The sequence below is a fragment of the Sphingopyxis terrae subsp. terrae NBRC 15098 genome, from assembly GCF_001610975.1.
GTDB classification, from domain to species: Bacteria; Pseudomonadota; Alphaproteobacteria; order Sphingomonadales; family Sphingomonadaceae; genus Sphingopyxis; species Sphingopyxis terrae_A.
Genome location: NZ_CP013342.1, coordinates 728190 through 783854 on the forward strand (window position 1 = coordinate 728190; position 55665 = coordinate 783854).

General features: G+C 63.6%; 58 protein-coding genes, 1 tRNA gene and 1 other annotated feature (2 of these 60 running past the window's edge). Of the genes, 28 read left to right on the top strand and 31 right to left on the bottom strand.

Features of this window, described 5'->3' with window-relative positions:
• Window positions 1–563 carry the 5' end (the start) of a glycosyltransferase family 4 protein gene (locus tag AOA14_RS03530; RefSeq protein WP_062900782.1) on the bottom strand. It extends 652 nt beyond the left edge of the window, so the window shows 563 of its 1215 coding nt (coding positions 1–563); its start codon is at window positions 561–563; its stop codon lies off the left edge, out of view.
• An 83-nt stretch (window positions 564–646) separates the two neighbouring features.
• Here AOA14_RS03530 and AOA14_RS03535 point away from each other — a divergent pair, with 83 nt between their 5' ends.
• On the top strand, window positions 647–973 hold the full coding sequence (locus AOA14_RS03535) for a DUF423 domain-containing protein (RefSeq protein WP_062900783.1): 327 nt from the start codon (window positions 647–649) through the stop codon (window positions 971–973).
• A gap of 63 nt (window positions 974–1036) precedes the next feature.
• On the opposite strand, the gene AOA14_RS03540 is transcribed toward AOA14_RS03535, so the two are convergent.
• Window positions 1037–2641 (bottom strand): carboxylesterase/lipase family protein, encoded by a 1605-nt coding sequence (locus AOA14_RS03540; protein ID WP_062900784.1) that lies wholly within the window; start codon window positions 2639–2641, stop codon window positions 1037–1039.
• Between the two features lie 169 nt (window positions 2642–2810).
• Between AOA14_RS03540 and AOA14_RS03545 the strand changes: the two genes are divergently transcribed.
• Window positions 2811–4106, top strand: coding sequence for a PA domain-containing protein (locus tag AOA14_RS03545; RefSeq protein ID WP_062900785.1), 1296 nt, complete (start codon window positions 2811–2813; stop codon window positions 4104–4106).
• Between the two features lie 9 nt (window positions 4107–4115).
• Here AOA14_RS03545 and AOA14_RS03550 read toward each other — a convergent pair whose 3' ends face one another.
• The 19 genes from AOA14_RS03550 to AOA14_RS03635 form a co-directional block, all read right to left on the bottom strand.
• Window positions 4116–5441 (bottom strand): glycoside hydrolase family 1 protein, encoded by a 1326-nt coding sequence (locus AOA14_RS03550; protein WP_062900786.1) that lies wholly within the window; start codon window positions 5439–5441, stop codon window positions 4116–4118.
• The gene (locus AOA14_RS03555) at window positions 5438–7102 is read right to left on the bottom strand and encodes an MFS transporter (RefSeq protein WP_062900787.1); all 1665 of its coding nucleotides are present in this window, start codon (window positions 7100–7102) and stop codon (window positions 5438–5440) included. The genes AOA14_RS03550 and AOA14_RS03555 overlap by 4 nt, the downstream gene beginning before the upstream one ends.
• 70 nt (window positions 7103–7172) lie before the next feature.
• Window positions 7173–8072, bottom strand: a complete 900-nt coding sequence (locus AOA14_RS03560; RefSeq protein ID WP_062900788.1) for an SDR family NAD(P)-dependent oxidoreductase — start codon at window positions 8070–8072, stop codon at window positions 7173–7175.
• A 93-nt stretch (window positions 8073–8165) separates the two neighbouring features.
• A complete protein-coding gene (locus AOA14_RS03565; RefSeq protein ID WP_082820024.1) occupies window positions 8166–8858 on the bottom strand; it encodes a TetR/AcrR family transcriptional regulator in 693 nt (230 codons plus the stop codon).
• Between the two features lie 48 nt (window positions 8859–8906).
• Window positions 8907–10466 carry an AMP-binding protein gene (locus AOA14_RS03570; protein ID WP_062902985.1) on the bottom strand — a complete coding sequence of 520 codons (1560 nt, stop codon included), beginning with the start codon at window positions 10464–10466 and terminating at the stop codon, window positions 8907–8909.
• Window positions 10463–12103: a carboxylesterase/lipase family protein gene (locus tag AOA14_RS03575; protein ID WP_062900789.1), complete on the bottom strand. Its 1641-nt coding sequence runs from the start codon at window positions 12101–12103 to the stop codon at window positions 10463–10465. Before AOA14_RS03575 ends, AOA14_RS03570 begins: the two co-directional genes overlap by 4 nt.
• 23 nt (window positions 12104–12126) lie before the next feature.
• Window positions 12127–14427: a TonB-dependent receptor gene (locus AOA14_RS03580; protein WP_062900790.1), complete on the bottom strand. Its 2301-nt coding sequence runs from the start codon at window positions 14425–14427 to the stop codon at window positions 12127–12129.
• Window positions 14428–15181: 754 nt separating this feature from the next.
• A complete protein-coding gene (locus AOA14_RS20050; protein WP_238929718.1) occupies window positions 15182–15505 on the bottom strand; it encodes an SDR family NAD(P)-dependent oxidoreductase in 324 nt (107 codons plus the stop codon).
• Entirely contained in the window at window positions 15465–15704 is a 240-nt protein-coding gene (locus AOA14_RS20350) for an SDR family NAD(P)-dependent oxidoreductase (protein ID WP_367235796.1), read from the bottom strand. The genes AOA14_RS20050 and AOA14_RS20350 overlap by 41 nt, the downstream gene beginning before the upstream one ends.
• A gap of 25 nt (window positions 15705–15729) precedes the next feature.
• A complete protein-coding gene (locus AOA14_RS03590; RefSeq protein WP_062900792.1) occupies window positions 15730–16041 on the bottom strand; it encodes a 2Fe-2S iron-sulfur cluster-binding protein in 312 nt (103 codons plus the stop codon).
• Between the two features lie 17 nt (window positions 16042–16058).
• Window positions 16059–17180: a phosphotransferase gene (locus AOA14_RS03595; protein ID WP_082819805.1), complete on the bottom strand. Its 1122-nt coding sequence runs from the start codon at window positions 17178–17180 to the stop codon at window positions 16059–16061.
• Window positions 17132–18298, bottom strand: coding sequence for an acyl-CoA dehydrogenase family protein (locus tag AOA14_RS03600; protein WP_062900794.1), 1167 nt, complete (start codon window positions 18296–18298; stop codon window positions 17132–17134). The genes AOA14_RS03595 and AOA14_RS03600 overlap by 49 nt, the downstream gene beginning before the upstream one ends.
• Before the next feature lie 55 nt (window positions 18299–18353).
• Window positions 18354–19115, bottom strand: a complete 762-nt coding sequence (locus tag AOA14_RS03605) for a glucose 1-dehydrogenase (RefSeq protein ID WP_062900795.1) — start codon at window positions 19113–19115, stop codon at window positions 18354–18356.
• 94 nt (window positions 19116–19209) lie between these two features.
• Window positions 19210–21771, bottom strand: a complete 2562-nt coding sequence (locus AOA14_RS03610) for a TonB-dependent receptor (protein WP_062902986.1) — start codon at window positions 21769–21771, stop codon at window positions 19210–19212.
• Between the two features lie 83 nt (window positions 21772–21854).
• Window positions 21855–23411: an AMP-binding protein gene (locus AOA14_RS03615; protein ID WP_082819806.1), complete on the bottom strand. Its 1557-nt coding sequence runs from the start codon at window positions 23409–23411 to the stop codon at window positions 21855–21857.
• The gene (locus AOA14_RS03620) at window positions 23408–24013 is read right to left on the bottom strand and encodes a histidine phosphatase family protein (RefSeq protein ID WP_062900796.1); all 606 of its coding nucleotides are present in this window, start codon (window positions 24011–24013) and stop codon (window positions 23408–23410) included. Before AOA14_RS03620 ends, AOA14_RS03615 begins: the two co-directional genes overlap by 4 nt.
• A gap of 3 nt (window positions 24014–24016) precedes the next feature.
• Window positions 24017–24769, bottom strand: a complete 753-nt coding sequence (locus tag AOA14_RS03625) for an SDR family oxidoreductase (RefSeq protein WP_062900797.1) — start codon at window positions 24767–24769, stop codon at window positions 24017–24019.
• On the bottom strand, window positions 24766–25932 hold the full coding sequence (locus AOA14_RS03630) for a cytochrome P450 (protein ID WP_062900798.1): 1167 nt from the start codon (window positions 25930–25932) through the stop codon (window positions 24766–24768). The genes AOA14_RS03625 and AOA14_RS03630 overlap by 4 nt, the downstream gene beginning before the upstream one ends.
• The gene (locus AOA14_RS03635) at window positions 25929–26600 is read right to left on the bottom strand and encodes a TetR/AcrR family transcriptional regulator (RefSeq protein WP_082819807.1); all 672 of its coding nucleotides are present in this window, start codon (window positions 26598–26600) and stop codon (window positions 25929–25931) included. Before AOA14_RS03635 ends, AOA14_RS03630 begins: the two co-directional genes overlap by 4 nt.
• Before the next feature lie 133 nt (window positions 26601–26733).
• On the opposite strand from AOA14_RS03635, the gene AOA14_RS03640 reads away from it, so the two are divergent.
• The 4 genes from AOA14_RS03640 to AOA14_RS03655 are packed head-to-tail and all read left to right on the top strand — an operon-like array spanning window position 26734 to window position 30574.
• Entirely contained in the window at window positions 26734–27504 is a 771-nt protein-coding gene (locus tag AOA14_RS03640) for an SDR family NAD(P)-dependent oxidoreductase (RefSeq protein WP_202988371.1), read from the top strand.
• 21 nt (window positions 27505–27525) lie between these two features.
• Window positions 27526–28650 (top strand): phosphotransferase family protein, encoded by a 1125-nt coding sequence (locus AOA14_RS03645; protein ID WP_062900801.1) that lies wholly within the window; start codon window positions 27526–27528, stop codon window positions 28648–28650.
• Window positions 28647–29123, top strand: a complete 477-nt coding sequence (locus AOA14_RS03650; RefSeq protein WP_062900802.1) for a hypothetical protein — start codon at window positions 28647–28649, stop codon at window positions 29121–29123. Before AOA14_RS03645 ends, AOA14_RS03650 begins: the two co-directional genes overlap by 4 nt.
• Window positions 29124–29143: 20 nt before the next feature.
• Window positions 29144–30574, top strand: a complete 1431-nt coding sequence (locus tag AOA14_RS03655) for an aldehyde dehydrogenase family protein (protein ID WP_062900803.1) — start codon at window positions 29144–29146, stop codon at window positions 30572–30574.
• 54 nt (window positions 30575–30628) lie between these two features.
• Here the strand turns inward: AOA14_RS03655 and AOA14_RS03660 are convergent, their stop codons facing one another.
• The 4 genes from AOA14_RS03660 to AOA14_RS03675 all read right to left on the bottom strand — a co-directional run bounded on the left by AOA14_RS03660 (window position 30629) and on the right by AOA14_RS03675 (window position 33569).
• Window positions 30629–31477, bottom strand: coding sequence for a 3'-5' exonuclease family protein (locus AOA14_RS03660; RefSeq protein WP_062900804.1), 849 nt, complete (start codon window positions 31475–31477; stop codon window positions 30629–30631).
• Window positions 31478–31563: 86 nt separating this feature from the next.
• Window positions 31564–32064: a hypothetical protein gene (locus AOA14_RS03665; RefSeq protein ID WP_062900805.1), complete on the bottom strand. Its 501-nt coding sequence runs from the start codon at window positions 32062–32064 to the stop codon at window positions 31564–31566.
• A 272-nt stretch (window positions 32065–32336) separates the two neighbouring features.
• Window positions 32337–33218 carry a 3'-5' exonuclease gene (locus tag AOA14_RS03670; protein WP_062900806.1) on the bottom strand — a complete coding sequence of 294 codons (882 nt, stop codon included), beginning with the start codon at window positions 33216–33218 and terminating at the stop codon, window positions 32337–32339.
• Between the two features lie 156 nt (window positions 33219–33374).
• Window positions 33375–33569: an SOS response-associated peptidase family protein gene (locus AOA14_RS03675; RefSeq protein ID WP_062900807.1), complete on the bottom strand. Its 195-nt coding sequence runs from the start codon at window positions 33567–33569 to the stop codon at window positions 33375–33377.
• A gap of 101 nt (window positions 33570–33670) precedes the next feature.
• Between AOA14_RS03675 and AOA14_RS03680 the strand changes: the two genes are divergently transcribed.
• The 5 genes from AOA14_RS03680 to AOA14_RS03700 all read left to right on the top strand — a co-directional run bounded on the left by AOA14_RS03680 (window position 33671) and on the right by AOA14_RS03700 (window position 38383).
• Complete coding sequence (locus tag AOA14_RS03680) at window positions 33671–34450, top strand: TetR/AcrR family transcriptional regulator (protein ID WP_238929720.1); 780 nt, start codon at window positions 33671–33673, stop codon at window positions 34448–34450.
• Window positions 34441–35622, top strand: coding sequence for an efflux RND transporter periplasmic adaptor subunit (locus AOA14_RS03685; protein WP_062900809.1), 1182 nt, complete (start codon window positions 34441–34443; stop codon window positions 35620–35622). Before AOA14_RS03680 ends, AOA14_RS03685 begins: the two co-directional genes overlap by 10 nt.
• 10 nt (window positions 35623–35632) lie before the next feature.
• Window positions 35633–36835, top strand: a complete 1203-nt coding sequence (locus AOA14_RS03690; protein ID WP_062900810.1) for an ABC transporter permease — start codon at window positions 35633–35635, stop codon at window positions 36833–36835.
• Entirely contained in the window at window positions 36828–37565 is a 738-nt protein-coding gene (locus tag AOA14_RS03695) for an ABC transporter ATP-binding protein (protein ID WP_062900811.1), read from the top strand. The genes AOA14_RS03690 and AOA14_RS03695 overlap by 8 nt, the downstream gene beginning before the upstream one ends.
• Before the next feature lie 170 nt (window positions 37566–37735).
• Complete coding sequence (locus AOA14_RS03700; RefSeq protein ID WP_062902987.1) at window positions 37736–38383, top strand: peroxiredoxin; 648 nt, start codon at window positions 37736–37738, stop codon at window positions 38381–38383.
• Between the two features lie 65 nt (window positions 38384–38448).
• Here AOA14_RS03700 and AOA14_RS20290 read toward each other — a convergent pair whose 3' ends face one another.
• Window positions 38449–39057 carry an SOS response-associated peptidase family protein gene (locus AOA14_RS20290; protein WP_062900812.1) on the bottom strand — a complete coding sequence of 203 codons (609 nt, stop codon included), beginning with the start codon at window positions 39055–39057 and terminating at the stop codon, window positions 38449–38451.
• A gap of 105 nt (window positions 39058–39162) precedes the next feature.
• Window positions 39163–39576: an OsmC family protein gene (locus AOA14_RS03710; RefSeq protein ID WP_062900813.1), complete on the bottom strand. Its 414-nt coding sequence runs from the start codon at window positions 39574–39576 to the stop codon at window positions 39163–39165.
• 184 nt (window positions 39577–39760) lie between these two features.
• Here AOA14_RS03710 and AOA14_RS03715 point away from each other — a divergent pair, with 184 nt between their 5' ends.
• From AOA14_RS03715 to AOA14_RS03735, 5 genes are all read left to right on the top strand, one after another.
• Entirely contained in the window at window positions 39761–40117 is a 357-nt protein-coding gene (locus AOA14_RS03715) for an ArsR/SmtB family transcription factor (RefSeq protein ID WP_062900814.1), read from the top strand.
• Window positions 40114–40578: an ArsI/CadI family heavy metal resistance metalloenzyme gene (locus AOA14_RS03720; RefSeq protein WP_062900815.1), complete on the top strand. Its 465-nt coding sequence runs from the start codon at window positions 40114–40116 to the stop codon at window positions 40576–40578. The genes AOA14_RS03715 and AOA14_RS03720 overlap by 4 nt, the downstream gene beginning before the upstream one ends.
• Entirely contained in the window at window positions 40575–40982 is a 408-nt protein-coding gene (gene arsC / locus AOA14_RS03725; RefSeq protein ID WP_062900816.1) for an arsenate reductase (glutaredoxin), read from the top strand. The genes AOA14_RS03720 and arsC overlap by 4 nt, the downstream gene beginning before the upstream one ends.
• Window positions 40975–42030, top strand: coding sequence for an ACR3 family arsenite efflux transporter (arsB, locus tag AOA14_RS03730; RefSeq protein ID WP_062900817.1), 1056 nt, complete (start codon window positions 40975–40977; stop codon window positions 42028–42030). The genes arsC and arsB overlap by 8 nt, the downstream gene beginning before the upstream one ends.
• A gap of 67 nt (window positions 42031–42097) precedes the next feature.
• A complete protein-coding gene (locus AOA14_RS03735; protein ID WP_062900818.1) occupies window positions 42098–42748 on the top strand; it encodes a TIGR00341 family protein in 651 nt (216 codons plus the stop codon).
• Between the two features lie 116 nt (window positions 42749–42864).
• Here AOA14_RS03735 and AOA14_RS03740 read toward each other — a convergent pair whose 3' ends face one another.
• Complete coding sequence (locus AOA14_RS03740; RefSeq protein WP_202988372.1) at window positions 42865–43176, bottom strand: hypothetical protein; 312 nt, start codon at window positions 43174–43176, stop codon at window positions 42865–42867.
• 58 nt (window positions 43177–43234) lie between these two features.
• Between AOA14_RS03740 and AOA14_RS03745 the strand changes: the two genes are divergently transcribed.
• From AOA14_RS03745 to AOA14_RS03775, 6 genes are all read left to right on the top strand, one after another.
• A complete protein-coding gene (locus AOA14_RS03745) occupies window positions 43235–43612 on the top strand; it encodes a hypothetical protein (RefSeq protein WP_062900820.1) in 378 nt (125 codons plus the stop codon).
• 2 nt (window positions 43613–43614) lie between these two features.
• Window positions 43615–43797: a hypothetical protein gene (locus AOA14_RS03750; RefSeq protein ID WP_062900821.1), complete on the top strand. Its 183-nt coding sequence runs from the start codon at window positions 43615–43617 to the stop codon at window positions 43795–43797.
• 1 nt (window position 43798) lies between these two features.
• Window positions 43799–44080 (top strand): hypothetical protein, encoded by a 282-nt coding sequence (locus AOA14_RS03755; RefSeq protein WP_062900822.1) that lies wholly within the window; start codon window positions 43799–43801, stop codon window positions 44078–44080.
• On the top strand, window positions 44077–44508 hold the full coding sequence (locus AOA14_RS03760) for a hypothetical protein (RefSeq protein ID WP_058813177.1): 432 nt from the start codon (window positions 44077–44079) through the stop codon (window positions 44506–44508). Before AOA14_RS03755 ends, AOA14_RS03760 begins: the two co-directional genes overlap by 4 nt.
• A gap of 128 nt (window positions 44509–44636) precedes the next feature.
• Window positions 44637–44990 (top strand): excalibur calcium-binding domain-containing protein, encoded by a 354-nt coding sequence (locus AOA14_RS19135; RefSeq protein ID WP_202988373.1) that lies wholly within the window; start codon window positions 44637–44639, stop codon window positions 44988–44990.
• 567 nt (window positions 44991–45557) lie between these two features.
• A protein-coding gene (locus tag AOA14_RS03775; protein ID WP_148650883.1) for an IS3 family transposase occupies window positions 45558–46786 on the top strand; the annotation gives its coding sequence in 2 pieces (ribosomal slippage) (window positions 45558–45846 and window positions 45846–46786; 1230 coding nt in all).
• Window positions 45839–45955, top strand: a sequence feature (AL1L pseudoknot). (Overlaps the previous gene by 117 nt.)
• Window positions 46787–46877: 91 nt before the next feature.
• On the opposite strand, the gene AOA14_RS03780 is transcribed toward AOA14_RS03775, so the two are convergent.
• On the bottom strand, window positions 46878–49358 hold the full coding sequence (locus tag AOA14_RS03780) for a MobA/MobL family protein (RefSeq protein ID WP_062900825.1): 2481 nt from the start codon (window positions 49356–49358) through the stop codon (window positions 46878–46880).
• 268 nt (window positions 49359–49626) lie between these two features.
• Here AOA14_RS03780 and AOA14_RS03785 point away from each other — a divergent pair, with 268 nt between their 5' ends.
• The 6 genes from AOA14_RS03785 to AOA14_RS20355 all read left to right on the top strand — a co-directional run bounded on the left by AOA14_RS03785 (window position 49627) and on the right by AOA14_RS20355 (window position 55449).
• Window positions 49627–50241, top strand: coding sequence for a hypothetical protein (locus tag AOA14_RS03785; protein WP_082819809.1), 615 nt, complete (start codon window positions 49627–49629; stop codon window positions 50239–50241).
• Window positions 50238–50522, top strand: coding sequence for a hypothetical protein (locus tag AOA14_RS03790; protein ID WP_062900826.1), 285 nt, complete (start codon window positions 50238–50240; stop codon window positions 50520–50522). Before AOA14_RS03785 ends, AOA14_RS03790 begins: the two co-directional genes overlap by 4 nt.
• A 46-nt stretch (window positions 50523–50568) precedes the next feature.
• On the top strand, window positions 50569–50787 hold the full coding sequence (locus AOA14_RS19615) for a hypothetical protein (protein WP_202988374.1): 219 nt from the start codon (window positions 50569–50571) through the stop codon (window positions 50785–50787).
• 40 nt (window positions 50788–50827) lie between these two features.
• Window positions 50828–51978, top strand: a protein-coding gene (locus tag AOA14_RS03800) for an IS3 family transposase (protein WP_156001404.1) whose coding sequence is annotated in 2 segments (ribosomal slippage) — window positions 50828–51080 and window positions 51080–51978 — 1152 coding nt in all. Because the reading frame shifts where the segments join, the coding sequence is not laid out codon by codon here.
• 77 nt (window positions 51979–52055) lie between these two features.
• Complete coding sequence (locus AOA14_RS03805; RefSeq protein WP_062900827.1) at window positions 52056–53546, top strand: hypothetical protein; 1491 nt, start codon at window positions 52056–52058, stop codon at window positions 53544–53546.
• 280 nt (window positions 53547–53826) lie between these two features.
• Window positions 53827–55449 (top strand): recombinase family protein, encoded by a 1623-nt coding sequence (locus tag AOA14_RS20355; RefSeq protein ID WP_409372290.1) that lies wholly within the window; start codon window positions 53827–53829, stop codon window positions 55447–55449.
• On the opposite strand, the gene AOA14_RS03825 is transcribed toward AOA14_RS20355, so the two are convergent.
• Both AOA14_RS03825 and AOA14_RS03830 read right to left on the bottom strand, forming a co-directional pair.
• Window positions 55408–55484 (bottom strand) — tRNA-Arg (locus AOA14_RS03825). The genes AOA14_RS20355 and AOA14_RS03825 overlap by 42 nt on opposite strands.
• Window positions 55485–55532: 48 nt before the next feature.
• Window positions 55533–55665, bottom strand: partial view of a DUF1178 family protein gene (locus tag AOA14_RS03830; RefSeq protein ID WP_062900831.1) — the 3' portion only. The gene runs 335 nt beyond the window's last position; 133 of the gene's 468 nt are visible here — the last part of the coding sequence; the start codon falls outside the window, past its right edge; it ends in the stop codon at window positions 55533–55535.

The window sequence follows — 55665 nt, forward strand, 5'->3', positions numbered from 1 at the left end:
TCGCGGCCGTAGAGCGCCGCGAATTCGTCGAGGATCGGCGCCGTCGGCAGAAGGATATGGTCGGCATCGCCGTAGAAGCGCCGCAGATAGGCCTCCATCGGCCGGCGCAGAAAGCCGAGATGATAATATTCGGGGTAGGTTTCGAAGCGCGTGTGGAGGCTCGCGACTACCGGAATGCCGGCGGCCCGCGCATATTTTTGCGCCTGGCGGCCCAAGATATCGGGCGCCGAGAGATGGACGATATCCGGGGCAAATGCCTCAAGGTCGGCGCGGGCAGCGCCCGTGAAGCCAAGCGCGAGGCGATATTCGGGGCGCCCCGGGATGCTTGCAGAGCGCACCGAGACAATATCGCCGACCGATTCGAACGCCTTCGTCGGCGCGGTCGGCGAATAGATGCGGACCGCCATGCCCGCGCGATCGAGCAGATAGGCGACGAGGCGGTTGAGCGCCCGATTGGCCCCGTCGCGCACGCAGTCGTAATTGCCCGAGAAGAGCGCGATGCGCAGCGGCCGGCCGGCGGGCGAACGCCCCGCGACCCGGCCCGATTCCAGATCATGCTTCATGCCCCGTTTACGCCCCCGCGGCGCGGCTTATTCCATCGGCGCGCTCGGCGCGCTAAGATTATGGCTGCAAAGGAGAGACGGAGATGATCGGACTGTTCGCGGCGATTTCGGCGGCACTGGCGGTCGCGGCGGGTGCCTTCGGGGCGCATGGCGCGGCGGGACCGCAGGAGGCCGACTGGCTGCGCACCGGCGGCCTGTATCAACTGGTCCACGCTGTTGCGGCGCTCGCGATCATGGGGACCGCACGCGGCCCGGCGATCATGCTGCTGATCGGCGGCGGACTTTTCGCCGTCACCCTCTATGCGATGGCGCTCGGCGGGCCGCGCTGGCTGGGCGCCGTCACGCCCGTGGGCGGCACCCTGCTGATCGCCGGCTGGCTGTGGGCCGCGTGGTTCTACTGGCGCGGCTGATGCGTGCCTGTATCGGCGCTTCGATCGAGGGGCGAGCCGCAGCCCCCCCCTTCGGCTATGGCGCTAGGGTATGAACCATTGCAGCCCTTCGGCACGATGGCGCTGCATGCGGTCTTCGTGAAATTCGAAGGTGCCGGGAAAGGGATTGCGTTCGAGTAGCGGACGATCGGCGAAGCGCATGGCATATTCCTGGCCGCCGTAGGGACGCCAGCGGACTGCCGACGGCGCGACCGGCTTTGCGGTCGCGGCAAAGCTGGTCCAATAGTCGATCATCTGCTCCGCGAGCCGCACCTCGGCCGGTCCCTCCGCCGCAGGCCAGTTGCGCGACCCCGCGACCGGACGCCCGGCAATGCCGAAGACGAACGGTAGCTCGCTCGCATGAAAGGCGCAAAGATCTCGCGCGCGGGCGGCCGGGTAGCAATGATCGAAGACGTAAAGATAAGCCGGCGCTCCGGCCGCGGTCTGCGCGCGGACCAGACGTTCGGTTGCCCATCCGTAGATGGTGTCGCGCGTCGCGGCGAGCATGCTCTCCGTCCCGCCCGACGCCGGATACAGCTTGAGATAGGCGGCGGCGAGATCGCCGTAACGCTTCGCGGCCGCCGCCGCATAGTCCGCCGGGTCGCCCGGTATGGCCGGCACGAGCCGCCGCTGCGATCGCAACTCGCCGCTGTTGAAGCCGGCGAGCAGCGGCACCTTCATCTGCGCGCTGCGGTCGAGGATGTTGACGAGCTGGTCGGGGACGACCACGCCATCGACGACCGGCTGCGCGGGGAAACGGGCGCGAACCGCCGCCGCCAGCAAAGCATCGGGATCGACGGCGCGCAGCGCGGCGATGTCGGCAGCGCCCAGCGCTTCGCCCAAAGCCTGCCCGCTCGCTTCGGCGGATGGCAGACCGAACGCCGCTTCGCGCAGGCGCGGCATCGCGCGCATATTGGTGCTCTGGACGATCGCCTTGGCGAACAAGCCGCGGGCTCGCGGGCTGGCGAGAAGATAGGAGACGCTGAGCCCCCCGGCCGATTCTCCCATCGCAGTCACATTGGCAGGATCGCCGCCGAAGGCCGCAATATTGCGCTGCACCCAGCGGAGCGCCGCCATCTGGTCGAGCAGGCCGTAGTTGCCTGAGACATTCTGAGGCGATTCGGCGCTTAGCCCCGGGTGCGCAAACCAGCCGAAGACGCCGAGGCGATAGTTGATCGACACGAAGACGATCCCGCGTCGGGCGAATTCGCGTCCGTCGTACATCAGGCTCGCGCTGCCGCCAAATTGCAGCGACCCGCCGTGAATCCACACGATCACCGGCGCCTTCTTCGCCCCCGCCGGCGCCCAGATGTTGAGCGTCAGGCAATCCTCGCTCTGGGGGCGGGGCGCTTCGAAATAGACGCTGTCGGCGGGATAGGCGGGCTGGACGCAGTCGGGTCCGAACTCGGCCGCCTGTCGCAGGCCCGACCAGGATGGCGGCGCTTCGGGCGACTGCCACCGCCGCTCGCCCACGGGCGGCGCGGCATAAGGCAAGCCGCGGAATATGCGCACATTGTCCTGCCATGTGCCGGCGACGCGTCCTTCGCCGACGGTCGCCGTCGGCGCTTCGCGGGGGGCGGGTGCGGCCCCCGACAGACCAAGGACGGCGCACAGGCCGATGACGATCTTTCCAAGCGGCGACAGGCCCATCAGCGCATTTCCTCTTCCCGGCGGCGATGCTTGCCATCGTCCACCCGAGTATCTACGCTCACTTGTGAGTGAATATCAAGCCGCCAGCCGGCATTGACCGGCACGGGCGCCGCGTCACAATGTCCCGCGGTCTGAAAACAGCGGCGGGAACAGCCGCAAGGGAGAGCCGATGACCGATCCGACGAGGCGCCATTTCATCACCGCCGCGACCGCCCTTCCCGTCGCCGCCAGCGCCGCGAGCGCGGGCGCCGCGATGACCGACACGATCGCGAGCGACCTTGCCGCCTATATCGGTTTCGGCAACAAGCGCGCAGGCGGCGCCGGCGACAATGCGTGCGGCCACTGGCTCGCCGATCAGCTCACGCGCGCCGGCTACGCGGTTGAAAAGCCGGCCATCTCTGTTCCCCATTTCGACGCCGGAGCGTGCGACATGGTCGTCGGCGACACCCGCGCCGCGCTGATGCCGCAGCCGATCTTGACACCGACCGCCGCCGGGGGCGTGACGGGGCCACTGGTGCGCGTCGATGCGCAGGGCCGCGCCGACGCGCCGTTGGCAGGCGCGATCGCGCTCGTCGACCTGCCCTATGGCCGCTGGTCGTCGGCGCTCGCCAAACCGATTCGCGCGCCCGTCGAGACCGCCTTCGCGGCGGGCGCCAGGGCGGCGGTGATCGTCACCAACGGGCCGACGGGCAAGATCATCGCGCTCAATGCCGATGGCCGAGCGCCGATGTTCGCGGGTCCGGTCGGTCTGCTCGCGCCTGCCGACGCCGCACCTTTTTGGGAGGCAGCGATGCGCCATGCCGCGGCGACTGTTTGCCTGACCGGCGAGGGCGGGCGGCGGGCCGCCTTCAATGTCATCGGGCGCCTCGACCGCGGCAAGGCGAAGTGGGTGGTCGTATCGACGCCGCGTTCGGGCTGGACCGACTGTGCGGGCGAGCGCGGCGGCGGCATTGCCGCATGGCTGGACCTGGCCCGCGGCATCCCGGCGCTGCTCCCCGACCACAACCTCGCTTTCCTGTGCAACAGCGGCCATGAATATGAAAATCTGGGCGCCGAGGAGGCGCTGAAAGCGGTGGCCCCCAAGCCCGACGCGACGCATTTCTGGCTCCACCTTGGCGCCAACCTCGCGGCGCGTGACTGGCACGAAGGCCTGTTCGGCCTCGCCCCGCTGGCTGGTACCGATTCGCAGCGCTATCTGGTCGTCAGCCCATCGCTCCTTGCGACCGCGCGGCGCCTGTTCGCGGGCTTTGCCGGACTTGAAAGCCCTTACCCCAGCGACAAATTGTCGGCCGGCGAACTCACCGCGATCATCGCCGCAGGCTACACCTCGGTCGCAGGCATTTTCGGCGTCCATCGTTTCCATCATGTCGAAGGCGACGATGCGCGCTGCGTCGATGCGGGTGCGGTCGCGGCGACGACCGCCGCCTTCCGGAAGCTGCTCCTTGCCGCGGCCGCGCCAAGATAGTGTAGGATTCTAGATCCGGTTCGCGCGTACGATCGCGCCGAAGTGATGCGCGCTGGGTCGCGGGGCGCGGACGAAAGTGTCGCGATCGACCGCGGCCAGCCCGAAGGGCACCGAATAGCCCGACGTCCATTCGAAATTGTCGAGCAGCGACCAGTAGATATAGCTGTGGACGGCAATGCCTTCGTCGAGACAGGCGCGGACGCCGTCGAGCGCCGCATCGATGAAGGCCACGCGGCGCGCATCGTCGGCGACGGCGACCCCGCTTTCGGTGACATAGATGGGCTTGCCGATCGTCCGGTGCGCCCAGCGGATCGTATTCGCCAAGGCCTGCGGATAAAATTCATAACCCGACAGCGTCTTTTCGGCGTCCTTCGGGGGCGGCACCATGCCCTTTTCGTCGAAGACGAGCCGCGTGTAGCATTGCACCCCGAAGAAGTCGGCGTGGTCGCGGGCGACATCGATCCAGTTGCCGTAGAGCCGCCGCTCATAATCGGCGACGAGCGACGGCGCGCCCGCCGACTGGATATCCTGAGTCGTAAGCGTGATGCCGACCGGAAGTTCGGGCCGCGCTGCCTTGATCGCCGCATAGGCCCGACGATGCGCCTCCTGCATCAGCGGGGTCGTAACCGCAGGATCGGCGAAGGCGAGGCGCGAGAATTTGGGCGATCCGGTTGCGGCGACCGCGGCCGCCTGCGCCGCCCGTTGCAGCTCCGCACCGGCTTCCGACTGGGGGAACAGCGACACGAGCAGGCCGATATTGGCTTCGTTGAAGGTGGTGACGAGATGCATCAGCCCGCCGAGCCGCTCGGCGACCCTGGCGCAATAGCGCGCGAAGAGCTGCGGCGCGTCGGCGACCTCGAACCCGCCACGCTTCGCGAACCACAGCGGCACGGTGAAGTGGCTCAGCGTCACGACGGGGGCCAGCCCCCGCGCGCGGCAGGCAGTCAGCACCCGGGCATAATGGTCGAGTTCGGCGTTCGAGAAATGCCCCTCGCTCGGCTCGATTCGCGCCCATTCGATACCGAGCCGATAGCAGTTCAGCCCCAATTGCTGCGCGAGCGCGAAATCCTGATCGTAGCGGTGATAGCTGTCGCACGCGTCGCCCGACCGCTCCTTGAACAGCGTCGGTTCGATATTCTCGGCAAGCCAGGCGTCGCTGTTGGTGTTGTTCCCTTCGCTCTGATGCGCCGAGATAGCCGCGCCCCACAGAAAGCCCTTCGGCGCGGGCTTGCGCCGCGCCGACGCCGGGGCGTTGCCAAGCAGCACCGGCGCGGCGGCGGCGCCGACCGCCCCCTGGATCAGCGCACGGCGCGCAATGGCATCGCCCCCGCTCATGCCTCGATGTCGCGCTTGTAGGTTTCGGGCAGGAACAGGATGCCGACGACCGCGGTCACCGCCGCAATGATGACTGCATACCACAGCCCCTGATAGATATTGCCCGTCGCCGCGACCATCGCGAAGCCGATCGTCGGCATGAAGCCGCCGATCCAGCCGTTGCCGATGTGATAGGGCAGCGACAGCGAACTGTAACGGATGCGCGCCGGGAACAGCTCGACGAGCAGTGCGGCGAGCGGGCCATAGACCATCGTCGCGAGCAGTCCGAAGACGCAGAGGATCAGAATCACCTTCGTCTTGTTGACCTGCGCCGGATCGGCTTTGTCGGGATAGCCCGCCGCATCGAGCGCCGTTTTCGCCTCGCGCCCGAAGGCGGCGACCACCGCCGCCCGAGCATCCTTGTCGAGCCCCACCGGGTCGGCGACGGCGATCACGCGGTCGCCGACGCGCACCGACGCGGCGCTTCCCGCCGGCGCATCGCGGTTGGCATAGTTGATGCCGTTCTTTGCCAGATAGGATTTGGCGATGTCGCAACTCGATTGGTCAAAGCTGTTCTTGCCGATCGGGTCGAACTGGAACGAGCATTCGCCGGCATCGGCCACGACCGTGACCGGCGCGCGCTCGACCGCCGCGGCCATCGCAGGGTTCGCGGCGACAACGAGCGCCTTGTAGAGCGGAAAATAGACGAACACCGCGATCACGCAGGCGGTCATCATGATCGGTTTGCGGCCGATACGGTCACTGAGCCAGCCGAAGAAGACGAAACTTGGAATGATGATGAGGAGCGCCGTCGCGACCAGGAAATTGGCGGTCGCGCCGTCCACCCGCGCGATACGTTCGAGGTAGAAGAGCGGATAGAGGTGCGCGGCAAAGCCGATCACCGCCTGCCCCGCCACCGCCCCGAACAGCGCAATGAGCACGATCTTCAAATTGCGCCATTCGCCAAAGGCCTCTTTCAACGGCGCCTTCGACGTCGCGCCGGCCGCCTTCATCCGTTGGAACACCGGGCTTTCCTCAAGCTGCAGGCGTATCCACAGCGCGACCGACAGCAGCACGATCGAAAAGATGAAGGGAAGCCGCCAGCCCCAGGCGTTGAAGGTATCGGCATCCATGAACAATCGCAGCGACACGACAAAGGTCGACGCCAGGATCAGCCCGATCATCGCCGTCGTCTGGATGAAGCTGGTGTAGAGGCCGCGTTTTCCGGGCGGGGCATGTTCGGCGATATAGACGGCGGCGCCGCCATATTCGCCGCCGATCGCCAGTCCCTGCAGCAGACGCAGCAGCATCAGGATGATCGGTGCCGCGACCCCGATCGTATCATAGCCGGGCAGAAAGCCGACCGCGAAGGTCGACAGTCCCATGATCGCCATGGTGACGAGGAAGGTATTCTTGCGGCCGACGATGTCGCCGACGCGGCCGAACACGAGCGCGCCGAACGGCCGCACCGCAAACCCCGCAGCAAACGCCATCAGCGCAAGGATGAAGCCCGTCGTTTCGTTCACCCCCGAAAAGAAGTGATGCGAAAGCGCCGTGGCGAGCAGGCCATAGAGATAGAAGTCATACCATTCGAACACTGTCCCCAGCGACGAAGCAGCGATCACCAGCTTCTCATTCTGGCCCTTGCCCGCTTCGGGCGCGGCCTGGCTGTCGGTCGTCATATCCTTCTCCCTTCATCCCGGCAGCGACGGCGGGCTCTTGACCGGCCCGTCCGCCACGCCCCGGGGATTGTCAGCGTTGCACCGCCATCGTCGGCGCCGTGAAACCCGCATTCGCCAGTTCGCGCTCGGCCTGCGTGAAGCCATAGGCCGGCACGACCTCGCCGCGGCGATCGGTGATGCGGTCCCATTCCGAAACCACGCGCGCGGCCGCATCCTCGCCGCGGCCCACGAACAGCCCGTCGGTCAGCGTGACATGCGCGCTCGCGAAATGCCCGGCCCCCGCACAGAGGATGGCGCGCGTCGGCGCGGTATCGCCGACCAGCGCGAGCAGCCCGGGGCTCACCGCCTCGGGCGCCAGCCGCGCCAGCGCTTCCGGCGCGAGTACGCCGTCGGTCATCGCCGTCGCAGCGGTCGGCGCCAGACAATTGACCCGGATATTGTGCCGTTCGCCTTCGAGCGCGAGCGTCTGCATCAGGCCGACGAGTGCCATCTTGGCAGCGCCGTAATTGGCCTGGCCGAAATTGCCGTAGAGCCCCGACGAAGAGGTCGTCATCACGATGCGTCCGAAGCGTCGCTCGCGCATCTGGTCCCACACTGCCTTCGAACAGATGGCGGCGCCCATCAGATGGACGTCGATGACCAGACGGAAATCGTCGATGTCCATCTTCGCAAAGCTCTTGTCGCGCAGGATGCCGGCATTGTTGATCAATATGTCGATCCCGCCACATGCCGCGGTCACATCATCGACCATCGCCGCGACCTCAGCGGTGTCGGTAACCGAAGCGGGCGCCGCGATCGCTTGCCCGCCCGATGCGACGATCTCGCCCGTCACGGCTTCGGCGGCGGCGGCGTCGCGATCGTTGACGACAACGCGCGCGCCATGGCCTGCCAGCATCAGTGCGTGGGCGCGGCCCAGCCCGCCGCCCGCCCCGGTCACGATCGCTACCCGGTCCTGCAAGTCCTTCTTCATCGCCGCCCTCTCGCTTTCAAATCATAACTCACTTGTGAGTGAATTTACGCTGGTGCGCTGTCAGCCGCGGTAGACACGCAGCGCACGCTGGCTTTAACCCCTGTCCCGCTTTCGCTGCTCGCAAATTTCGCGGAAACCCGCCGCCATGAAGCGCGCCATCCGGTGCTTTACCGCTTCATAATCGTCCGACAGGCACAGGCCGTGCGACAATTTGTCGATACGCCCGGTCCGCGCGAGCGTGAGCATCAGCGCGCCGGTCACGAAGTGATAGCCCCAGAAAATATCTTCCTCGGCCGCGTCGGGCAGCGCCTTTTTCAATATGTCGATCAGCCGCAGGACCACGGGATCGAAATATTTGTCCATGAATTCCGCGCCTTCGGGGCTGTTCGACGCCTGCGCACCAAAGGCCCCGTAATTCTTCCACCCCTCGCCGCCCTGGATGTAGAGGTCGAGGTCTGTGTCGAGAAAGGCGTGCAGCGCACCTTCGACCGTCGGCTTGCCGGCGGCGGCGCGCTCATAATCGTCGAGCGCCTGCATCCGCCGATCGATCGTAACGACGGCGCGGCGCGCGAAAACGGCATCGAACAGCGTCTGCTTGTCGTCGAAATAATAGTTCAGCAGCGTGTGGTGCACGCCAACCTGCTTTGCGACATCCTTCAGCGTGACACCGTGAAAGCCATGCTTCGAAAACAGAAGTTCGGCGACGTCGAGAATCTGCTCCATCATTTCGGCGCGCTGTTCCGCCTTCGATGGCCGCTTTGCCGCAGTCTTTGCCTTCGACGCCAAATTCACTTCCTTCCGGGGCTTCGTTCAATCGGGTGCGACCGCGTGGGCCTACACCTGTCCATATTCCGCCCGCAATTGCATTTTGTCGATCTTGCCCGTCGGTGCGAGCGGCATCGCGGCCAGACGCACGACGGCATCGGGAACCCACCAGGATGCGACGCGGCCATCGAGCGAACCCAGCAGATCGGCATCGCTGATCGCATCGTCGCAGGTTTCGACGAGCAGGATCGGCCGCTCGCCCCATTTGGGATCGCTGCGTCCGATCACCGCGGCGAGCGACACTTGTGGCAGCCCCGCGACGATCGCCTCGATCTCGGCGGGATTGATCCACTCGCCGCCCGATTTGATCAGATCCTTGGCGCGCCCGGTAATGGTCAGATTGCCCCCGGCGTCGATCCGCGCGAGGTCGCCGGTGTCGAACCAGCCGTCGGCATCGGTCGCCGGCTCGCTCTGCCCGAAATAGCGTTCCACGACCGAACCGCCGCGCACGCGCAAATGCCCCTCGGCACCGCGCTGCTCGGCGAGCGCCCGTCCGTTACCGTCGGTGAGCAGCAGGTCGATGCCCATCGCGGGGCGCCCCGACAGATCCGGTCGCCGTGCCGGGTCGCCCGGCAGCGCCGCCGTCCCCAGCGGCGACAACTCCGTCATGCCCCAGCTCGTCTGCACCTCGACACCCAGCCGCCGTTCGATCCGGTCCATCAGCGCCGGCGGCATCGACGACCCGCCGACCAGGATACGCTCAAGCGTCGGCACCTCGCCGCCCTCGGCCTCCAGATGCTCGACTAGCCCCAGCCACACCGTCGGCACGCCGACCGCCGCGGTAACGCCTTCGGCCCGGATCAGCCGGGCAAGATGCGCGCCGTCGCTGTGCCGTCCGGGCAGCACCAGCTTGGCGCCGACGGCCGGTGCGGTGAAGGGAATTCCCCACGCATTGGCATGGAACATCGGCACGACGGGCATCACCGCATCGCGCGCGGTAATGCCGAGAACGTCGGCCTGAAGCTGGCGCATCGTGTGAAGATAGCAACCACGATGCGTGTAGGTGACGCCCTTTGGCGCGCCCGTGCTGCCCGATGTAAAGCACAGCCCCGACGGGGTATTCTCGTCGAAATCGCCCCACGGCACATCGGCGGCCGCGCCAATGATATGCGGTTCGAGCGCATCCTCCCCTTCGGCCTCGTCGAGCAAAAGAATGCGCGGCGGCGCGCCGAGGCCGCGCGTCGCATCGCGCGCCAGACCCAGAAGGTCGGCGCTCGCCAGCAGCACCGACGCTTCCGACTGGCGCAGCATCGACCCGAGCTGCGCCGGGGTCAGGCGCGGGTTGAGCGTGTGACAGATCGCGCCCATCCCCATGATGCCGTACCACGCCTCGACATGGCCCTGCGTATTCCAGGCCAGCGTCGCGACGCGCGCGCCCATTGCGATCCCGAGCGCCGCCAGCGCCGCTGAAACGCGCAGCGCACGGTCCCGCAGCACCGCATAGGCAATGCGCCGCACGCCGCCGTCCAGTCCCGCCGACACCACTTCGGCGCCGGGATGCCATTTCGCGGCATGGGAGAGGAATTTGTCGAGCGTCAGGGCATAGGACTGCATCGAACCGTCGATCATTGGCACCCCTCGGCCTTCGGCGACAACGGCGGCGCGATGATGCCGACGTTCCAGTTCCACGCTATATCGCCCGCCGCGCGGCGGCGGCAGACCACCGCCTCGTGCAGCGCCGCGGTGCCGGGGAAGAGATTGTGGCCAGCGCGCGGTGTATCCGCGAAATGCAGAAAGCCGCGATCGTCGGTATAGTCGGGCCAGTCCGGCCAACCCTTGGCCTGGGGCTTGCCGGTGGCGGCGAAGCTCGCCCAATAATCGCCCATCGCTTCGCTGAGCTTGCGCTCGGCCAGCGTGTCGGGAATTTTCGGCCACAGCGGCGGGGTCCGCGACGCGGTGCCGAATACATAGGGCAGTTCGGAGGCGTGAAAGGCGTGGAGATTCCACTCCTGGGTCGCGGGATAGCCATGATCGAAGAGATAGAAATAGGCTCCCTTCCCCGCCGCCGCCTGGTCGGAAACCAGCCGCTCGGCGGTCCAGCCGTACATCGCATCGCGCGTCGCCGCGAGCATGCTTTCGTCGATGTTCTTGGCCGGATAGCGCGCGAGGAACATGTCGGCGAACTCGCCATAGCCAGCGCGAACCGCCGCCTGATAAGCGGCCGCATCGGCCGGCGGCTTCGGCAAGAGAAAGCGCAGCGACCGGATTTCGCCGCTGTTGAAACCCGCCAATATCGGCACCGGCGCCTGTTCACCGCGATCGAAGCTGTCGACGAGCTGGCGCGGCACCGTCTTGCCGTCGATCGCCGGAAAGGGGAAATAGCCCGTCGTCGGCACCTTGTCGGCGATCGTCTCGGCGGGCAGCGCCCGCAGCGCCGCAAGATCGGTCGCCCCAAGCTTGGCGGCCAGATCACTCCCCTGCTCTTCGGCCGGAACCATGCCGTTGACCCGGTCGCGCAGTGCGGGTGCCGACACCATATAGGCGCTCTGTGCCACCGCCTTGGCGAACAGGCCGCGCGCAGCGGGTGCCGTCATCAGATACATCACGCTGAGCGCACCGGCCGATTCGCCCGCGACGGTGACATTCGCCGCATTGCCCCCGAAGGCGCCGATGTTGCGCTTCACCCATTGCAGCGCCGCAATCTGGTCGAGCAGGCCGTAATTGCCCGACACATGATCGGGCGCCTCGGCGCTGAGCGCCGGGTGCGCGAAATAGCCGAACATGCCGAGCCGGTAGTTGATCGTCACCACGACAATCCCGCGCCGCGCCAGCGCGCTGCCGTCATAAATCGGTTCGGCACCCGATCCCGCCATCAGCGATCCGCCGTGTATCCAAACGAACACCGGCGCATTTTTCGCATTTTCGGGCGCCCAGACGTTGAGCGACAGGCAATCCTCGCTCATCGCGGGCAAGCTTCCCGCATAGATATTCCCGGCGCGCGGCTTGGGCTGCATGCACGCGGCACCGAACTGACTTGCGTCACGCACCCCGTCCCAGTCCGCCGCCGCCACCGGGGGGCGCCAGCGGCGCTCCCCGACGGGGGCCTGGGCATAGGGAATGCCGCGGAATATGCGGACGTCGCGTTCCACTACGCCGCGCACGCTGCCCGCGGGGGCCGCGACCAGCGGATCGGCATCCGCCGCCGCCGCGATCGGGGCCGGGAGAAGAAGCGAGAGCGCGAGCGCGCAGATCCGCAAGCGGGGCATGATGTCTCTCCTGCTCCGGCCGATCAGAAGCGATAGTCCGCGCGAACGCCGACGGTGCGCGGGCGCATCCGGGCGTAGCGACCGTCGAGGAAGGCTTCGGGATGGACGTAGGTGATCGAACTGTCGTTGAAGAGATTTTCGACATAGGCGGTCAGCCCGAGCGCGCCGATCTTGACCCCCGCGTAAAGGTTCACGTTGGTCCAGGCCTCGGTATAATCGAAGGTCGGGCTGACCACATTGGGCTTGCCCGGCACGTTCGGGAACTGGTTGGGGAATGACCCCGCATGCGACACGTTCACCGCGCCGAAGCCGCTGTTGCTGCCGGCCATCTGGAAATCATAGCGCAGCGTTGCCGAGCCCTGGAAATGGGGCGAGGCCAGCCGGGTGCCGACTTCGGCGCCCGAAATGGCCGCCTCGACCGCCGTCAGCTTGGTAACCTTCGCCTCATTGAACGATCCGTTGACCGCGAGGCTGAGGCCCTGGATGGGCCGCGCCATGATCTCGAACTCCAGACCATAGCTTTCGGCGCCCCCGATATTGGTCGCGAACTGGATCGAATCCGACACGCGGTTCGCCTGGACCTGGATATTCTTCCAGTCGATATAGTAGGCGGCCAGATTGGCGGTCAGATCGCCGCCCAGCCACCGGCCCTTTAGTCCGGCCTCATAGTTGGTCACGCTGTCCGAACGGGCGCCGCTGGGGATGACGATATCATTGGGGTCGATCGTGCTCACCAGCCCAGCGCGCGCATTGACCACCGGGGTGCGGAAGCCGGTCGACACCGTGACATAGGTCGTCAGATCCTCGCTCGGCTTCCACGACGCGCTCGCCTTCCACGACAGGCGGTCGTCCGAAACCTTCAGCCCCTCGGCATAGGGGATCGAGGTGATCGCGAGCGGCGGCACATAAAAGCCGCACGCCGCCGGGAAGGACAGGCAATAGGCGATGGTCAGGTAATTGCTATTGTAGCCGCCGCCGCGGGTGAAGCTTTGCACCTGCGTATTGCCGTAGCGCAGCCCGCCGGTGATCCAGAATTTGTCGCTGAACTTGTAGGTCAGCTCGCCGAAGCCCGCGACCTCGTTCTGGTCGGTATAGCTGTTGAAGCGCTGATAATATTCGTCCGGCAGCCCGACGATATTCTTCGCTGCTAGATATTCGGGGCTCGACCGGTAGGCGAAATCGACGCTCCGGCGCTTGTCATAATAGAAGAAGCCCGCAACCCACTGGAACGGCCCGTCGCCGCGCGAGACGAGCCGCGTTTCCTGAACGAACAGATCGTCATAACCATAGGCGTCGAGCGCGAAGGGGAAGGCCTGCGCATAGGTGCCGGCCAGGTCGACATAGAAGGACGCATCATAGGTCGACAGCGTCGTCGAACTGATCAGCTCGGCGAAATCAAACTCGTAATTGACCGTGAGATTATAGTTGGTGAGCTTGCCCTGAAACAGGTCGGGCCGGTCCGAATTGCGCACGAACTTGCCAAGCGTTGGGTTGATCAGGCCCGAATCGGCGGGCTTGCTGTTCTCATAGGAAATGAGCAGCTTCACCTTCATCCGGTCGCTCGGCCGCATCAGCAGGATCGCGCGGCCGCCATAGGCTTCAAGGCTGTTCGAATCCTTGATCCCGGTGCCGATATTGTCGACCCAGCCGTCTTCGTTGCGATAATAGCCGGTGATGCGAAGACCCATTTCGTCCTGCATGATCGGCACGTTGACCATCGCATTATAGCGCTGGCGCAGCGAACTCGATCCCGTCAGCCCCAGATCGACGCTCGCCGATGCGGCAAACGCGTTGAGGTCGGGGCTCTTCGTAATGATCCGCATCGCACCCGCCAGCGAGTTCGATCCGAACAGCGTCCCCTGCGGCCCGCGCAGAAACTCGACGCGCTCGACGTCGTAGAGATTGGGATCGAGGATGGTCGAATTGCCGTTCGCCGAGATCGGCAGTTCGTCGACATATATGGCAACCGCACTCTGCAGCCCCGCCGAATAGCCGTTGGTGTTGATGCCGCGGGCAGTGAAATTGTTGAAATTCTGCGTCGGACGGTTGACGACGATGCCGGGCGTATTCTGCGCGATACCTTCATAACCGACGATGCCCAGATCGTCGAGCTCGCGCTGGCCGAACGCCGTGACGCTGAGCGGCACGTCTTGCAGACGTTCGCTACGGCGCGTCGCGGTGACTATGATATCTTCGCTGGGCCGCGCGCCGTCCCGTGCCGCCTCGTCGGCGGGCGGCGGCGCGTCGGACGACTGGGCCTGGGCAGCAACGGGTAGCGCGAACAGGGCGACCGCCGAAGCGGACACGAGCAACGGTGCCTTCATGAAACCTCTCCCTCCTGGACGACCTTATCGAAGCCGTCTCTGCCCCGGATTTATGACCGCGGCCCGCTTCGATGTCAACACTCACTCACATGTGCGTGAATAAATGAAATGCCGCACGGGTGAAGCGGGCGAGCGCCGTTGCGATGCCTGGATATCTCGAACGGGGTAGGAAGCGAACGTTGCCACTTTCCCTAACCGCTCACCCTGAGCTTGTCGAAGGGTGGCCTGTGAACACCCTTCGACAAGCTCAGGGTGAGCGGAAATGTGGCGCCGCATAGTCCTCGCTTCTCGTCATGCTGAACTTGTTTCAGCATCCTTGGACGGAGCTTTCGTCCGGCGCAGCGCAAAAGGAAATGGCGGACCATGGATCCTGAAACAAGTTCAGGATGACGATGCTGTGAATGTCGCGCTTCGGTCGTTTCCGGTGGGAGCGAAAATGTCGTAGCCGAACGCCAGCGGCAATGTCGCACCATAAAGAGCAACGGAAAATGGCGCACCCGAAGTGAGAGTGATGGGCACTCAAATCACTGGGAAGTTTTGGTAGCGCGGTGCTGATTGGTTATGCTGACAATGATTTCCGCCATAGACCGGTAAGCCTCAACCCTTCACCATAGAGCCCTTTAGGAGCCGGGCATGGCCTGCCCTCGTCGATACTTACTGAAGTTATGGAACCCACCCCGGGTGGTCGATTGTCGCGTTCCTTGCGATACGCTCCACGCAATCCACTGAAATATCATACTGCTTCGCCGCTTCACTAATGACTCGCTGCTGACCACTTAGACCATAGACATCCTCCAACAGCACAAAAGTTTGGAATAACCGAGCGTATCAGCACGACGCGTCCGGACCCTGTTGAGCCTATGTCGCTGGCCACCATACGCCGCGCGCCCTCGCGCACCGTCAAAAAGACACCGCGCAGGTTCACGCTCACCGTGAGATCGAAATCGTCGACCGAAAGCCCGAGCGCGCTTCCAGCGGGACTGACGCCGGCATTCGCGATGACCGTGTCGACGACACCGAATGAACGCTCTGCCGCGTCATAAGCGGCAATGGTGGAGTCTTCGTCGGCCACGTCCATACCCGATCGCGATTGCCTCGCCCCCTGACTTGCGAATATCCGCCCAAAGTTCGTCAAGTCGTTCGGTTCGCCGGGCGGCCGCAATCACCCGTGCGCCCGATCGGGCAAGCAAGGTCGCAAAGCGGCGCCCGATCCCTGACGACGCGCCGGTCACCAGGGCAGTCCGGCCGGTCAGATCGAAAGTGAAATTTGCATGCATGCGCCAGCCTCGTCCTTCCTCACGGTCAATCTTCGGGAGCGATGCGTGCGCGCTTGATGGTCGATTCGGCCAGCCGGACCTGGCACGCGAGGCGCGACTGGCTTGTTCGACAACCGGTCGAATCGAGGAGGTCGTCCTCGTCCGCCGACGGCTCGGACAAATCGCCTCCGGACTCTTCGATATAGACATGGCAGGTCGCGCATGAGCAGCAGCCGCCGCACATCGCGAGCATTTCATCGACGCCGGCATCGCGAATGGCTTCCATCAGCGAATATTCGGGATCGGTGTCGATGATCCGATAGCTGCCGTCGCGCAGGACGATGATAATCTCTGGCATATCTGTTTCCTCAAATTTCAGGCTGACAATGGGTCGCGTCCGGGCCGCGTCTGCGCGACCGCTAGGGCAGCGAGGTCGGGAAAGGCCCGCGCGCGCTCATGCGCTTCTGCCGACGAGGCGGTGCCCCGGATGGCCCGCCCCTTGATCCCGTGGAAGATCGCAGCAAGGCGGAAGAAGTTGAACGCGATGGCGAACGCATAGTCGGTGTCGGGCATGCCGGTTCTGCGGCAATAATCGCCAACATACCGGGCTTCGGACGGAATGCCGAGCGCCTCTAGATCGGCACCCGCAAGCCCTGCCACGATGTGCGGCGGCATCCGGTACATCATCGCATGATAGGCAAAATCGGCCAAGGGATGGCCGAGCGTAGACAATTCCCAGTCGAGAACTGCCACGATCTGCGGTTCGGTCGGGTGGAAGATCATATTGTCGCATCGGAAGTCGCCATGGACGATGGCCGTTGCATTACTTTCCGGAAGATGCGCCGGAAGCCACTCGAGCATATAGTCCATATTCGGATCGCGCCCGGCGAGATCGTCGGCGAGATATGGTTTGGACCAGCGACCGATCTGCCGTGCGAAATAGTCGCCGGGTTTGCCGTAATCGCCGAGTCCCACCGCTAATTGATCGATCGCGTGAAGCCGGGAAATTGTCTCATTCATCGCATCGAAATAGGCGGACCGTTCTGCATGCGGAACAGACGGGAATGTCGCGTCCCAGAAGATCCGGCCCTCGACCATTTCCATGATATAGAAGGGCGTCCCGATAACAGTCGGCTCCTCGCATAACGCGAAGATATGCGGCACGGGAAAGCCGGCCGCCTTGAGCGCCGTCAGTACGCGAACTTCGCGTTCGATGGCGTGAGCGCCAGGGAGCAGCGGCCCCGGCGGCTTCCGCCGGAGCACATAATACGCGCACGGCGTGCAGAGCCTGTAGGTAGGGTTGGACTGACCGCCTTTGAAACGCTCTATACTGAGCGGCCCCGAAAAACCGTCGACATGCAAAACCAGCCAGTCGCGCAAGGCCGCTTCGTCGAAGGCGAAACCGTCGCGCACAGCCGCCGTGCCCGCCCCGTGCTCGCCTCCCACACTCACAAGCCAGCCTTCCAGTCGCGCTTGATCTTCTTGGCGAGGCTCCATTTGTGGACTTCAGTCGGGCCGTCATAGATGCGGAAGGCACGGACTTCGCGGAACACCTGCTCGACGATCGTCTTGTCGGTGACCCCGGTGCCGCCCATCACCTGGACGCAGCGGTCGGCGACGCGCATCAGCGCTTCCGACACCGCGACCTTTGCCATCGAGCTTTCGACGGTGCCGAGCGAGCCGGTGTCGAGCACGCCAGCGCACCAGTCGATCATCAGTTCGGCCTGTTTCAGGTCGATCATATTTTCGGCGAGCATGAAGCCGACACCTTCATGGTCGATCAGCGCCTTGCCGAACGCCTCGCGGCGGTTGGCATAGTCGGTCGCAATCTCGTGCGCGCGGATGCACGCGCCCAGCCAGCGCATGCAGTGCGACAGGCGCGCAGGCGAGAGACGGACCTGCGCATAACGAAAGCCTTCGCCCGCTTCGCCCAGCATCTGGTCGGCCGGAATGCGGAGGCTATCGATAGTGATCGTTGCGTGGCCGCCGGGCATCGAGTTGTCGATCGTGTTGGGTACGTCGTCGATGCGGATCGCGGGGTCCGGTAGGTCGACGAGGAACATGCAGGCGCCCTGTTCGGACTTCGCCATCACAATGCCCACCCGCGCGCCCAGCGCGCCGGTGATGAAGGTCTTGCGGCCGTTGACGACCCAGTGATTGCCGTCGAGGTGGCACGTCGTTTTCATCATCGACGGGTCAGATCCTGCGCCGCCCTCTTCGGCAGGCTCCGTCATGAAGAAGGCCGAACGGACGCTGCCTTCGACCATAGGCTTGAGAAACCGCTCCTTAAGTTCCGGACTCCCCTCCTTGCCCAGCAGATACATATTGCCCTCGTCGGGTGCCATCGTGTTACAGGCGAGCGGGCCGAGCGGCGACAGGCCGCTCTTGATCAGCACGACCGCGGTCTCGCGCTGGTTCAAATGACCGCCGTCGCCCAGGATATGCGGCGTCAACACCCCGGCGTTGCGGGCATGTTCGCGCATTTCCATCACGAGGTCGTCGGTCGGTGCGCCATGATGGTCGCGGCGCGGATCCTTCTCATAGGGAACGACGGTTTCGCGGACAAAGGTTTCGACCTTCGCGGCGATGGCGAGGGCGCGGTCAGAGATACTCATCGGCTATTGGCTCCGATCCTAATTGATGGGGTGGTTGCGGCATGCCGTGCTGGGGTCACATCGCCGAAAGTCCGCCATCGATCACTAGCTCGGCACCCGTCACGAAGCTTGCTTCGTCCGAACAGAAATAGAGCGCGGCGTTCGCGACATCGCCAGGCACGCCGACACGCCCGAGCGGAATCTGGCGGGCAAGCTTGGCCAGGACATCTTCGCGCGCCTGCCCCGCCGTCAGCCCGTCGAGCAAGGGTGTGTCGATGAAGGTCGGATGGAGCGAATTGCAGGTGATCTTGCCGCCCATTTTGGCGCAGTGTAGCGCGACCGACTTGGTCAGGTGACGCACCGCCGCCTTAGCCGAATTGTAGGCGGCGAGGTTGCCCGCCGCGACAATCCCCGAAATCGACGAGATATTCAGGATCGCGCCGCCGCCGCTCTGTCGCATCAGCGGCAGGCAGCTGCGCATGCCATAGAAGACCCCATCGAGATCGATGGCGTGCGTCCGCTTCCAGTCCTCGATCGAGATTTCTTCGACCGAACCCGTCAAGCAGATTCCGGCGTTGTTCACGAGGATGTGAAGTGCTCCGAAGGCGTCCTCTATAACCGGCAAGGTGGCTGCCCAATCGGCCGGATCGGCAACGTCGATCCTCAACGCCACCGCTCCGCCGCCGAAATGGCGAGCAACCTCGCTCGCTGCCGCGAGATTGACATCGGAGACGATCACGCGTGCGCCTTCGTCCGCGAAGCGCCGCGCTATCGCCGCGCCGAGCCCCGATCCCGCGCCGGTGACCAGCGCCACCTTGCCTTCCAGCCTGCCTGTCATACTCTCATTCCCTGATGGTGGCGCGGGGCCGTCTGGCCCGCCCTCCCGTTGCCATTATGCGGCGGAAAAGCGGACTTTCGGTTGCTCCGGATCGTCAGAAGCGCATCGTTGCTTCGACGCCGTAGGTGCGCGGGGCACCGCGAGCGAGATAGTCGAGGTAGAAGGCGTTGAGGTTCAGACCATATGTATAATAGAATTTGTTGGTCAGATTCTTGCCCCACAGCGCGACCGAGAAGCGCTCGTCGAACGTATAAGTCGCTCTGGCATTGAAGAGGACATAGTCGGGATTGCCGCAAGCGATCTCGGGCGTCGCCGCAAGCACCAGCGAACCTGCGGCGGGCTTGTCGCAGGGATTCTGGCCGTAGGAACCGAACGGGTCGAAGAAATATTTACCCATATATTGGACGTCGCCGCGAACCTGGAACTTGTGCGGACCGCTGTCGACCAGCGTCACGTCGACCCCCGCCGACGCAGTCCATTTGGGTGCGTTGGGGAACTGGTTGCCGTTGATGTTGCGTGTCAGGCTGGCCGGATCGGTCGGGTCGATCTTGTTGCCTTTATATTTGCTGTTGAGATAGCCCACCGAGGCGTCGAAGCGGATCGCGTCGGTAGCCTGCAGGGCGAGCTCGGCCTCGCCGCCAAAAACGCGGCCGTTTGCGGCACGCAGGAAGGATGTCGCGCCGATGATCTGGGCGATCTGCTGGTTCGAATAATCATAATAGAAGCCGGCGAGATTGAGCTGGAGCTTGTTGTCGAGCAGTCGCGTCTTCAACCCGACCTCATAGGCATTCACCTTCTCGGGATCGAGGAAATAGACCTGGCTCACATCCTGATAAGCGAGTCCGTTATAGGTGCCCGAACGATAACCGCGGCTGTAGCTTGCATAGCCCATCACATCGTCGCTGAACTTATAGTCGACGACGAGGCGCCCGGTGAGTTCGCCCGAGGATTCCTTCTGGTTCAACGCCGGAAGGTTTGGATCATCGGGCGAACTGTAAGGGACAAGGTTAGCGATCGGGGTCACCCCGTCCAGCCCGAAGAGGACCGTCCGCGCATTCTGATATTTCACCTTGTCCCATGTGTAGCGCAGGCCAAGCGTGATGCTGAGCTGATCCGTGACATCCCAGACCGCCTCTCCATAAATGGCGGTTGAGGGCCGCTTGAGCGTGAAGCGCTGGTCTCCGGCGATCGGTCCGAACGGTGGGGCGCCCGCCGCGAAGCAGGCGTTCTGCGCCGCAGTCCCGCCAGCCGTATTCGTCGCGGCCACGTCGGCGTTGAACGCGATCAGCGTGCGCGCGTCGAAATAGCCTGCGGGGTTGATCACGACGGGAGCGCAGAAGCCCGGGTCGGTCGGGGTCAACGACGGGTCGAGCGCAAAGGCCGGTAGCGTCCGCAGCGAATTGCCGACCGCGATCGGGATATTGCCATAGTTTCCGGGCAGGCCGAGCCCCGAAAGGATCGGGCGCAGAAAGCCGAAGAAATCGGGCTCATTGTGCGTGTCGATCTTGTCCTGGCCATAATAGAGACCACCGATCAGTTTCAGCCGGTCGCCGTCATAGGTCAGGCGCAGGTCCTGGTTGAAACTCTTGCTCGCGCTGTCGTAGCGGATCGCGCAGATATTGTTCGGCGAGCCGTCGCAATCAAACGGAGCGAGGCGATAGCGGCCGACATCATAGCCGGTGATCGAGGTCAGGGTGAGGTCGTTCCCGAGTTCGGCCTCGATATTGAGCGACAGCCCTTTCGACCGGGTAAAATATTCGCCGCCGGTATCCGACTGGACCTCGTTTCGCTTCAGCAGCCGACCCCCGAGTTCGGGCCTGGGATCGAAGCGCGAATAGCCCCCGGCGTCGGTGCGGCCCTGAAGATAGCCGATACCATAGGGCAGATCCTGCCGCGGGTCATTTTTGGCATAATAGGCCTTGAGGTTGATATCGATCGTATCGACCGGCTTGAAGCGAAGCGAGATGCGGCCCGCGATCGAATCGGTGGTGCCGAAGTCCAGGTTCTGTGTCGGATTGAACGTATAGCCATCGCCCTTGCTTCGCGTGAAGGCGGCGCGAATGCCCGCCTTGTCCTCAGCGAGGGTCAGCTCGACCGCGCCCTCGGCCTTGATCGTGTCATAATTGCCGTAGCCGAGCGTCAGATAACCGTTGTTGCCCGAGAGATAGGGCTTGCGGGTGATGAAGTTGATCGCGCCGCCCGTCGTATTGCGGCCGTAAAGCGTGCCCTGCGGCCCGCGCAGGACTTCGACGCGCTCGAGATCATAAAGCTGCTGGCCGTGGCTCGCGCGGAAGCTCTGATAGACTTCGTCGACATAGACCCCGACCGGAGATGCCGTCGAAGCCGAAAACTCGTTGGCGACCGAGATGCCGCGGAGCGAGAAATTGGGCTGCGTATCCGAATAGGCCGAGGTCACCTGGATATTGGGCAGGCTGCCCATGAGGTCACTCGTCTCGCTGACCCCGCGCGCCGCGAGATCTTCGGACGAGAAGGCAGAGATGGCGGCGGGAACATCCTGAAGATTCTGCGACCTCTTCTGGGCGGTCACGACGATGTCGCTGAGCCCGCCCGCGCTCGTCGTTTCGTCGGTCGTAGCGGCATCCTGCGTCGCCGGTGCGTCCTGCGCCCCCGCCGGGACGGCCGCGAGCGCAATCATGCTCCCGGCGATGAAAAGGGCGGTTTTTCTGGTATTATTATAAGTCATTTTCGCTCTCCCTGAAAATGTTCGTCGAAATCTCGTCAGCTGCCCCCGTCTCGTGCGGGCGCCGACATTCGAAGGTCGATCATGCGTCCGGCTTCCCGGCTCGCATCGCGCAGCTTCTGCTTGTGGATCTTGCCGGTTTCGGTCCGGCCGACGCTTTCGAAGCGCCAGAGGCGCGGGCGCTTCGGCCCGGCGAGGGTCGCTGCGATGTCGGCGGCGATCCGCCGCGCGAGTTCGATGTCGTGCGGCCCCGTCGCGGCGTCGCTCTCGACGAGAACCGCGACGACTTCGCCGAGATCGGAGTAGGGAAGCCCGAAGACCGCGCAGTCGCGCACCGCGGGATGCTCGATCAGCGCCGCTTCGACTTCGCTCGGATAGACATTCACACCGCCCGAGATGATGGTGAAATTCCGCCGGTCGGTGAGGAACAGAAAGCCGTCGTCGTCGACATGGCCGATGTCGCCCATCGTGGCCCAGCCGTGCGCGTCGAGCGCGCCGCGCGTCTTCTCGGGATCATTGTGATATTCGAGCCCGGCCTTGCCCTCGAAATAGACGGTGCCCGTCGTTCCGGGCGGCACTTCGCGACCATCGTCATCGAGAATATGAATCGTGCAGCCGAAGGCCCGTCCGACGCTGCCCGGCCGGGCGAGCCATTCGGGCGAGCTTATGTGCGTAAAGCCAACGCTTTCGGTGCCCGAATAATATTCGTGGAGGATCGGCCCCCACCAGTCGATCATCGCGCGCTTCACCGAAGGCGGGCATGGCGCGCCGGCATGGATCGCGCAGCGGTGCGACGACAGATCCTGAGCCGCCCGCGCATCCCCGGGCAACGCGAGCAGACGCGAGAACATCGTTGGCACCCACTGGCTGTGCGTCACCCGCTCGCGCTCGATCAGACCGAGCGCTGCGGCGGCATCGAATTTCTCCATGCCGACAAGTTTGGCGCCGGCGCGCAGCAGGTTCATCGCGAAGCGCAGCGGGGCCGCGTGGTAGAGTGGCGCGGGCGACAGAAAAATGGTGTCGGCATCGAAGCCGAACAGGGCCGCGCCGCGCTCGACGCGGCGGCCGTCGCTGCCCAATTCTTCGCCGGCCAGCGGACGGCGCACGCCCTTGGGCCGGCCCGTCGTTCCCGAGGTGTAGAGCATGTCGCCGCCCTCGATCGCGGGCGGCGGCGAATGGTCGCCAGGCGCCGCGGCGAGAGGCGGTAAGCCGCCGCCATCGTCGAGGCCGTAGCGTCTGAGGTCGAGGCCCTCCGAGGCCGCCGCGCCAAGCGCGGCGAGGTCGGGCGAAGCGATCAGAACGCGGGCCCCGCTGTCCTCGAGGATGTAGCGCACCTCTCCGGGGGTCAGCCTGGTCGGGATCGGCAGAAAATAGAGACCCGAACGCTGCGCCGCCCAGGCAAGTCCGAGAAATTCGGGCCGGTTCGAGACGAGCAGCGCGACGACATCGCCCTGCGATAGTCCTTCGTGCCAAAGCAGCGCGGCGACGCGCGCGCTGAACCGGTCGAGATCGCCGTAGGTCCAGCGCCGCGCGCCGAAGACGAGCGCTTCGCGGTCCGGGTCGCGCGCGGCGATCGCGGCGGGCGACCAGTTCATGCCGACGCGCCCGAGAACCGGCCCGACAAATGCGCGGTCTCGTTGACGCTAACGACCGCGAGGCGATCGAGCGATGAGCCGGCAAGCCGCGTGATCGATCCATAATCGGGCAGGAAATGGCCCATGCCGTCGAGGCCGAGCGCCTGCCCGAGCAGGATATTGATCGGAAAACCGTGGGTGAAGATCGCGACGGTCTCGAGGTGGCGCCGCGCGAGGAGATCGGCGTAGGCGTCGAGCGTCTCCGAACGGAAGCGCTTCGGGTCGATCCCGAAATAGCCGATCGGATCGCCAAGGAAGCGGCGCCATTCCGCCTCGCCGCGTGCCCGGATGATCTCGGCATTGGCATAATCGACCCCGTAACGATCGACTTCGCCGAGATTGGCGATCGCCTCGGGAACCTTAGCGAGCCGGTCGGCGAGCGGCTGCGCGGTCCCCGCGGCGCGCGCCATGCCGCTATGAAAGATGGCATCGACCGCGGTTTCGGCAAGATATTGGCCGACATGCCCGGCCTGCTCGCGGCCGAGCGCCGACAGCGGCGGATTGGCGGGGGTAGCACCGGCCTGGGTTTCGGGCTTGCCGTGGCGGACGAGGATCAGCTTCATCGTTCAGCCCCGCCCCGCCAGCGTGCGCAGCGCATGAAAGCCGCCATCGACCTTGAGATCGACGCCATTGACCCAGCTCGCGCGCGACGACAGCAGGAAGAAGATGGCCTGGGCGATTTCCTCAGGCCGGCCGTGACGGCCCGTGAGGGCTTCGGCCGCGGCGATCCGGTCCGCGCCCATCGAGCTGCGGAAATCGGCGAGGATCGGCGTCTCGACCGGGCCCGGACTGACGCAATTGACGCGAATCCGGCGCGAGCTGAAAGCGGCCGCCTCATGGAGCATCCAGCGGTTGAGCAGCGCCTTTGAATGTTCGTAGGCCAATGTCCCGTCGAGGGTCGAAAGCTCGGCCTGCAATTCGCGGGGCCCGAGGCCCAGAAGCCAGTCTTTCGCGGCATCGTCGAGCGAACAGCGCGCAGCCGTGATGCTCGACACGGCGACGATGCTCGCGCCCTCGGCCAGCCGCCCCGCCAGCGCGTCGGTCAGTTGCCGCGGCGCGAGCAGGTTCACCGCGAGCACCGCCGCCGTCGGCGCCGTCCCGGGCAAGCCGGCGACATGCGCGATAGCGGCAAGCGGCCCATCGATCTGCTCCGCCGCGCGGGCGATCGCTTCGGACGAGGCAAGGTCGCAGACGATGTCACAACCGGGCCCCGCGGCGCGGTCGAGACCGATCGGCCGATACCCCGCGTCGACGAGGTCGCGGTAGAGCGCGCGGCCGATGCCGCTCGCCGAACCCGTGACAAGGATCGTGCCGCTCATTGCCAGCGCACCTTCATCGCCGACCAGCCGGTAAACCAGTTGGACGGCAGCCGCTCGGGATCGCCGACGAGCTCGATCGTCTCAATATGGCGTCCGAGCGCTTCGAACAGCAGCCGTGTCTCGAGCCGCGCGAGATGCGCGCCGAGACAGAAATGCGGTCCGATCCCGAAGCCCATATGCGGGTTAGGCTTGCGGTCGAGAACCAGTCTGCCCGCTTCGCGGAACATTTTCTCGTCGTGATTGCCGCTCGCGAACCACAGGACGACCTTGTCGCCTTTCGCGATCGCCTGCCCGGCGATCACCGTGTCGGCCGAGGCCGTGCGGCGCATGTGCGTGACCGGCGAGACGAAGCGGCACATTTCCTCGGTCGCGGTCGGCAGCAGTTCGCCATGATCGCGCAGGAGCGGATAATCGCCTTGCCGCACCAATTGTGCGAGACCGCCGGTAACGAGAAAGCGCGTCGTCTCGTTGCCGGCGATGGTCAGCAGCATGAAATAGGCGTCGAGCAGTTGCTGCGGCTCTTCGCCCTCCGGAAAATCGGCCTCGACAAGCAGGGTCGCAAGATCGTCGGCGGGCTGCCGGCGCTTCAATGCGCCAAGGTCACGGAAATAGTCGAAGAGATGCTGGCGTGCACCCGCCTGCTCCGCGTCGCTCGCATTGACGTCGGACATCAGATTGGCCGAGTCGACGAGCGCCGGCGCTTCCTCGGGGGGCACGCCGAGCATGTCGGCGATGACGAGCATCGGCAGCCGGACCGCGATGCGATCGACAAAATCGAAGGCCTCACCGTGCGGCGCCGCGAGCACCAGTTCCTCAGCGATGCGCGCGAATGCCTCGGTTCGCCGCTCGACCACCGAGCGCGACAGGCCGGGCATGACGATCGAGCGCAGCCGCGAATGGAGCGTGCCGTCGCTGTTGTGGACGCTGGGCGCCCCATGGCCTTCGGCGCGGCGATCCTTGATCTGGGTTCCCTGCCCCGAGATGAAGAGCTGACCCTCGCGCGCCGCCGCCGAGATGTCCGCGTAACGGACGAGCGACCAGAAGCCCGGTCCGTCGGGCTCCTGGTTGAAAGCCAGGCCCTCCCTGCCACGCAGGCCGCGAAACAGCTCATGCTCGCGCGAACTCTGGAAGGGCGCGATATCGAGGAGATCGACCGGGCTCATGCCGTCGCTCCGCGGATCGTCCGATACCAGATCAGGGCGCAGCTGCGACCGAGCCGCTCGATGGTTGCCGCATCGGGATCATCGACCGCAAGCCCGATCTCGACATAGGCAAGCTGTTCGGTAAGCGCACTCAGCCCCGCCGCGACCATCGCGGCGTCGTCGAGTGGAGGAATCTCGCCGCTCGCGACGAGCTGATCGAACCAGCGATGCGTTCGCCCGACATAGCGGTTGCGAATCTTGAGCCACATTTCGCGAAACTCGATCTCGTCGTTCCGCGCCGCGACTTCGCGCGCCACGCGAAGCAGTTTCCGGTTCTGCGAATATTCGCGGAAGAACTGGATATTGCGCCGCTCGAGCTGCGCAAGGGTGACCGCGCCATCCTCGCCCACTTCGCGCCCCGAGGTGTGACGGAGCTGCGCATTCATCCGGTCGAGGACCGCGACGAGGATCTCGGCCTTGTCCTTGAAGTGTCGATAGAAGAGGCCGTGGCTCACCCCGGCCTTGGTGTTGATGTCGACGACGCGGGTCGCTTCGTAACCACGCTGCCCGAAGACCTCGGTCGCCGCATCGAGCATGCGCTCACGAGTCGCTTGCCCCTTGGGGGTGGGCGGCAGCGCCTGCTCAGCCTTGCTGTTTGGATCTTGCTCCATCGGCACCCTCGATTCCATTCATCCATTGTCTTTTCGACTTGCACTCATAGTGCAAGAATGTAAAAGTGATGTCAATGTCACTTTTACATTGCCGAGCCAAGCGCGCTCCCGGCTCGGAAAGATGGCAAAAACATATAGGGAAGAGGAGAGCATGATGGGCCGACTAGACGGCAAGATTGCCATTATCACCGGCGCGACGGGCGGGATCGGATCGGCGACCGCGCGCAAATTTCTCGGCGAAGGCGCAAGCGTCATGATCGCCGGCCGTGATGCAGGACGACTCGCCGAGGCGGCCGCAGCACTGGGCGAAAGCGACCGCGTCGCGACCTGTGCCGGGCATCCCGCCGAAGAGGCCGATGTGGCGGCGCTCGTTGCGGCAACCCTCGCGCGCTTCGGGCGGCTCGACATCCTCGTCGCCAACGCGGGATCGGAAGGCAGCGTCATCCCGCTGGTGATGGCCGACGTCGAGAGTCTCGACGAGGTGATGCGCGCCAACATCCGCAGCACCTTCCTCGCGATCAAGCATGGCGGGATCGCGATGGCCGAAACGGGCGGCGCGATCGTCACCATGTCGTCGGTGACCGGCGAGGTCGGGGTTCCGGGCATCGGCCCCTATGCCGCCACCAAACATGCGATCCTCGGTCTCACCAAGGTCGCCGCGCTTGAGCTTGCCGCGAGCAACATCCGGGTGAACAGCGTCGCTCCCGCCCCGATCGACAATGCGATGATGCAGTCGATCGAGGAGCAGGCGGCGCCCGGCGATCCCGCTGCCGCGCGCGCGGGCTTTTCTGGGCTGATCGCGATGCGCCGCTACGGCCGCAACGAAGAGGTTGCGAATGTCATCGCCTTTCTCGCCAGCCCCGAAGCCAGCTATGTCACGGGTGCGACCTATGCCGTCGACGGCGGCTTCCTGGCGGCCTGACAAAAAGCGAGGGAAGAGACAATGATTGACACCGAACCCCTGCTCGCCACGCTGCTCGAAGAACGCAAGGCGCGGCGCGGTCTGCCGCCCTATCTTCCGCAGGAGGATCGCGCGGTCGCGGCGCTGCTGCAAAGCTGGTACGATGAGCGGGAGCCGGGCGCGAATGTCCGCGACGTCGCGCGCATGGGCGGCGGCGCATCGCGCGAGCAGTTCATCTTCACGCTCGAGCGCGACGGCACCGAACGCCGCTATATTCTGCGCATGGACCCGACCGAGGGCATCACCGAGACGAGCCGTGCGCGCGAATATGAGATATTGCGCGCGTTCGAAGGCACGCTTCCGGTTCCCGCCGCAGTCTGGCTCGACATCGACGCCGACCATTTCCCCTGCCCCGCAATGATCGTCGAGGTCGTTGCGGGTGTGACCAAGCCAACCTCGGACCAGCTTTCGGTGACGGGTCTCGGCACCATATTGGGCGATCCACTTCGCGACATCATCCGCCCGCAATTCCTGGGGCATCTGGCGACCATCCACAATTTCGACTGGAGCACGGCCGATCTGCCCTCCTTTACCGCGCCGACGGACGATCCCAAGCAGCCGACGCGCTGGCTGATCCAGTTCTGGAAGGAATTGCTCGAGCAGGATGCGGTGACCAAGGAGCCCGTGCTTCGCCTCGCGACGCAGTGGCTCGAGGATAATGTGCCCGACTGCGAGAAAATCTCGGTCGTCCACGGCGACTATCGCACCGGCAATTATCTCTTCGAAGAAGCTGACGGCCGGATCACCGCGATCCTCGACTGGGAGATGTGCTACCTCGGCGATCTCCACGCCGATCTCGCCTGGGCGATCCAGCCGGTGTTCGGCAGCCATATCGACGGCGTCTTTCGCGGCAGCGATCTCGCCCCGCCCGCACAATTCCTCGCCGAATATGAGGCCGCGAGCGGCAATCGAGTCGATCCAGCAAAGCTGCATTATTTCACCATGTTCAACGCGTGGAAGAGCTACATCCTCGTCGCCGCGCTCGGCGTGCGCGCCGCGCGCCAAGCGCATAACCACCAGGATGTGCTGCTCACCTTCCTTGCCGCGACCGGGCCGTTGTTCGTCGACGAGCTGGCGCGGCTCCTCATGATGGAGGAAAGCCAGTGAACCCCTCGGTCGACGATCGCCTCAACAGCGTGCTGCGCGCGCTGCAGTCCGTGGTGTTGCCCGCGCTTCCCGAAAGCGCCAATCTCGCGCGCGAGCAGATCATGCTCGCCATGGGGCATATCCAGATCATCCAGGCGCAGCGCGACGCGACCCCCGCCCATGAGGCCGGGGAACTCGCCGACATGTCCGATATGGCCCGCGAGATGCTGGCGATCGCAGGGGGAGGCGAACCCATCGCCGCCGCCCGCGCCGCCCTCGCCGCCCGGCTCGCCGACGAGGATGGCCTGTCGCGCGATCGCGCCGAGGCGATCCGCGAGGCGATCGACGCGCTGCTGCGCACTGCGCACGCAGGCGGTGAACGCGATTATCACCGCCGCCTTGCCGCAGCGATCCTGCCGCTTGGCCGCGCACGCGCGGCCAAAGACCGCGCCTGGTTCGCCCCGATGGGCTTCGACAGCGAGATGAGCGCGTGAGCGCAAATGGAGAAATGGGCATGACGATCGATCGCGATTTCCGAATGCTGATAGGCGGACAGCTGGTGCCGGGCGCGGCACAGCTGGCGGTGGAAAATCCCGCGACCGGCGACATTTTCGCCGCAGCCCCCGACGCGTCGCCGACCGATCTCGACGCCGCGGTCGCCGCGGCGCGTGCCGCCTTTCCGGGCTGGCGCGATACACCGGTCGAGGCGCGCCGCGAGGCGATCATCGCGCTCGCCGACCGGCTGATCGCCGAAGTCGAGCCGATGAAGCGGCTGCTTACCCGCGAGCAGGGCAAACCGCACAAGGATGCCGCCGAGGAATTGCTGGGCGCGGCAAGCTGGCTCAAGGCGGCAGCGAGCCTCGACATTCCCGTCACGGTCAACGAGGACAGCGCCGAGCGCTACAGCGAAACCCGGCACGTCCCGATCGGCGTGGTGGCGGCGATCGCGCCGTGGAACTATCCGCTGATCCTCGCCTCGTTCAAGCTCGGACCGGCGCTGCTCGCGGGCAATTGCGTTATATTGAAGCCCTCGCCTTTCACTCCGCTCACCGCGCTGAAGCTCGGCGAACTAGCCGCCGACATTTTCCCGGCGGGCGTGCTCAATGTGATCAGCGGCGGCGATGCGCTCGGCCCCTGGCTCACCAGCCATGCCGGGATCGACAAGGTCAGCTTCACCGGCTCGACGGCGACGGGCAAGAAGGTGATGGCCGCAGCGTCGGACACGCTGAAGCGCGTGACCCTCGAGCTTGGCGGTAACGACCCCGCGATCGTCATGCACGATGTCGATGCCGAGGCGATCGCCGAGCAGATTTTCTGGGCTGCGTTCGGCAATGGCGGGCAGATCTGCATCGCCTCGAAGCGCATCTATGTCCACGAACAGGTCTATGATGCGCTGCGCGACGCTCTCGTCGCCTATGCCCGCACGGTAAAGGTCGGCGACGGGGCCGAGCTGGGCACGCAGATCGGACCGGTCAATAACAGTCTGCAATATAAGCGCGTGCTAGAACTAATCCGCGACGCGCGCGCGCAAGGCTATGAGTTCCTGACCGGCGGCGAGGAAGCGCCGGGGACCGGTCATTTCATCCCGGTCACAATCATCGACAATCCCCCCGAAGATAGCCGTATCGTTCAGGAAGAGCAGTTCGGCCCGGTACTGCCGCTCCTCAAATTCGGTGATTATGACGAGGCAATTGCGCGCGCCAACGCATGCGAATACGGCCTTGGCGCAACTGTCTGGGGGGCGGACGAAGACTCCGCCTGGGCGCTGGCCGAACGGATCGAGAGCGGCAATGTATGGGTCAACGAAACTCGCCACCTCTCGCCCTTCGTAGCTTTTGCCGGACACAAGCAATCGGGGTTTGGGGTCGAGAATGGCCAAGAGGGGCTTCTCGAGTACCTTCTGCCTAAGACGATCACCCGCAAGCGCGCGCCGGGTAGTCAATGAGCCGCGTAGCGGACCAGCATTCGGTCCGCTACGCGCCAGCAACGCAGGACGATATCAGGCCGCCATCGCCCGACGACCTGCCTCGACAAGAAATCGTCGTCGCCGCGCTTGCAGTTCGGCGACGTAGCCACGCCCCTCGCGTAGCTCGATTATCCGCCGAAGGAGGCGATCCGTCGCGACGTCGATATCGGCGCGCCCGTCATGGCACCGCCGCCAGCGTGCAAGCAGCCATGCGACGCCAATCGTATCGCTTTCGCAGGCTTCCTGAACGGCATCCCACGCGCCCGCGTAGATGAACCCCGTGACCGCGAACGCCGGCGCGGTCATCTTCGCCGGGATATCGAGCACAGCCAAGACCTCGGCGAGATGGATCGGCTTCATTTTGAACCCACCGGTCACGATGCGAGCGAAGTCGAGGTGGCGAGCCGGATCGTTGCCGCCGAAAGACAGCCAGCGCCAGCCACGGGGAAGAGTCAGGCCATGCTTGTAGGCCGCCATCATGATCAACGGAATGTCGTGCACCATCCCCGCCCACGTCACGAGCTCGGCGTCTGGCCAGGTCTGCAGCAGCTGGAACAGCCCGGCCACGATCGCACGCTCGTCATGGTCCGGCTGGCTCAAGGTCACGAACTGCGCGATATCCAGATTACCGTCGGCATGCTCTGTCAGCACCATGACAGAGGCGGTGACGATGGTCTGGAACACCCAGCGCGGACAGGTCAACGGATCTTCGCTGCGCGTATAACCGCGGCGCGCAGGCTGACTGTTGTCGTTACCGGGGCTATACCGTTCCGTGGCCTGGTAACGGCGGTGGCCGCTTTCATCGATGACGGCGGACTCGACGTCGAGCACAATATAGGAGCGCGGTCGGCGTTCAACGCCGATACGGGGTTCGTATTTCACAGATATTTCCTTGGAATGCGCGGCAGGCTCGGCCTGCCGCGGTGCTCAGTGGTTTTGAGAATGATGGGTGCCGGCACCGGCCCCGATTATTTGTCGCTGGAGCGCGGCTGGGACGTGTGCGTCTTGATACGCGTGCGCGTCGCGGCGGCGACGCGTGCTATGCGGGCCAAGGCTCGACAATGTCCGCCCGCGATGTCGGAGGGCGCTCCCGCCAGACATTCGAACGCGCCATCGCTGCCCAGCCGGATCGTAACTTTCCCGCATTCCGACACCAATATCACCGGCGCATTGCTGTCGCCCGACCAGGGTCGGCATCGAAAGATGTGGATCAAATGCTGGTTGCGCATAACTGCCAGATACTCACGCGGCCCGGACTTGCCGGTGTGGGACTGACCTGCATAAATGATGTCCTGGTCCCGATCCATCGCGCGGAGAACCAGTTCGCACACGATGCCGCCGTCGATCGCGCCACCGGTGCCGAATTCAATTGACGGGGTAAGCTTGTGGTCTGCCGGAAAGCCCATTTCGTGGCGCAGAGCCCAGGCGTGTTTCTGTTGCCGCAGCGCCTTTATCGTGGTGTCGTTCATGCTATCTTCCTTACTCTTGGGTGACGGCCGCTTTGGCCGGAGCCTTTTTCCGCTCTCTCACGGTGCTCAATTCCGCCGCATCGGCGGTGGCTTGCGCCTGTCGGCGCCATTCGATGGCCGCAGGCCGTCGATTTACTGGATGTTCAAAATTTGCGGCTAAGCCGCTCTCTGAAGGAAGAGATTGCGACCTCACCTTCATGCGAAGCGTCGCGGCATAACGACGCTCGCTGGCCTCGCTGCTCGCGCGACCAGAGCAGCGAGGCCCTCCCCCTTTATCGATAACGGGTGTGCCAGCTGAGCTGGGTCACGCGCGGTGTTGCGCGGAGCTCGGCATCGCGCGCGAGCCACAGGGCTTCCGCCTCGTGCGCCGCTTCGGCGATCTCGCGCCACCAGACCTTCTCGCGCGCATCCCAGCGATAGCCGCGCGCCTTGAGGAGATGGCGTTTGTCGAACGGCGCGCCCGTCGCTTCGAACCGCAGCGACGGCTGCGCTGCCCGAGCGATCAGCTCTGCCATGAGCGGCCGCACGCCGTCCGGACGATGTGTCAGCAGATGTGCGAGACTGATCACATCGGCGTCCGCCCGATGCCCGGTGGTGAAGTAACCCATCTGCATCAGCAGATGGCCAAGCTTCGCGCCATCGAATGCATGCGCCGCCCAATCAATCTCGCGCATCGAACAGGCCCAGGCATGCCCCTTGATCCCGGGCAACAAGCGTTCAACGATTGGAGCGTCGTAGGCAGAATTGTGCGCGACAATCAGGTCAGAGCCGCCGAGCAGCGCTTCCCAGCGCGGCACGTTCAGGCCCCTCCCCGCCACGTCGTCGTCCGATATTCCGGTCAGCCGCTGCACCTCGGCCGGGATCGGAATGCCGGGATCGCGGAGGCCGCGAAGCGCTGTATCGATGGCGCGGATTTCTCCGGCCTCATCGACCAGCACCACTGCGGCGGCGATTTCGATGACCTCGGCGGTCTGGACATCGACAGATGTCGTTTCCGTATCGACGATCGCGATGCGCCGCGTGGACCCGATTGGCGGCCCATCATTCACAAGTTCGGAAATCGGCCGCACGCGGCGGAGGATGCGGACATCGTCGCACGAGGCGCAGAGACGTAGCGCCGCCTCGAACGAGCCGGCGTCGTTATGGATGGTCATGGATTTTCTCCTGTTCGCTTACTGCCGAGCGCAGGCGAGGCTTTTCCTCCCCTCTTCACCCGGCTGCAGGAGACGCGGTCGCGGCAGCTTTTCCATCCCGGTCACATGCGTCGACCGTCCCAGGCGATAGCAAGGCGCCCCGGTCAGGCGCCGAAGCTAGGAGCGCGCACTCTGCTTCTTGAACCACGGATCCGCGGTGCGCTCGACCGTCAGCCGATCGGTCGGATATTTGCGCACCAGCGACATGGCCTCGTCTGCCGACGCATTGAGCCAAGTGTCATGATCGTCGGGATGTAGGATCACCGGCATGCGATCGTGGATGTCCCACAGCTCTTCGGTCGCATCGACCATGACGCCGGTATAGGCGTTGCCCCGCGTGACGGTTCTCCTGTCCGCGATCCCCGGCGGGGGGCCTGCCGGTCAGCCTGCTCCCTCAGATCAGCTATAGGCCCGTGATCATCGCCGTGGACACGGGCGAACTCGCCCGCCCAGCCTTCATATTTGCGGGCATCGGCATGATGAGGGGGGGCATCGGTCATCGCAGGGTCTCCGGAGTTGATCGGCGCACCACAGCGGCGCCATTGAATAAAAAAAGTGACCAATCGCTTTTTTTATTGCAGTGTAGCGCCATGAACCGCCCTTACCTTTCTGCCGAAATACGCCGGGCCGAGGCTGTAGCGACCGTCATCGAATTGGCCGCAACCCAAGATCCGGCGGTGTTGACCACCGGGCAGATCGCAGCGGCCATGGGGGTTTCCCAGGGCGCGCTGTTCCGCCATTTCCCTGACAAGCTGGCGATCTGGACCGCCGTGCTCGAATGGACCTGCGCTGAACTGAACCACCGCTTCGACAGCCTGCCGGAACGTCCTCCACTCGCCCGACTGGAGGCGATGCTGGCCGCGCATGTCGAATTCGTAATCGAACGACCGGGCGTGCCCCGTGTCCTGTTCGGCGAGCTGCAGCGCGCCGGCGACACCCCGACAAAGGCCATCGCCCGCCAGTTGATGGCCGGATATCGGGCGCGGGTAGCGCAGGCGCTTCATGCTGCGCGCGATTCAGGCGAGGTCGCTGAGGCCACCGATGTCGAGGCCGCGACCGTGCTGTTCCTTGCCATGGTGCAAGGCATGGTCATGCAAAGCCTCGCGATCGACGATTTCTCGGCCATGCCCATCCTTGCACGGCGCCTGTTCGACCTGTTCCGCCGAAGCCTGGGAGCCGCGCCATGCGCATAGCCCTTCCGCAAAGCCGTCGTGCCCTGATGCTGGTTGCGGTGTTGGCCGTGCTGGCGCTCCTGCTTGCTTTCGTGGCTGTCCGCTCCGGGCCGCTCGCGCCGGTGAAAGTCACGGTGGCCAGGATCGAAGAGCGCGCGATAGCGCCAGCCCTGTTCGGGATCGGGACGGTCGAAGCGCGCTATACGCACCGGATCGGCCCGACCGCGCCGGGCCGCATCGCAAGTCTGGCCGTTGACGTGGGCGACCGGGTGGAGGCCGGACAAGTGCTGGCTCTGATCGATCCGGTCGACCTCGATCAGCGCATTGCCGCTGCATCGGGCAGCGCCGGTCGCTCTGCCGCGCTGGAACAGGCGGCTGCCTCGCAAGTCACCGATGCCAGTGCCCGCCTGGCCCTAGCCCGCAGCGAGGCCACCCGCGGCGAACAGCTGTTTCGCGGCGGCTGGTTGACCCGCGCGGCACTCGATCAGCGGCGCCAGGCATTGGCAGGCGCCGAGGCGGCACTTGCCGCAGCGCAGGCCAACCGTTCGGCAGCTGTGCAGGATCGCGGCCGCACCGCGGCGGAACGTGCAGCCCTGCAGGAGCAGAAGGCGAATTTGCGCTTGGTTGCGCCCAAGGCTGGGTTGGTCGTGCGCCGCCTTGCCGAACCGGGGACGACGGTAGTGGCCGGGCAGGCCGTGATCGAAGTGGTCGATCCGGTGGAACTCTGGATCAATGCGCGGTTCGACCAGACCCGCGCGGGCGGAATTACCGCCGGTCTGCCTGCACGCGTCGTCTTGCGCTCGCGGATCGACACACCCATGCGTGGATCGGTTCTACGAGTGGAGCCGGTGGCCGACGCCGTGACCGAAGAAGTCCTGGCCAAGGTGACCTTCGATACGGGCGCGGGCCTTCCGCCGATTGGAGAACTCGCCGAAGTGACCATTGCCCTTCCGGCACGCGGGCGCACGCTCGCGGTGCCCAATGCGGCCATTCACCGCATCGGTAGCGACGTTGGCGTATGGACCTTGCGCGACGGCGACCTGGAATTCGTCGCCCTGAAGCTCGGCGTGGAAGATCCCAGCGGTTGGGTGCAAGTGCTGGATGGCCTTGCCAAGGGCGATCAAGTGATCCTGCACAGCGATCGGCCGCTGACCGCATCGAGCCGAATCACGGTGGTCGACAAGCTGCCATGAGGGGGCTGCCGTGATTAGCCTTGCCGGCCGCGACATCCTGCATGGCTGGGGCAAGTTCGTGCTCACCGGCGTCGGACTCGGCCTGCTGATCGGCGTCACCCTGTCGATGGCCGGGGTTTATCGTGGCATGATCGATGATGCCCAGGCCCTGCTCGACAACAGCGGCGCGGACCTGTGGGTGGTGCAGAAGGACACGCTGGGCCCCTATGCCGAACCCTCCAGCCTGAACGAGGATACCGAACGCCCCATCCGCGCCATGGCCGGTGTGGACCGGGCGGCAGGCGTTACCTATCTGACCATGCAGATCGCGCATCAGGGCAAGGATGTGCGGGTCATGGTGGTGGGGGCAGAAGTCACCCAGCCGGGTGAGCCGGGCCAGCCCCCGCACCTGATGGCGGGGCGCCGGATCGTGCAGGGCCATTACGAGGCCGTGGCCGATGTGAAGACGGGCTTTGCCATGGGCGATCAGGTGAAAGTGCGCCGGAATACCTATCGCATTGTCGGCCTGACTAGTCGGATGGTGTCGTCCGGCGGGGATCCCATGCTGTTCCTGTCGCTCAAGGATGCGCAGGAAGCCCAGTTTGAAAAGGACAGCGACGCCATTGTCCGCCAGCGGGCACGCACGGCGTCCAGCCCAGCACTGAACCCGCCAGGCAATCCCGCCGTGGCCGAGGCGGTAAATGCCACGCAGGCCAACAGCACCAATGTCAACGCAGTGCTGGTGACCGTGGCGGCAGCGTCCGACCCTGAAACCGTCGCCGCCGGGATCCGGCGCTGGCAGCGCGTGACGGTCTATACCCGCGCGCAGATGGAAGAGATCCTGGTCGACAAGATGATCGCCAATTCGGCGCGGCAGATCGGGATGTTCCTGGTGATCCTCGCGATCGTCAGCGCCGCGATCGTCGCCTTCATCATCTACACCATGACCATTGGCAAGATTCGCGAGATCGCCGTCCTGAAATTGATCGGCACGCGCAACCGCACGATTGCCGCCATGATTCTGCAACAGGCGCTGGGACTGGGCTTGATCGGCTTTGCCGTGGGCAAGATTGCCGCCACCTTCTGGGCGCCGTTCTTTCCTAAATACGTGCTGCTGCTGCCGGCGGATTCGGTGCGCGGGTTCCTTGCGGTTATGGCGATCTGTTCGCTGGCCAGCCTGCTGGCGATCCATGCAGCCTTGAAGGTCGACCCGGCGGAGGCCATCGGTGGCTGACGGCATCCGCATCGATAACCTGGTCAAGACCTATGGTCGGGGCGTTACTGCCGTCCACGCCTTGAGCGGCGTCAACATGTCGGTTGCCAAAGGCGAGGTCGTCGGCCTGATCGGGCCGTCGGGTTCCGGCAAGAGCACCCTACTCAAGTGCCTGGGCGCAGTGATCGAACCGACGTCGGGCCGCATGACCATCGGCGACACAGTGATCTACGACGATGGCTGGAAAGTGGGCGATCTGCGCGCCCTGCGCCGCGACCTGATCGGCTTCATCTTCCAGGCGCCCTTCCTGATCCCGTTCCTCGACGTGACAGACAATGTCGCGCTGCTTCCCATGCTGGCCGGTAAGCCCAACGCCCTGGCCCGAAAGGAAGCGCGTGACCTGCTGGAGGCGCTCGACGTGGCGCACCGTGCAGCGGCCATGCCATCTCAGCTTTCCGGCGGCGAACAACAGCGCGTCGCAATCGCCCGCGCCCTAGTCAACCGCCCGTCGGTAATCCTCGCAGACGAGCCGACCGCGCCGCTTGACAGCGTTCGCGCGCTCGCGGTTGTCGACCTGCTAAACACCGTGGCCCGGCAGTTCGAGACCGCAATCATCGTGGTCACCCATGATGAAAAGATCATTCCGACCTTTCCCCGCCTTTATAACATCCGCGACGGCATCACGGTCGAGGAAGCTCCGGCAGGCCGCCCAGGCGCGGACCAGAACCGCGAAGATGCGGGGAAATCATAAAGTGACGCGCGAATCCCAGATCAGCTACCACAGCTCAGCAAGGCATTTTTGGCGATTCGCGGGACACCCCACCATCAAATCGACTGCGTCGATTACTCTGCGCTAAATATTCGCATTCTCTAATTTAATAAATCGAGATAGTGATGTCCTCAGCCAACAAGGAGGCCATCATGACTGACACCATCACCGCTCCCGCCATGCCGCGCATCAATGAGCCGGCACCCGACTTCAGCGCCAAGACCACGCATGGCCAGCGCACACTGGCCGACTATCGGGGCAAGTGGCTCGTGCTCTTCTCCCACCCGGCCGACTTCACCCCGGTCTGCATGACCGAGTTCATGGGCTTTGCCCGCCATGCCGATGAATTCAAGGCAATGAACACCGAGCTGCTCGGCCTGTCGATCGACTCGAACTACGCCCACATTGCCTGGGTCCGATCGATCAAGGAGAAGTTCGACGTCGAGATCCCGTTCCCGATCATCGAGGACATCTCCATGAAGGTGGCGACCGCCTATGGCATGGTTCACCCGGGGGCATCCGACACCCAGGCCGTGCGCGCTACCTTCTTCATCGACCCCGAAGGCACGCTGCGCGCCATGGTTTATTACCCCATGTCGAACGGCCGCTCGATCGCCGAGTTCGTTCGCCTGATGCAGGCCTTGCAGACGGCCGACTTCAACAAGGTCGCCACGCCCGAAGGCTGGCAGCCCGGCGACAAGGTAATCATCCCCCCGCCGCAGACCGCCCCGGCAGCCGAAGCCCGCGCCGGTGAAGGTTACGACTATGTCGACTGGTATTTCAGCACCAAGACCCTCTGAACAAGGCCAAGCAACCGGCGGCGCGTAGGCGCCGCCGGGAACCCGTCAGGAAAGGAATGCTCATGTCAGACCCCGTCATTGCCGCCGCAACAGAGATCGTGCAGCAGACAGGCCCGGCGGCGGTCCAGGTTCGCAGCTTCTTCGACGAAGCAACCTTCACGGTAACTCACGTGCTGTCCGATCGTGTGACCGGCAAGGCCGCGATCATCGACAGCGTGCTCGATTTCGATCCGGTATCGGGGCGCACTTCCACCACTTAGGCCGATGCCGTGATCGCCTAGCCCCGCCCATGCGGCGAGTGGCTGATCGGCGACGCTGATCCACGTCCGCGTCATCTTGCCCTTTTCGCCCTCGGCCTCGGCGAAGGCGGTGAAGGGGATGAGGCAGCGCTGCGCCGGGGAGACAAACCAGTGTTTCCAAAAGCCGGCGAGCAACTTTTCATCGCGGGCATTGTTGATCGGCTTGGGCTTGCTCGTCGGCTTCATGCCCTTGAGCCGCACCGGGAAACCCCAATTCATCTGCTCGATGAAGCCCTCGCCCGCATCCTCGCGCACGACCAGGCCGGGATAGCCGGGATAAACATCTGCAGGCGCGTTGAAGCCGTGGGGGGCCTTGGCGCGGAAGAGATCGGCCATCTCCGCGACGGTGCTCTTATTGGTGTAGAGGTTGCACATGTCGACATGGTGGCGACCCTGCGCCGAGAGTCAATCTGACGAACGGCAGCAAACGACCCCATCGCAGACGGTCTCCCCAGGACCTCGAGAGTTTTGCAGTGTCGGTTAAGTGGCGCTAGCTCTTCGGGTCAGTGTGCCCTTCAGCTCGGTTGCAGCAGCGATCGTATTTGAGATCGTGCCGAACTTCCGCACGTTGGTGTGCAGGAGTTCGAGTCGATGATCATCCTCATCGGTGTCGACAAGGATCTGGTAAGCGATTGAGTTGATCCTAGGAGGGCTCTCCTGACGCTCGGCTTTAAGGCTGACTTCCACCCCCCGAAGGTGAAACCCCAAGAGGGGCGTCACTCGCTCGATACCCTTGATCATGCAGGCGGCGACGGCCGCGAGGAGCAGCTCGGCAGGATTGAAGGCATCGTCGCGGCCTTGCAGATCGGTATCGAGGACGATCTCGGCGGCCTTTGTAGCGGCGATACTCCCGTGCCCGTCGATGCGCCAAGCCCGCACAGCGTAAGTCAGCATAATCTTGCCTCCCTTCGGGCTCAGGCCTGAGCCATCAGCGGGAAGTCTTGAATCGGTAGATTCCCGGGTCCGGGCCGGGTTGGATCGTGTCCAGGCCTTGGCTCACGACCCAGCGCAAAAAATATTTCGAGGTTAGCCGAAATATCTCTTGCGCGCTGAGAGGTCACCGCATATTTCGAGACTTATGGAAACGAACACCGAATCGATTGTCGAAGCGCTCGGCGCCTTGGCCCAGGAGAACCGGCTCACCCTGTTCCGCATGCTCATCCAGGCCGGGAATGCTGGTTTGGCTGCGGGCGCAATTGCGCAGGCGCTCGGCATCCCTAACTCGTCGCTCTCGTTCCACTTGGCCCATCTCACGCGCGCAGGGCTTATCCGCCAGCGGCGCGATGGCCGCTCGCTCATCTACACCGCCGACTACGAAGCGATGAACGCGCTGGTCGGCTTTCTGATGGAGAACTGCTGCGGAGGCGCAGCCTGTGCCCCCGAAGCCCCCTGCGGCGAGGATGCCGCGCAACCGCAAAGAAAGGTATCCGCATGAAGCGCTTGCATGTCCATGTCGGGGTCGACGACCTCGCACAGTCGATCGGCTTCTACTCGACGCTTTTCGGTGCCGAGCCGACGGTGACCAAGGATGACTACGCCAAGTGGATGCTGGACGATCCGCGCGTCAACTTCGCGATCTCTTCCGGCAACGCGCACAAGGGCGTCGAGCATCTCGGCATCCAGGTGGAAAGCGAAAGCGAGCTGCAGGAGGTCTATGGCCGCCTGAAAGCTGCTGATCGCCCTGTGCTCGAAGAAGGAGCCACGACTTGCTGCTACGCGAAGTCGGAGAAGAGCTGGATCGCCGATCCGCAAGGGGTCGTCTGGGAAGCCTTCTTCACCAACGGTGAGGCGACCGTCTACGGAGACAGCCCTGAACTGTCGGCTCTCTCGGCCAATGCCGCCGAAGCGAATTGCTGCGCGCCCGCAATGGGCCCCAAGGCGACGTGCTGCGGATGAGTGTCACCATCTACCACAACCCGGTCTGCGGCACCTCGCGCAACACCCTGGCGCTGATCCGCGCCACCGGCAGCGAGCCCCGGGTAATCGAGTATCTGGTCGAGCCGCCGTCACGCGGGGAGCTTGTGTCGCTGATCGCGCGCATGGGAATCGCCCCCCGCGATCTGCTGCGGCAGAAAGGCACGCCTTACGATGATCTTGGCTTAGACGACGACAAGCTGACCGACGTCGATCTGATCGACGCGATGATGGAGCACCCGGTTCTCATCAATCGCCCGATCGTGGTCGGCCCGCGCGGCGTGAAACTGTGCCGCCCGTCCGAGCTTGTTCTCGATGTGCTCGACCGCCCGTTGCGCGAGGAGTTTGTCAAGGAAGACGGCGAGGTCGTAAACCCCAATGGCTGACTCTCAGCCTCAAGCGAGCGCGCTCGGGCTTTTCGAACGGTGGCTCTCTTTATGGGTTGCGCTCGCCATCGCGGCGGGACTGGTGCTCGGAAACGTCCTGCCGGATGTCTTCGGGGCTCTGGCCGCGCTCGAATACGCATCGGTCAATCTGGTGGTCGCGCTGCTGATCTGGGCGATGATCTTCCCGATGATGGTCGCGGTGGACTTCGCCAGCCTGCGCGACATCGGACAAAGGCCGAAGGGCTTAGTGCTCACCATCGTCGTGAACTGGCTGGTGAAGCCGTTCACGATGGCGGCGCTTGCGGTCCTGTTCTTCGAGGTCGTTTTTGCCGACCTGATGGCGCCTGCCGACGCGCAGCAATACATCGCCGGGCTCATACTTCTCGGCGCAGCGCCGTGCACGGCGATGGTCTTCGTGTGGTCCCAGATGACCCGCGGCGATCCGGCCTACACTCTGGTGCAGGTGTCGGTGAACGACATCATCATGATCGTCGCATTCGCGCCAATCGTGGCGTTCCTACTCGGGATCACCGACATCATGGTGCCGTGGGAGACGCTCTTGCTCTCAACCGTCCTTTATGTCGTCATTCCGCTTGCGGCCGGCGCACTCACCCGCCGACACCTGCTGGCAAAGAGCGGCGGAGACACCGACGCGGTGAGCCGCTTCACAGGATCCTTGAAGCCCATATCGGTGCTTGGACTGCTGCTGACGGTCGTGCTCCTGTTCGGGTTCCAGGGTGAGATGATCGTCTCGCGGCCGCTCCTCATTGCACTCATCGCGGTTCCCATCGTGATCCAGAGCTACGGCATATTCTTCATCACCTACGGCGCTGCGTGGACGTGGCGATTGCCGTTTCCGATCGCCGCGCCCTGCGCCCTCATCGGCACGTCGAACTTTTTCGAGCTGGCCGTCGCAGTTGCCATCGGATTGTTCGGGCTTGGCAGCGGCGCAGCACTCGCGACCGTGGTGGGCGTGCTCGTCGAGGTCCCGGTGATGCTGTCGCTGGTGGCGTTCGCCAACCGGACGCAGGAGAGGTTCCCGCAGTGAACCTCGTCGATCGGAAGTAGCGTCTCGAGGACTCAAGCTGCGCCCGTCCTATCTTTTAACTGTCACGTTGTCGGCGATCATTGCCGGTCTCGGGATGCGCAGCGGGCAAACGGCCGTTGTTATCGGTGCAATGATCATTGCACCCTTGCTCGGCCCCACGATGGGCCTCGCGCTGGCGGCGACTGTGGGCAATTGGAAGCTAGGCAGTCAGGCAATGATCACGCTGGTCATTGGCAGCGCTCTCTCCGTCTTGGCAGGCATTGCGATTGGTGTGATCGTGACGATAGATCCTCTGACCCCAGAATTGCGCAATCGGACGCTGGTCCAGCCCTCTGACGTTGCCCTTGCCCTTGCATGCGGCGGTGCCGGGGTGCTGGCATTCAGCCGAGGGGCATCGCTCTCCCTGGTTGGCGTGATGGTGGCGGTTGCGCTGGTTCCCCCGTTGACCGCTGCAGGCATCTATACAGGCGCTGGATATCCTGCTGCTGGCGCCAACGCGCTTTTCCTATTCACGGTCAACCTGGTATGCGTAAACGTGGCAGGCATCCTGACATTTCTCTTCCAAGGCCTCCCGCCCAAGAGCTGGCGGATGACAGCAAGCATCATTCTGGTGTGGTTGCTGATCCTAACCCTGCTCATGTCGATGATGGCCGGGACTATTTTTCTCGACATCGGCTCTTGGGACAGTCTGATCGGCAATATCGCGCCCGCAGAGTGAACTGCTATTGCGATCTGCAAGGCCTAGGGTTTCCAGTTCTTCATAGCGATTACCGAGGCGCACTTGAGGCAACCGTGCCATTAGCGGAAAGTCAGACAACCACCTAATTTCGGACATCACCGCCTCCGCCGAAGCTGCCGCTTCCACTCGCTGATATCGGGCATCGGCAACTGCCGCGTATGATTTTCGTTGCTCAGCTCGATCGCCGCGAGCGTCCGCTTTCGCTTGGCGACATAGCATTGCAGGCACCGCATGCGGCGCTGGACGTCGCCCAGCCGGTCATTCCATCCGCGGCGCTCGAACAGCCACCACAGCGCATGCGGATCGAAGATGCCGACATTGCCGCACCGGCACGACACCTTGATCGTGCGATGCCGCACCGCCGCGTCGAACAGGTCGCGGATGGGGTTCACTAGCTCTCGACTCATCTTGCCAAATGAGAACATCAGTGGAACATTGAGGCAAGAGACGAATCGGAGTTGAGTGATGGTGAAGGCGATTTCAGAGCGGATCGAGCTGCGCGACGTGGATGATGTCGCGCCGGAAATCGTCGCCGAAGCCGCCGCCGCCGCGCTCGCACGGCTCGACGCGCTCGGCGTGTCGCCACTGCAGGCCTGTCTTTCGCAGGGGCGCCTCGAAGCGATGGACGATCAGGGCAAGCTCGACGCCGAGGAGCCGGCCTTTGCCGACCATGGCGTCGATCTGGCCCATGTCGAAGCCTATGGCGCGGCGGTCGATGCGGCGGCCGCCGTCTTCGCGGCGCGCGGCGTCGGACGTCGCACCAGCGGGGTCATCGTCACCGTCCCCGATGCCGTGCTGGCCGAAGAGCGCGCCACCGGCAACGACCTGTCGGTCGCGGCGTGATCATGGAAGCAACAATCGGACATAATGGGCCGTCAGGAGCCGAGCGCATCGCCGATTATCTCGATCGCCGCGCCGACCGACTTCTGGCCTATGCCCGCAAGACCGGCAGCGGCGACGCCCACACCCGCGCGAACGCGCTGCAGGTTGAGGCAAGCAATATCCGCGCCGGCCTGGTGGAGGACTGACATGCACCGCGTCGACCGTAATTATCTCAGCATCTGCATTTCGGTGGCCATCAAGACGATGCGCTCGGGCAAGAATGGCAAGGGCAAGCATCCGATCGAGGAACTGCGCGAAGACAGGAACGTCAGCGAGCTGAGCGCGCTCATCTTGCGGCAGATCGATAATGAAAGCAGCTTTGTCTGCCGCGCTGGTTATGCCCCGACCGATCCGCGATGCACGCCGCGCTACTCGCCGATGAAATTCGGCGTCGATGAGCCTTGGCCTGAGGGGTGCGAGCCGAAATGATAGTTGCGCTTGTTCTGGCCGCCGCGGTCGTTCCTGCCGGCCAATCCTTCGATTGCACGCCCACGGCCGTTTGGGATGGCGACGGGCCGATCTGGTGCGCAGAGGGGCCGCACGTTCGCCTGTCGGGCATCGCGGCGCGCGAAATGGATGGCTCGTGCCGTCCCGGCCATCCCTGCCCGGCTGCCGACCCCATTGCAGCCCGCGATCATCTCGCCGGGCTCGTTGGCACGCCGCAGGGCAAGCTGCGAACCGGCCATGTGAAGGTCAGCGGCCCGACGATGCGCTGCCGCTCCGCGGGCGGCGCCGGGGGAACCCGGACAGCGGCCTTTTGCGTGTCGCCGAAGTCGGGGGATCTTTCCTGCGCAATGGTGCGCGACGGATATGCAGCCAGGTGGGACCGCTATTGGCAGGGACACCGCTGCCCATGAAGGACCGCGCCACCGTCGCTATCGGCCTGGCGCTTGCCGTCGCCGTGCTCGGCAGCATCGCCTATGCTCTCTGGGGGCGGCTTTTCGGCTGAATCGACTCGTTAACCCCTTCGTGGCAGTCTTCCGGCATGGGCAAGAGGGGCAACAGCAATATAGGAACGATTGCGCTGGTGGCGCTGTTCGCGTTCGTTGCCGGTAAGCTGTCCGGCGAAGATCCAAAGCCTAGTGGATACGAGGCGTCTCAGGCGTTTGTTGGCCAAGCGCCAGCCAATTACGATCCCAGCGCCTCCTATGCCGAGCCCGAGCCCTTTGCGCCCCAGCCGCAGCGCTTTGTCTCGGACGAACCGCAACGGGCTTTCGGAAGTCGACCCTTTCGCAATTGTCGGGAAGCACGGGCGGCTGGCGCTGCTCCTGTTCGCATCGGCGATCCCGGCTATGCGCCGCGGCTCGATCGCGATGGCGACGGCATCGGTTGCGAATGATAATCCAGAAACATGCTGGGAATGTAGCCGATGACCATCGGGGCGCGACGCCCTGTTTCCTAGCCATCGCTCAGTTGCAGGACACACGGTCGCAGCCGCTTTTCCATCCCGGTCACATGCGTGCACCGTCAGAATGGGAAACGGACTTTTAAGTTCGATTGCCGATAAGAGCCCGGACACCGAGGAGTTGGACGGCAAGTAATGACCATTAACCGCGGATCCTTCGCAACGCTCTCGAGCGATTACGTCAGTCCCACGCTCAAAATGCTGGAGGCGGACCGGGCGAGTGATAACCCGCGCTATGCGATCCATGAGCCAGAAGCCGCTTGCACCAGTTGCCCCATCGCTGTGTGGTATCTGGAGGGAGACGATCTAGAGTGCTTCTGCCCATCACTTCATAGGGGTGTCTGGGGACTCAAAATTTCGGCGATCAAACTTTGCGACGCCCGTGAACAGGCAATCGCCGAGAGTAGAGCCACGGGACGAGCGGCAGCAATTCCTGAATAAGTCCTCCTGAACCGCCCCGGGATTGCCGGAGGCCCTAACTCCTGAGAGGAAGGGCCTACGATGAGTAAGACAACGAACAAATTTGCACCTGAGGTTCGCGCACGTGCGGTCCGGATGGTCCTAGATCACGAAGGCGATCATCCATCACGGTGGGCAGCCATTGTGTCGATCGCAGCGAAGATCGGCTGCGTTCCTCAGACGCTTCATGAATGGGTGAAGAAAGTCGAGGTCGACAGCGGCAAGCGCGCCGGTGTGCCGACCGAGATGGCTGATCGCCTCAAGTCCCTTGAGCGCGAGAACCGCGAGTTGCGGCAGGCCAACGAGATACTGCGCAAGGCGTCAGCATATTTTGCCCAGGCGGAGCTCGACCGCCCGTTCAGGCGATGACTGCCTTCATTGACGAGCATCGTGAGGTTTATGGGGTCGAGCCGATCTGCCGGGTTCTGCCGATCGCCCCATCCACTTACCACGAGCGGGTCGCTCAGCGACGAGATCCTGAAAGGCTATCAGATCGTGCCCGGCGCGATCGGGATCTGAAGCCCGAGGTGGTCCGTGTTTTTGCGGAGAACTTCGGCGTTTACGGGGTGCGCAAGGTCTGGCGACAGATGAACCGCGAGGGCTTCGCCGTCGCGCGATGCACCATCGAGCGGCTGATGCGCGACCTGGGCTTGCAGGGTGTAATCCGGGGCAAGCCGGTGCGCACGACGATCAGCGACAAAGCCGCGCCTTGCCCGCTCGATCAGGTGAACCGGCAGTTCCATGCACCGGCGCCCAACATGCTCTGGGTGTCGGACTTTACCTATGTCGCGACATGGGCAGGCTTCGTTTATGTGGCCTTCGTCATCGACGTTTATGCCCGCTATATCGTCGGTTGGCGGGTCAGCAGGACAGCGCATGCGAGCTTCGTCCTGGATGCGCTCGAGCAGGCCATCCATGATCGCCGTCCTGCCCACCGTGGCGGGCTGATCCACCACAGCGATCGCGGCAGCCAATATGTGTCGATCAAATATACCGAGCGCCTCGCCGAGGCCGGGATCGAGCCGTCGGTCGGGAGTGTTGGCGACAGTTATGACAACGCCTTGGCGGAGACGATCAATGGCCTTTACAAGGCCGAGGTGATCCACCGGCGAGGTCCGTGGCGATCCTTTGAAGCTGTCGAATATGCCACGCTCGAATGGGTCGACTGGTTCAACAACAGGCGGCTGCTGGAACCCATCGGCAATATCCCGCCCGCTGAAGCCGAAGAACGATATTATGCCATGCTGGACGACGTCTCCATGGCTGCGTAACTTAAACCAAATGGCCTCCGGCAGTCCCGGGGCGGTTCATCCCATAATTAACGGCCTTGGTTATAGGGCACTGTCAATTAGGTCCGGTGGTTTACCGCCCGAAATCTAGGCCGGGCGGGAATGGGCGGAGGCTCTTTCTCGGCTCCTTAAGGTCATGCTTTCGCTCGCTCGGTGAACCCAGCGCATTCGATGGATCCGGCATATCGAGGCGCCGTGAACGACGCCATCGTGCATCGTGCTTTGCACGCGCTTCGGCCGCGGCAACCAGCATCAGTTCGTAGGGCGACAGGCTTTGCGGCGGCTTTGGAGGGCTACTGGACCGTTCAGCTGCAGAAGGACGTCCGTCCCCAGGAATTCCCGCGCCGCCCGTCGCTGATCGATCAGGTGTGACCGCAGGCATCTCATTAGATGGAGCAGGAGACGGCAGAGTCGCGGCGACCGGCTTATTTTGGGGTTGGGACGGCGCGGCCGCCAGACGTTCCAATGCCGCCTGGACCATGGGTTCTTCTTTCCAAGCCCGGACAAGGTCGCGTATTTGCGGCGGTGCGCTTTCTGTCACCGACCACTTGTCGCCGACCTTGCGGATGCCGCCCGGCGCCGACCTGCAGTATTGGGAAATTTGGGAGAGTTCACTCCTCTGCCGCTGCAGAATTTCCTGAACATCGCGCTCGAATTCCGCCGGGAGGATTGCGGAGGGTTCAAGTCCATGGCGGCCAAGCATTGCAGGACGCCACACCGGCTTTCCGTCCTTGATCGCAATGTAGCGCCGCTTCATGCGGAGCTCCGCCACGAAATCAATCCATGCACTCTGGTGCTGCGCCTGTTGAGCCTCCGCCGCCGCTGCTGCTGCCGCAATATCTGCAGCACGTCGACGATCATTACGATAACGCTCGGAGAGAGCAGCGCGGCGGGCATTTTCGTCCATAGCGTGCACACGCCCGGCCTCGACGGCATCGAGCCGAGATGTGTCCAGCTGAAGTCCGAGCTTGCCAGTTTGATATGGCGCCACCTTCGCCCCGAGTAATACCGCGCGACCCGCTTCATTAACGGCAGCAGCGGTGGAAGTGGCAGTGGCCTGCCGATTCTGATCCAGCCGCCGGCTTATAGCCCCGAGCTGGGTCACCGCCTGATCAATGCCTGTGCGGCGCGCTTCCAACAGTATCCGCTGCGCTGTCATGCGTCGGACGTTGGCCGCAATATTCTGGACGTTGGCGCTGCGGCTCATAGGCACGTTGTATGCGACCCGTGCCCGGATCGCCGTTCGGACACTGGCAGCACGCGACGCAATTTCGCGGACGATTGCGACGTCCGATAAGGAGCGGCAACGCGAAGGAATAGCGACCGCGCGAATACGTCTCGTGAGTTCGGCGAGAGTATCGCGCTGCGTATCAAGATTGCGGCGTCTCGCCGCGATCTCCACGCTACGTGCCAGCAGCGCGGTTTCACGCTCGGCCAGAACAAGTTTTTTGGCGGTTCTGTCGGTCGCGACGCCCAATTCATTGAGCTTCACAATGCGGGCGTTGCTTTCGATTACCGCGACGGTTTCGCCGCGGTCAAATGCCGCCATGCGTTCCGGCCCTACCCGCTCCTGGCGCTGAGCATTCAAACCGCGCGCCTGATAGCTAAGATGGGTGAAGCGCGTTTCTAGGCCCGCGAAGCGACACGCTTGGTTCATGTGCGCCGCGCAGAGCGCGCGCAGCCGGAACAGACCCGCCTTGTCGGTGAGACCGTTGACCTTCTCCTCCGCGACGTCCCACTGATAGGATGCGGTGCGCTCGCAGGGCCGGGTCGAAAACACGATATGGGCGTGAACATTGCGCTGATCGCTCAATTCGTCCGGCACATGGAGAGCGGCAGCATAGGGCAGACCGAGCCGTCCGAAAGCCCGTTCGCAAAACTCGTGCACCAACGAGCGGCGCTGCCCGGCACTCAGTCCATGTGGCAAATTCAGCACCACACGATACTGGACCTTGGCGTTGGCCCGATAGCCTTCCTCGACGGCCTCCACCATGCGCCAAGCCGCTTCGATTTCTTCGACGCTCTCGCCCATGTTGCTGATGGGATGCGCCAGTTGAACATCGCCCTCTTCGAGCGACCCATCGCGAAAAATATACTCAATGTGGGCTGCAGCAAGGCCGGAACGCCAGCCTTTCGATTTGAAGCCCTTGTAGGTGACGTTCATATAGAGCGCGACACGGCCGCGAGCGTCGATCAGCGGGGTCTGATATCGACGTAGCGGGCGAGCAGAGGAAGGCGCCATTTTCGATCTGCTGATTTTACAGTCGGATGCGGATTTGAATGGCGGACTTTGCAACTTTACCCGGAACGTGCGCCCCCATCCCGGTGCAATGCTTTCGGCAAGCTCGCGCTGCAACGCTCGGTCGGCGATGGCGTAAGCTCTTTCGACCCCGGCCTCGCGCCTGCGGCGCATCGTGGCAACGCGATTGATCGCGCCTGCGATCGTGCGGTCCGCGGACGCTAAACGGCGCGCGGTGCGGTTCGGCGCCATGAGCATGGCGAAGGCCCGCGCATCAGCTTGGGCCATCACACCGTCTTCGCTGATCAAATGCATGCTTTTGCGCCTTTTTGCTCACTTGAAAGAGGGGGGTGGGACGAAAGCCATGGGCCTGTTGACCCCGGTCAACGTTTCTTTCGCACTCCCACCCCCCTCTTCCCTTCCTGCCTATCAGTTTGGGATTTTGCTTCGGATCGAAGCTTACAACTTCGCTTGCCCTCGAATGCGGAGGGTCACCGACCTGCTACTCGCCTCGCAAAGTGACCCTCCGCTCGGAACGCGCGCCGCTGCAGTAATTGGACTGCCTCAATGAAGGAGGCAGACAATGTTCGACAAAGACGAAGTGAGCCGGCGCCGCAAACTCGCGGACGCCAAAGCCAGGGAAGCGAAACTACGTGAGGAACTCGCAGCCATTCAAAAAGCCAAGCGTTCCGCCCGAAACGGCATTGACCAAATAACGCGCCACGAAAACTGGCACGCCAGAACTCTTGCCGCCGCGGACCGCCGCGCCGGTTATACAGGCGAAATGGCGTCGGCCCGCCTTTATCTCCGCAGTCTGCCGGTGGACAGATACACCGCAGTACTCGCGCAATATGCCGCGGGGTCAGGCGACGCCGAGAATCTCTCGGTCGAGGTCGCCGCGGTTCGTGCGAACTTCGATCAATGGCACCGCAAAGGCGAAGCGATCATTCTTGATCGTGAACGCCGTGCCTATGCCGAGGAATGTGCACGATGGGCCGATCGTGAGGCGTCACAACCGACGCAAAGCTGGCGCGCCAAACCGATGACCCGCGGACAATATTTCCTGATCGCGCGCACTGCCGAATTTCTGAGTGTCGCGGAACCGACCGGAAAGATTACGCGCGGCGCAGCGCACGATTGGTTGAAGGTGCACGATGCCAATCTTCGGCTTCGTCCGGGCGGAGTCGAAGAATCATGAGCGGTCAACGCAGTGTCAAGCTGACGCTCGGCTCGGTCGAGCGCGTGTTTTGCTCTTATCGCGAACTTGAGGATTATGCCGCGCAGCTGACTCGCGAAATGCGGACGTGCGAGGCCCAGTTACAGCACGATCCACGCAACGTAACTTTATGGCAGCAACTCGAAGAGGCGGCCGAATATCTCGGCCGCGTCATCGAGGGAATGCAGTTATGGATCGATGCCGAGGATCACAGACTAACGGAAGATTTGGAAAAAATATCCCGATTGCTTGCCGACCTATAGGTGCAAATCCTAGAATAGGAGACTTTTGTTAAAGGAGTCTTTTAGGATGCCAATGTTATCTTCTATTGAGTGGGTAGCCCTCCATCGCAAAATTTACAAGACTATCTATGCCGGTGAGTCCGTGTGCGAACGACGCATATTTGCCCTGCTTCGCGAGGGATGGGATTATTCTTCCGAACCAGGCGGCTCGCTTTATGACGAGTGGGGAATGTTCCGCGCCCCGCATCTCGGCATCCTCGCCGTGACGTGCTCCCCTGAAATGTGACCGATTTTGAGTAGAGTCCGACGCGAAGGAGTCGGACAGAATGAAGCGAAGCAGGTTCAGCGAAGAGCAGATCATCGCGATATTGAAGGAGCATGAGGCGGGGATGCCGACGGCGGATGTATGCCGCCGGCACGGGATCAGCTCGGCGACATTCTACAAGTATAAGGCCAAGTTCGGGGGTCTGGACGTGTCGGAAGCGCGGCGGCTTCGGGCGCTCGAGGACGAGAATGCGAAGCTGAAGAAGCTTCTGGCCGAGGCGATGCTCGACAATGCGGTGCTGAAGGATCTGACATCAAAAAAATGGTGACGCCCGGCGCCAAGCGGGAGGCCGTCGCATATGCTCGTGACCATCACGGGCTGAGCGAGCGTCGGGCGTGCAGCCTTGTCGGCGTGAGCCGCCGGGTGATCAGATATGAGCCGACGAGGCCGGATGACGGTGCTCTGCGGCAACGCCTGCGCGAACTGGCGGCCGAGCGCCGCCGGTTCGGCTATCGCCGCCTGGGGTATCTTCTGGCGCGGGAGGGCATGCGCCCGAACCACAAGAAGCTGCTGCGCATCTATCGCGAAGAGGGACTGCGGGTCCGCCGCCGTGGTGGCCGCAAGCGGGCCTTGGGCACGCGGGCGCCAATGGCACTGCCGCAGGGTCCGAACCAGCGCTGGTCGCTCGACTTCGTATCGGACAGTCTGGTGTGCGGTCGGCGGTTCCGCATCCTGTGCATCGTCGATGACTTTACGCGGGAGTGTCTGGCGCTGGTGGCCGATACGTCGCTGTCGGGCATCCGCGTTGCCCGGGAACTGACGACGCTGATCGGCCTGCGGGGGAAGCCTCACATGGTCGTCAGCGACAACGGCACCGAACTGACCTCGTCGGCGATCCTGCGCTGGTCGCAGGAGCGTCAGGTCGAATGGCATTATATCGCGCCGGGGAAGCCGATGCAGAACGGCTTCGTCGAGAGCTTCAATGGTCGCCTGCGCGACGAATGCCTCAACGAGACCCTGTTCACGTCGCTGGCGCATGCCCGCTTCGTGCTCATGGCTTGGCGGCACGATTATAATCACGTCAGGCCGCACTCGAAACTGGGCGGGCAAACCCCCGCCGAGATCGCCGGCCAATGGTCCTGGGGGCATGCCCCCAGGACCATTGCCATCCCATCAACCAACCATCATGAAGGAGCCGGACTCTACCTCTGACTGGTAACAATCAGGGGAGCACGTCAGCCGGACTGTCTCGCGACGCCTATCCAGGATCGCCGCTGCTTTACCCGGGCATGAGCGTATCAGAAATCGAGTCCGGTCTGTATCGCCAATGCAGGATCATGCCCGGCGAGCCTAAGGCGGAGTCAATTCCATCATCGGCTGACTATGCCATCGACGACGATCCTGATTATGAGCCTGACAGGGAATGGATCTTCCAGGTTCTCATCGGTCACACGCCGCGAGATATGGCGAGGCTCCTCCACGCTTATAATCGCCATCACCCACGCGTTGGCAAATTCCTGCTCGCCAAGGATTTCCGCGCTGCCTTCGCCTTAGCGCCAGAATTGCTCACCCGAGAAGGGTGGCCGGACGAAGTCACCCGCTTCTGGCGGAACCGCAACATGCGCCGTATTCTTGCACCAGCCAACGCAATCTCGGCTCATGCCGAACTCGCCCGACTGTCGATGAACGACAGAGCGATGTGTGCGATGTCCCATCGCGACGACGGCATTTTTATGACCATGCATCAGGGCATCGACAGCATCACGGCTGGACCAAATTCGGACGCCTTCACGGCAAACCAGGTTCAGACTGACCGTTTGCTCGAGATGATGCCTCTACAGACAACGGTGCTGCTTCCGCCGACTTGCGTATTCGCAGAGCGAAATTCCCTCATGGGCGAGGCCTGGTCGCTCGCCGCGGCGTCGCACCTGCCTCAAATCCTCCTCGAATGTGGGAATGAGCTGCCCGATATTCTTCGGGGGACGAGTGAATTCGAGACCCGGCTGACACAAGATAATCTGCGAGCCCATCCAGCGGCATGGATCGAGAAACATGGTCGGGAGGCGGCATGGGCGCAAAAACGACCCGCCGTCACGCTCTGGTCTCTCGACCGGCAACAGAATGTGGCCGTCAATCTCATTGAAATAAGCCGTTTCTGCGACGCTGCGTCGCTTCCGCCGTCCGGCGCGCGAAATACGCCGTTTAACTACAGAACGGCGAAAAAAGATCTCGCTAACCTTATCAAAGCTTTGGCGCTGATGTGGCTGGTTGACGCCAGACCTGCAGCAGCGGTCCCAATGACCGAGGAACTTCTGACGGGGCTAAAGGATCGGAATGGCCTCAAGACGGCTTTCGACGACGACATGCTGGACGATATTTGGAGGGGCAAGGACTTCGGGCGGCGCGCTTGCAAAACTGGACAGGAAAAGGCCGACAAGCGCCGAAACCCCGGACAGTGCGGGTTCTCGGCTCAGGGGCAACCGCATCTATGGTATAGGGACGATGGTGATGACGTCGGTCAATATCGGCAACTTCAGTTGCAGGCGGTTGTGGAGCATCTGGGGCTCGGCAGCGAGCGCAGTGCTTGGACCTCGCGTTTCTCCCGGCACCCGAATTGCAGTTCCGGCAGCAAGCAAAAAGGCTGTTCGATGACCCTCGACATCGAGGCAGCCTATTGCAGTCGCGACCACGCGATGATGGTCACGGCTCATCCCACCGATCCCATGCATGAATTCCTGGCACGGCCCCTGTCGTTCATCGACCACGAAAGCCTTCGCTGATCTCGCACGATCAATTTCGCGCAGATTGCGCAAGTGACCCTCCGCCGTCCTCATTTCTGGCCGAGCCAAAAACTGGGGATGCAGACAAAGCCATCCCGAGCGCGTCCCGGAACGCGACAGCGCATCAAGACGAACGACGCGGTCCTTCCTCTTGTCAGTTACCACTTCGATGATTCATGGTCGTCGATTCCGGCCGAGGCCGAACTCATTGATCGATGGTTCGGCCTCGCGATCGCAGAGCTGTTTGGAGTAACCCCCCATGAGTAAAGATCATCAGGGAATGCGGGTCGCCATCTATGCCCGTGTTTCCACGCGCAAGCAGGCGGACAATGAGCTGTCTATCACCGATCAGATTGATTGGGCCGAACGCTGGATCGCTGAACATGGCGCCTGCAAAGCCGCAACCTTCATCGACGCGGGCGCTAGCGCCACCAAGGACGGGCGAACCGAATTTCAGGCGATGATAGCCCTCGCAATGAGCGACGACAGACCCGTCGATATCATACTCGTTCATTCCTTATCGCGGCTGTTCCGTAATGCGCTTCACTTCATGCAATACAAAGAGAAGCTTCGGCGACACAAGGTGCGGATCATTTCCATCACCCAGGCCTTCGGCGATAACCCCGCTGCGGATTTGTCCGTCGGCATGCTGGCGCTGTTCGATGAATATCACAGCGCGGAAAACTCCAAGCACGTGAAGCGCACGATGCTGGCCAATGCCGCGAACGGCTTCTGGAACGGCCAGACGCCGCCAATAGGCTATAAGACCGTTGCGGTTCCGCAACCCAAAGGCAAGGACCGCCGAAAGCTCGTGATTGATCTCGAGACCCAACATCTCCCACTCTTTATCTTTGAAACCTACGTGCAAGGATACAAGGGCCGGCCGATTGGTATCACGAATCTCGCTCAGCTCCTGAATGAACGGGGTGAACGCTTGCGGGGCAAGCCGTTTAGCGTGTCTAATGTCCATGCTATTCTGACCAACACCGCTTACATCGGCGTCGCGTTTTATAATCAGCGCGACTCCCGCACGGGAGAAGCGCGCCCCGAGGATGAATGGGTGCCAATCCCTGTTCCTCCGCTCATCAGCGAAGAGCTGTTCTATGCCGCCAAGGCGCAAATGGCCGCGCGCGATCCAAAGATGGGCGTTGCTGCGGTCAAGACCAACGGCAACCTCCTGACTGGCTCTGTCGTCTGCGGATGCGGGGGAGACGGTTGCGGGGGCGGCATGACCACGTCGACTGGCAAGAGTGGACGATACCGCTACTATGCTTGTCATCGCCGCGCAGCGAGGGGGGCAACGCAATGTCAAGGTCGGCGAATCCGAATGGACGCGCTCGACGATCTGGTGGTCAACGCCGTTTCTGAACATATTCTCGGCCCCGACCGGCTCAAAGCACTGCTATCCGCGTGGATCGACCGCAGTGAAGAAGTTCAAGTCGGCCGCCGCGAAGGCCTGAAGCAACTTCGTGCTCGCCTGACACTGCTAGATGGCGAAAGCGCCAACGTCATTAAGCTGGTTCGCTCCGGGCTTTACGCCCCCGACGATCCCCAGATCGCTGCTGAAATTGCCAACATCGCAGCGCAGAAGCGCGCAATCGCAATCGATATTGACGCTTTGGAACGTCAGATTGCAGATGGCGAGCGTCGAATCACGCCGGAGATTGTTGAGAAATTCGGCTCGTTGATGCGGAATAAGCTGCGCGGCCAAGCCTCAGCAGCGCGAAGGGATTATATCCGTCTGCTCGTTGATCGGATCGAAGTCGGACATAAGGAAATCCGTATCTCCGGATCGAAAGCCGCTCTGTCACGCGCTGCTATGGGCGTGCCGCCCCACATGGTGCCCAAAGCTGAACGGAAATGGTGCGCCCGACAGGATTCGAACCTGTGGCCCCCAGATTAGGAATCTGATGCTCTATCCTGCTGAGCTACGGGCGCGTCGGCGCTCGTTTAGCGGGGCAAGGCGCGCAGCGTCAATCGGCGCGGTCAGTTGATGGCGTCGGGCGGCGCGATCGGGACGAGCAGTGGCATGGCGGCGATCCCGTCGTCATGCAGCGCCTGCGCCTCTTCGGGCGAGGTCTGCCCGTGGATCAGGTCTTCGGGCGCGCGGCCTTCGTGC

Coding starts and splice junctions, on each gene's coding strand:
- AOA14_RS03535 (WP_062900783.1), top strand. CDS start 647: ATGATCGGACTGTTCGCGGCGATTTCGGCGGCACTGGCGGTCGCGGCG.
- AOA14_RS03540 (WP_062900784.1), bottom strand. CDS start 2,641: ATGGGCCTGTCGCCGCTTGGAAAGATCGTCATCGGCCTGTGCGCCGTC.
- AOA14_RS03545 (WP_062900785.1), top strand. CDS start 2,811: ATGACCGATCCGACGAGGCGCCATTTCATCACCGCCGCGACCGCCCTT.
- AOA14_RS03550 (WP_062900786.1), bottom strand. CDS start 5,441: ATGAGCGGGGGCGATGCCATTGCGCGCCGTGCGCTGATCCAGGGGGCG.
- AOA14_RS03555 (WP_062900787.1), bottom strand. CDS start 7,102: ATGACGACCGACAGCCAGGCCGCGCCCGAAGCGGGCAAGGGCCAGAAT.
- AOA14_RS03560 (WP_062900788.1), bottom strand. CDS start 8,072: ATGAAGAAGGACTTGCAGGACCGGGTAGCGATCGTGACCGGGGCGGGC.
- AOA14_RS03570 (WP_062902985.1), bottom strand. CDS start 10,466: ATGATCGACGGTTCGATGCAGTCCTATGCCCTGACGCTCGACAAATTC.
- AOA14_RS03575 (WP_062900789.1), bottom strand. CDS start 12,103: ATGCCCCGCTTGCGGATCTGCGCGCTCGCGCTCTCGCTTCTTCTCCCG.
- AOA14_RS03580 (WP_062900790.1), bottom strand. CDS start 14,427: ATGAAGGCACCGTTGCTCGTGTCCGCTTCGGCGGTCGCCCTGTTCGCG.
- AOA14_RS20050 (WP_238929718.1), bottom strand. CDS start 15,505: ATGGACGTGGCCGACGAAGACTCCACCATTGCCGCTTATGACGCGGCA.
- AOA14_RS20350 (WP_367235796.1), bottom strand. CDS start 15,704: ATGCATGCAAATTTCACTTTCGATCTGACCGGCCGGACTGCCCTGGTG.
- AOA14_RS03590 (WP_062900792.1), bottom strand. CDS start 16,041: ATGCCAGAGATTATCATCGTCCTGCGCGACGGCAGCTATCGGATCATC.
- AOA14_RS03595 (WP_082819805.1), bottom strand. CDS start 17,180: ATGGAGCCTCGCCAAGAAGATCAAGCGCGACTGGAAGGCTGGCTTGTG.
- AOA14_RS03600 (WP_062900794.1), bottom strand. CDS start 18,298: ATGAGTATCTCTGACCGCGCCCTCGCCATCGCCGCGAAGGTCGAAACC.
- AOA14_RS03605 (WP_062900795.1), bottom strand. CDS start 19,115: ATGACAGGCAGGCTGGAAGGCAAGGTGGCGCTGGTCACCGGCGCGGGA.
- AOA14_RS03610 (WP_062902986.1), bottom strand. CDS start 21,771: ATGATTGCGCTCGCGGCCGTCCCGGCGGGGGCGCAGGACGCACCGGCG.
- AOA14_RS03615 (WP_082819806.1), bottom strand. CDS start 23,411: ATGAACTGGTCGCCCGCCGCGATCGCCGCGCGCGACCCGGACCGCGAA.
- AOA14_RS03620 (WP_062900796.1), bottom strand. CDS start 24,013: ATGAAGCTGATCCTCGTCCGCCACGGCAAGCCCGAAACCCAGGCCGGT.
- AOA14_RS03625 (WP_062900797.1), bottom strand. CDS start 24,769: ATGAGCGGCACGATCCTTGTCACGGGTTCGGCGAGCGGCATCGGCCGC.
- AOA14_RS03630 (WP_062900798.1), bottom strand. CDS start 25,932: ATGAGCCCGGTCGATCTCCTCGATATCGCGCCCTTCCAGAGTTCGCGC.
- AOA14_RS03635 (WP_082819807.1), bottom strand. CDS start 26,600: ATGGAATCGAGGGTGCCGATGGAGCAAGATCCAAACAGCAAGGCTGAG.
- AOA14_RS03640 (WP_202988371.1), top strand. CDS start 26,734: ATGATGGGCCGACTAGACGGCAAGATTGCCATTATCACCGGCGCGACG.
- AOA14_RS03645 (WP_062900801.1), top strand. CDS start 27,526: ATGATTGACACCGAACCCCTGCTCGCCACGCTGCTCGAAGAACGCAAG.
- AOA14_RS03655 (WP_062900803.1), top strand. CDS start 29,144: ATGACGATCGATCGCGATTTCCGAATGCTGATAGGCGGACAGCTGGTG.
- AOA14_RS03665 (WP_062900805.1), bottom strand. CDS start 32,064: ATGAACGACACCACGATAAAGGCGCTGCGGCAACAGAAACACGCCTGG.
- AOA14_RS03670 (WP_062900806.1), bottom strand. CDS start 33,218: ATGACCATCCATAACGACGCCGGCTCGTTCGAGGCGGCGCTACGTCTC.
- AOA14_RS03675 (WP_062900807.1), bottom strand. CDS start 33,569: ATGGTCGATGCGACCGAAGAGCTGTGGGACATCCACGATCGCATGCCG.
- AOA14_RS03685 (WP_062900809.1), top strand. CDS start 34,441: ATGCGCATAGCCCTTCCGCAAAGCCGTCGTGCCCTGATGCTGGTTGCG.
- AOA14_RS03700 (WP_062902987.1), top strand. CDS start 37,736: ATGACTGACACCATCACCGCTCCCGCCATGCCGCGCATCAATGAGCCG.
- AOA14_RS20290 (WP_062900812.1), bottom strand. CDS start 39,057: ATGTGCAACCTCTACACCAATAAGAGCACCGTCGCGGAGATGGCCGAT.
- AOA14_RS03710 (WP_062900813.1), bottom strand. CDS start 39,576: ATGCTGACTTACGCTGTGCGGGCTTGGCGCATCGACGGGCACGGGAGT.
- AOA14_RS03715 (WP_062900814.1), top strand. CDS start 39,761: ATGGAAACGAACACCGAATCGATTGTCGAAGCGCTCGGCGCCTTGGCC.
- AOA14_RS03720 (WP_062900815.1), top strand. CDS start 40,114: ATGAAGCGCTTGCATGTCCATGTCGGGGTCGACGACCTCGCACAGTCG.
- arsC (WP_062900816.1), top strand. CDS start 40,575: ATGAGTGTCACCATCTACCACAACCCGGTCTGCGGCACCTCGCGCAAC.
- arsB (WP_062900817.1), top strand. CDS start 40,975: ATGGCTGACTCTCAGCCTCAAGCGAGCGCGCTCGGGCTTTTCGAACGG.
- AOA14_RS03740 (WP_202988372.1), bottom strand. CDS start 43,176: ATGAGTCGAGAGCTAGTGAACCCCATCCGCGACCTGTTCGACGCGGCG.
- AOA14_RS03745 (WP_062900820.1), top strand. CDS start 43,235: ATGGTGAAGGCGATTTCAGAGCGGATCGAGCTGCGCGACGTGGATGAT.
- AOA14_RS03750 (WP_062900821.1), top strand. CDS start 43,615: ATGGAAGCAACAATCGGACATAATGGGCCGTCAGGAGCCGAGCGCATC.
- AOA14_RS03755 (WP_062900822.1), top strand. CDS start 43,799: ATGCACCGCGTCGACCGTAATTATCTCAGCATCTGCATTTCGGTGGCC.
- AOA14_RS03760 (WP_058813177.1), top strand. CDS start 44,077: ATGATAGTTGCGCTTGTTCTGGCCGCCGCGGTCGTTCCTGCCGGCCAA.
- AOA14_RS19135 (WP_202988373.1), top strand. CDS start 44,637: ATGGGCAAGAGGGGCAACAGCAATATAGGAACGATTGCGCTGGTGGCG.
- AOA14_RS03780 (WP_062900825.1), bottom strand. CDS start 49,358: ATGCATTTGATCAGCGAAGACGGTGTGATGGCCCAAGCTGATGCGCGG.
- AOA14_RS03785 (WP_082819809.1), top strand. CDS start 49,627: ATGTTCGACAAAGACGAAGTGAGCCGGCGCCGCAAACTCGCGGACGCC.
- AOA14_RS03790 (WP_062900826.1), top strand. CDS start 50,238: ATGAGCGGTCAACGCAGTGTCAAGCTGACGCTCGGCTCGGTCGAGCGC.
- AOA14_RS19615 (WP_202988374.1), top strand. CDS start 50,569: ATGCCAATGTTATCTTCTATTGAGTGGGTAGCCCTCCATCGCAAAATT.
- AOA14_RS03805 (WP_062900827.1), top strand. CDS start 52,056: ATGAGCGTATCAGAAATCGAGTCCGGTCTGTATCGCCAATGCAGGATC.
- AOA14_RS20355 (WP_409372290.1), top strand. CDS start 53,827: ATGCGGGTCGCCATCTATGCCCGTGTTTCCACGCGCAAGCAGGCGGAC.